The 56,811-nt window shown below is 71.5% G+C and carries 49 protein-coding genes and 1 tRNA gene (2 of these 50 cut by a window edge); 33 read left to right on the top strand and 17 right to left on the bottom strand.

The window, feature by feature from the left end:
* On the bottom strand, positions 1-1,376 hold the 5' portion of the coding sequence (locus tag SS2_RS08945; RefSeq protein WP_066463187.1) for an ABC-F family ATP-binding cassette domain-containing protein. 208 nt of this gene lie to the left of the window's left edge; 1,376 of the gene's 1,584 nt are visible here — the first part of the coding sequence; its start codon is at positions 1,374-1,376; its stop codon lies off the left edge, out of view.
* Between the two features lie 127 nt (positions 1,377-1,503).
* Here SS2_RS08945 and SS2_RS08940 point away from each other — a divergent pair, with 127 nt between their 5' ends.
* Positions 1,504-1,764, top strand: a complete 261-nt coding sequence (locus SS2_RS08940; protein WP_157607269.1) for a hypothetical protein — start codon at positions 1,504-1,506, stop codon at positions 1,762-1,764.
* A 110-nt stretch (positions 1,765-1,874) separates the two neighbouring features.
* Here SS2_RS08940 and SS2_RS08935 read toward each other — a convergent pair whose 3' ends face one another.
* A complete protein-coding gene (locus SS2_RS08935; protein ID WP_066463185.1) occupies positions 1,875-2,471 on the bottom strand; it encodes a biotin transporter BioY in 597 nt (198 codons plus the stop codon).
* Positions 2,472-2,672: 201 nt separating this feature from the next.
* Here SS2_RS08935 and SS2_RS08930 point away from each other — a divergent pair, with 201 nt between their 5' ends.
* On the top strand, positions 2,673-3,275 hold the full coding sequence (locus SS2_RS08930) for a TetR/AcrR family transcriptional regulator C-terminal domain-containing protein (RefSeq protein WP_066463183.1): 603 nt from the start codon (positions 2,673-2,675) through the stop codon (positions 3,273-3,275).
* Between the two features lie 105 nt (positions 3,276-3,380).
* On the opposite strand, the gene SS2_RS08925 is transcribed toward SS2_RS08930, so the two are convergent.
* The 3 genes from SS2_RS08925 to SS2_RS08915 form a co-directional block, all read right to left on the bottom strand.
* The gene (locus SS2_RS08925; RefSeq protein WP_066463182.1) at positions 3,381-3,845 is read right to left on the bottom strand and encodes a hypothetical protein; all 465 of its coding nucleotides are present in this window, start codon (positions 3,843-3,845) and stop codon (positions 3,381-3,383) included.
* 115 nt (positions 3,846-3,960) lie between these two features.
* On the bottom strand, positions 3,961-4,578 hold the full coding sequence (locus SS2_RS08920) for a YbaK/EbsC family protein (RefSeq protein ID WP_083942034.1): 618 nt from the start codon (positions 4,576-4,578) through the stop codon (positions 3,961-3,963).
* A 9-nt stretch (positions 4,579-4,587) separates the two neighbouring features.
* Positions 4,588-5,118 carry a YbhB/YbcL family Raf kinase inhibitor-like protein gene (locus SS2_RS08915; RefSeq protein ID WP_066463181.1) on the bottom strand — a complete coding sequence of 177 codons (531 nt, stop codon included), beginning with the start codon at positions 5,116-5,118 and terminating at the stop codon, positions 4,588-4,590.
* Positions 5,119-5,363: 245 nt separating this feature from the next.
* Here SS2_RS08915 and imuA' point away from each other — a divergent pair, with 245 nt between their 5' ends.
* The 6 genes from imuA' (at position 5,364) to SS2_RS08885 (ending at position 13,781) form a co-directional block, all read left to right on the top strand.
* Complete coding sequence (imuA', locus tag SS2_RS08910; RefSeq protein ID WP_157607268.1) at positions 5,364-6,251, top strand: DnaE2-dependent mutagenesis accessory factor ImuA'; 888 nt, start codon at positions 5,364-5,366, stop codon at positions 6,249-6,251.
* 4 nt (positions 6,252-6,255) lie between these two features.
* Positions 6,256-7,905: a DNA polymerase Y family protein gene (locus tag SS2_RS08905; RefSeq protein WP_083942032.1), complete on the top strand. Its 1,650-nt coding sequence runs from the start codon at positions 6,256-6,258 to the stop codon at positions 7,903-7,905.
* Positions 7,898-11,296 carry an error-prone DNA polymerase gene (locus SS2_RS08900; RefSeq protein ID WP_066463175.1) on the top strand — a complete coding sequence of 1,133 codons (3,399 nt, stop codon included), beginning with the start codon at positions 7,898-7,900 and terminating at the stop codon, positions 11,294-11,296. The genes SS2_RS08905 and SS2_RS08900 overlap by 8 nt, the downstream gene beginning before the upstream one ends.
* Before the next feature lie 51 nt (positions 11,297-11,347).
* Complete coding sequence (locus SS2_RS08895) at positions 11,348-12,556, top strand: dihydrodipicolinate synthase family protein (protein WP_083942030.1); 1,209 nt, start codon at positions 11,348-11,350, stop codon at positions 12,554-12,556.
* A 115-nt stretch (positions 12,557-12,671) separates the two neighbouring features.
* Positions 12,672-13,493 (top strand): serine hydrolase domain-containing protein, encoded by an 822-nt coding sequence (locus SS2_RS08890; RefSeq protein WP_066463164.1) that lies wholly within the window; start codon positions 12,672-12,674, stop codon positions 13,491-13,493.
* Positions 13,494-13,565: 72 nt separating this feature from the next.
* Complete coding sequence (locus SS2_RS08885) at positions 13,566-13,781, top strand: hypothetical protein (protein WP_066463161.1); 216 nt, start codon at positions 13,566-13,568, stop codon at positions 13,779-13,781.
* A 62-nt stretch (positions 13,782-13,843) separates the two neighbouring features.
* Here the strand turns inward: SS2_RS08885 and SS2_RS08880 are convergent, their stop codons facing one another.
* Complete coding sequence (locus tag SS2_RS08880) at positions 13,844-14,530, bottom strand: DNA alkylation repair protein (RefSeq protein ID WP_066463159.1); 687 nt, start codon at positions 14,528-14,530, stop codon at positions 13,844-13,846.
* 139 nt (positions 14,531-14,669) lie between these two features.
* Positions 14,670-16,340 (bottom strand): HNH endonuclease signature motif containing protein, encoded by a 1,671-nt coding sequence (locus SS2_RS08875; protein WP_066463158.1) that lies wholly within the window; start codon positions 16,338-16,340, stop codon positions 14,670-14,672.
* A 352-nt stretch (positions 16,341-16,692) separates the two neighbouring features.
* Between SS2_RS08875 and SS2_RS08870 the strand changes: the two genes are divergently transcribed.
* Genes SS2_RS08870 through SS2_RS08860 form a run of 3 tightly spaced genes read left to right on the top strand, consistent with a single transcriptional unit; the run spans position 16,693 to position 19,666 of the window.
* Positions 16,693-17,220: an ArsR/SmtB family transcription factor gene (locus tag SS2_RS08870; protein WP_083942028.1), complete on the top strand. Its 528-nt coding sequence runs from the start codon at positions 16,693-16,695 to the stop codon at positions 17,218-17,220.
* Positions 17,217-18,923, top strand: a complete 1,707-nt coding sequence (locus SS2_RS08865) for a SulP family inorganic anion transporter (protein ID WP_066463157.1) — start codon at positions 17,217-17,219, stop codon at positions 18,921-18,923. The genes SS2_RS08870 and SS2_RS08865 overlap by 4 nt, the downstream gene beginning before the upstream one ends.
* 47 nt (positions 18,924-18,970) lie before the next feature.
* On the top strand, positions 18,971-19,666 hold the full coding sequence (locus tag SS2_RS08860) for a hypothetical protein (RefSeq protein ID WP_066463156.1): 696 nt from the start codon (positions 18,971-18,973) through the stop codon (positions 19,664-19,666).
* Here the strand turns inward: SS2_RS08860 and SS2_RS08855 are convergent.
* Positions 19,663-20,529: a lysoplasmalogenase gene (locus SS2_RS08855; protein ID WP_245643467.1), complete on the bottom strand. Its 867-nt coding sequence runs from the start codon at positions 20,527-20,529 to the stop codon at positions 19,663-19,665. The two genes, SS2_RS08860 and SS2_RS08855, sit on opposite strands and share 4 nt — an antisense overlap.
* 92 nt (positions 20,530-20,621) lie before the next feature.
* Positions 20,622-20,704: transfer RNA gene (locus tag SS2_RS08850), tRNA-Leu, on the bottom strand.
* A gap of 301 nt (positions 20,705-21,005) precedes the next feature.
* On the opposite strand from SS2_RS08850, the gene SS2_RS08845 reads away from it, so the two are divergent.
* Both SS2_RS08845 and ald read left to right on the top strand, forming a co-directional pair.
* A complete protein-coding gene (locus SS2_RS08845; protein ID WP_369405206.1) occupies positions 21,006-22,319 on the top strand; it encodes an AI-2E family transporter in 1,314 nt (437 codons plus the stop codon).
* The gene (ald, locus tag SS2_RS08840; RefSeq protein ID WP_066463151.1) at positions 22,319-23,476 is read left to right on the top strand and encodes an alanine dehydrogenase; all 1,158 of its coding nucleotides are present in this window, start codon (positions 22,319-22,321) and stop codon (positions 23,474-23,476) included. Before SS2_RS08845 ends, ald begins: the two co-directional genes overlap by 1 nt.
* A gap of 30 nt (positions 23,477-23,506) precedes the next feature.
* Here the strand turns inward: ald and SS2_RS08835 are convergent, their stop codons facing one another.
* Positions 23,507-24,388 (bottom strand): SDR family oxidoreductase, encoded by an 882-nt coding sequence (locus tag SS2_RS08835; RefSeq protein WP_066463148.1) that lies wholly within the window; start codon positions 24,386-24,388, stop codon positions 23,507-23,509.
* Positions 24,389-24,505: 117 nt separating this feature from the next.
* Between SS2_RS08835 and SS2_RS08830 the strand changes: the two genes are divergently transcribed.
* Together SS2_RS08830 and SS2_RS08825 are read left to right on the top strand one after the other, a co-directional pair.
* Positions 24,506-26,605 (top strand): M3 family metallopeptidase, encoded by a 2,100-nt coding sequence (locus SS2_RS08830; RefSeq protein WP_066463146.1) that lies wholly within the window; start codon positions 24,506-24,508, stop codon positions 26,603-26,605.
* Positions 26,606-26,718: 113 nt separating this feature from the next.
* Complete coding sequence (locus tag SS2_RS08825; RefSeq protein ID WP_066463145.1) at positions 26,719-28,056, top strand: M20/M25/M40 family metallo-hydrolase; 1,338 nt, start codon at positions 26,719-26,721, stop codon at positions 28,054-28,056.
* Positions 28,057-28,214: 158 nt separating this feature from the next.
* Here the strand turns inward: SS2_RS08825 and SS2_RS08820 are convergent, their stop codons facing one another.
* Positions 28,215-28,445, bottom strand: coding sequence for a DUF5703 family protein (locus SS2_RS08820; RefSeq protein WP_066463143.1), 231 nt, complete (start codon positions 28,443-28,445; stop codon positions 28,215-28,217).
* A gap of 193 nt (positions 28,446-28,638) precedes the next feature.
* Between SS2_RS08820 and SS2_RS08815 the strand changes: the two genes are divergently transcribed.
* Positions 28,639-28,980, top strand: a complete 342-nt coding sequence (locus SS2_RS08815; RefSeq protein ID WP_066463141.1) for a primosomal protein — start codon at positions 28,639-28,641, stop codon at positions 28,978-28,980.
* 9 nt (positions 28,981-28,989) lie between these two features.
* On the opposite strand, the gene SS2_RS08810 is transcribed toward SS2_RS08815, so the two are convergent.
* Positions 28,990-29,961 (bottom strand): aldo/keto reductase, encoded by a 972-nt coding sequence (locus tag SS2_RS08810; protein WP_066463139.1) that lies wholly within the window; start codon positions 29,959-29,961, stop codon positions 28,990-28,992.
* Between the two features lie 113 nt (positions 29,962-30,074).
* Between SS2_RS08810 and SS2_RS08805 the strand changes: the two genes are divergently transcribed.
* The gene (locus SS2_RS08805; RefSeq protein WP_066463138.1) at positions 30,075-30,941 is read left to right on the top strand and encodes an undecaprenyl-diphosphate phosphatase; all 867 of its coding nucleotides are present in this window, start codon (positions 30,075-30,077) and stop codon (positions 30,939-30,941) included.
* Between the two features lie 12 nt (positions 30,942-30,953).
* Here the strand turns inward: SS2_RS08805 and SS2_RS08800 are convergent, their stop codons facing one another.
* The gene (locus SS2_RS08800; RefSeq protein ID WP_066463136.1) at positions 30,954-31,994 is read right to left on the bottom strand and encodes a CorA family divalent cation transporter; all 1,041 of its coding nucleotides are present in this window, start codon (positions 31,992-31,994) and stop codon (positions 30,954-30,956) included.
* A gap of 124 nt (positions 31,995-32,118) precedes the next feature.
* On the opposite strand from SS2_RS08800, the gene mshC reads away from it, so the two are divergent.
* Positions 32,119-33,396: a cysteine--1-D-myo-inosityl 2-amino-2-deoxy-alpha-D-glucopyranoside ligase gene (gene mshC / locus SS2_RS08795; protein ID WP_066463133.1), complete on the top strand. Its 1,278-nt coding sequence runs from the start codon at positions 32,119-32,121 to the stop codon at positions 33,394-33,396.
* Positions 33,397-33,549: 153 nt separating this feature from the next.
* Here the strand turns inward: mshC and SS2_RS08790 are convergent, their stop codons facing one another.
* Positions 33,550-34,416 (bottom strand): PAC2 family protein, encoded by an 867-nt coding sequence (locus tag SS2_RS08790; protein ID WP_066463131.1) that lies wholly within the window; start codon positions 34,414-34,416, stop codon positions 33,550-33,552.
* Between the two features lie 238 nt (positions 34,417-34,654).
* Here SS2_RS08790 and SS2_RS08785 point away from each other — a divergent pair, with 238 nt between their 5' ends.
* The gene (locus SS2_RS08785) at positions 34,655-35,380 is read left to right on the top strand and encodes an HAD family hydrolase (RefSeq protein ID WP_281178678.1); all 726 of its coding nucleotides are present in this window, start codon (positions 34,655-34,657) and stop codon (positions 35,378-35,380) included.
* 123 nt (positions 35,381-35,503) lie between these two features.
* On the opposite strand, the gene SS2_RS08780 is transcribed toward SS2_RS08785, so the two are convergent.
* A complete protein-coding gene (locus tag SS2_RS08780) occupies positions 35,504-36,409 on the bottom strand; it encodes a RecB family exonuclease (RefSeq protein WP_439646294.1) in 906 nt (301 codons plus the stop codon).
* A 98-nt stretch (positions 36,410-36,507) separates the two neighbouring features.
* On the opposite strand from SS2_RS08780, the gene SS2_RS08775 reads away from it, so the two are divergent.
* The 4 genes from SS2_RS08775 (at position 36,508) to dop (ending at position 42,203) form a co-directional block, all read left to right on the top strand.
* Complete coding sequence (locus tag SS2_RS08775) at positions 36,508-37,632, top strand: site-2 protease family protein (protein ID WP_066463127.1); 1,125 nt, start codon at positions 36,508-36,510, stop codon at positions 37,630-37,632.
* Between the two features lie 6 nt (positions 37,633-37,638).
* A complete protein-coding gene (locus SS2_RS08770) occupies positions 37,639-38,706 on the top strand; it encodes a tRNA (adenine-N1)-methyltransferase (RefSeq protein WP_066463120.1) in 1,068 nt (355 codons plus the stop codon).
* A 45-nt stretch (positions 38,707-38,751) separates the two neighbouring features.
* Complete coding sequence (gene arc / locus SS2_RS08765) at positions 38,752-40,446, top strand: proteasome ATPase (RefSeq protein WP_066463119.1); 1,695 nt, start codon at positions 38,752-38,754, stop codon at positions 40,444-40,446.
* A gap of 134 nt (positions 40,447-40,580) precedes the next feature.
* Positions 40,581-42,203 (top strand): depupylase/deamidase Dop, encoded by a 1,623-nt coding sequence (gene dop, locus SS2_RS08760; protein WP_066463118.1) that lies wholly within the window; start codon positions 40,581-40,583, stop codon positions 42,201-42,203.
* Here the strand turns inward: dop and SS2_RS08755 are convergent.
* Positions 42,185-46,342, bottom strand: coding sequence for a hypothetical protein (locus tag SS2_RS08755; protein WP_157607267.1), 4,158 nt, complete (start codon positions 46,340-46,342; stop codon positions 42,185-42,187). The two genes, dop and SS2_RS08755, sit on opposite strands and share 19 nt — an antisense overlap.
* Positions 46,343-46,490: 148 nt before the next feature.
* On the opposite strand from SS2_RS08755, the gene SS2_RS08750 reads away from it, so the two are divergent.
* The 6 genes from SS2_RS08750 (at position 46,491) to hisF (ending at position 51,474) form a co-directional block, all read left to right on the top strand.
* Complete coding sequence (locus tag SS2_RS08750) at positions 46,491-46,685, top strand: ubiquitin-like protein Pup (protein ID WP_066463116.1); 195 nt, start codon at positions 46,491-46,493, stop codon at positions 46,683-46,685.
* A 6-nt stretch (positions 46,686-46,691) separates the two neighbouring features.
* Complete coding sequence (prcB, locus tag SS2_RS08745) at positions 46,692-47,549, top strand: proteasome subunit beta (RefSeq protein WP_066463114.1); 858 nt, start codon at positions 46,692-46,694, stop codon at positions 47,547-47,549.
* Entirely contained in the window at positions 47,546-48,259 is a 714-nt protein-coding gene (gene prcA, locus SS2_RS08740; RefSeq protein WP_066463111.1) for a proteasome subunit alpha, read from the top strand. The genes prcB and prcA overlap by 4 nt, the downstream gene beginning before the upstream one ends.
* 75 nt (positions 48,260-48,334) lie before the next feature.
* Positions 48,335-49,699 (top strand): Pup--protein ligase, encoded by a 1,365-nt coding sequence (gene pafA / locus SS2_RS08735; RefSeq protein WP_066463109.1) that lies wholly within the window; start codon positions 48,335-48,337, stop codon positions 49,697-49,699.
* A 49-nt stretch (positions 49,700-49,748) separates the two neighbouring features.
* The gene (locus SS2_RS08730; protein ID WP_157607266.1) at positions 49,749-50,648 is read left to right on the top strand and encodes an FKBP-type peptidyl-prolyl cis-trans isomerase; all 900 of its coding nucleotides are present in this window, start codon (positions 49,749-49,751) and stop codon (positions 50,646-50,648) included.
* Positions 50,649-50,691: 43 nt separating this feature from the next.
* Positions 50,692-51,474 carry an imidazole glycerol phosphate synthase subunit HisF gene (gene hisF / locus SS2_RS08725; protein ID WP_066463105.1) on the top strand — a complete coding sequence of 261 codons (783 nt, stop codon included), beginning with the start codon at positions 50,692-50,694 and terminating at the stop codon, positions 51,472-51,474.
* Here hisF and SS2_RS08720 read toward each other — a convergent pair.
* Positions 51,449-52,081 (bottom strand): TIGR03085 family metal-binding protein, encoded by a 633-nt coding sequence (locus SS2_RS08720; protein ID WP_066463103.1) that lies wholly within the window; start codon positions 52,079-52,081, stop codon positions 51,449-51,451. The genes hisF and SS2_RS08720 overlap by 26 nt on opposite strands.
* Positions 52,082-52,208: 127 nt before the next feature.
* Here SS2_RS08720 and SS2_RS08715 point away from each other — a divergent pair, with 127 nt between their 5' ends.
* The 4 genes from SS2_RS08715 to SS2_RS08700 form a co-directional block, all read left to right on the top strand.
* Positions 52,209-53,972: an ABC transporter ATP-binding protein gene (locus SS2_RS08715; RefSeq protein WP_066463280.1), complete on the top strand. Its 1,764-nt coding sequence runs from the start codon at positions 52,209-52,211 to the stop codon at positions 53,970-53,972.
* Positions 53,973-54,058: 86 nt separating this feature from the next.
* Positions 54,059-55,855, top strand: a complete 1,797-nt coding sequence (locus tag SS2_RS08710; RefSeq protein ID WP_066463279.1) for an ABC transporter ATP-binding protein — start codon at positions 54,059-54,061, stop codon at positions 55,853-55,855.
* Between the two features lie 64 nt (positions 55,856-55,919).
* The gene (gene hisI, locus SS2_RS08705; RefSeq protein WP_066463101.1) at positions 55,920-56,372 is read left to right on the top strand and encodes a phosphoribosyl-AMP cyclohydrolase; all 453 of its coding nucleotides are present in this window, start codon (positions 55,920-55,922) and stop codon (positions 56,370-56,372) included.
* Positions 56,369-56,811, top strand: partial view of an anthranilate synthase component I gene (locus tag SS2_RS08700; protein ID WP_066463100.1) — the 5' portion only. 1,135 nt of this gene lie beyond the right edge of the window; 443 of the gene's 1,578 nt are visible here — the first part of the coding sequence; its start codon is at positions 56,369-56,371; its stop codon lies beyond the right edge, outside the window. The genes hisI and SS2_RS08700 overlap by 4 nt, the downstream gene beginning before the upstream one ends.

Raw genomic sequence — 56,811 nt, 5'->3', positions numbered from 1 at the left:
TGGGCCATCGCCACCCGAGCGCGCTGGCCTCCCGAGAGGTTCCCGATCTTCTGCTTGAGGTCGGCGTCGGAGAACTGGAACATCGCGAGGAAGCGGTTCACGGACTTGCGGGTCGCGGTCAGCGCCAGAGAGTCCGGCAGGGCGTTGACCGCGTGGCTGACCGTGTCGGCCGGGTCGAGCTCGTCGAGCATCTGGTTGTAGGAGACGACCGAGGTGCCCTTGGTCCAGGCCGCCGCACCGGCGTCGGGCAGCTCCTCGCCGGTGAGCACGCGCAGCAGCGTGCTCTTGCCGCTGCCGTTGGAGCCGGTCACCACGATGCGGTGGCCGCGGCGGATCTCGAAGCTCAGGTCCGTGAAGAGCTGCTTGTCGCCGTAGGACTTGGCCAGCCCCTCGACCCGGCACAGCACGTCCTTGACGTGCAGGCCGCCGTAGATCTCGGTGATGATCTGGTCCACCGGACGCGGCGCGCGGGACTTCTTGACCTTGGCCAGGGCGCTGTCGAGCTTGCGGCTGGCGGCCTTGGCGGCCTCACGGCGGTCGGAGATGCCCTCGGCCTCGAAGGCCAGCAGCTCGGACTCGTGGACGAACTGCTGCTCGAGGGTCTTGAGCCGGAACTGCTTGGCGACGACGTACTCGGCGAAGTTCCCGGGGTACTCGTGCAGGTGGTGGTTCTCCACCTCGACGATGCGGGTGACGACGGTGTCCAGGAAGGCCCGGTCGTGGGAGACGATGATCGCCGCGCCGCGGAAGTCCCGGAACCATGCCTCGAGCCACTCGACGCCGGCGACGTCGAGGAAGTTGGTCGGCTCGTCCAGCAGCAGCACGTCCGGGCCCTCGAGCAGGATCTTGGCCAGGGCCGCGCGGTTGCGCCAGCCGCCGGAGAGCGCATCGATCGGGCAGGTGCGGTGCGCGGCGTCGAAGCCGAGGGTGGACAAGGTGGTGTCGATGCGGCGCGGGTAGTCCCAGCCGTCGAGGCGTTCCATCTCCTCGAAGAGGACGCCCTGGCGGGTGATGAGGCGGTCGAGGTCGCTCGCGTCGCAGGCTTCGTCGGCGAGGGACGCCTCGATCGTGGCGAGCTCGGCCTCGATGGCCTGGATGTCGGCGAACAGCTCGGTGAGGACCTCGGTGATGGTCGCGGTGCCGTCGAGCTCGGAGAACTGGGAGAAGTAGCCGATGGTGATGCCCAGCTCGAGGGCGACGGTCCCGGTGTCCGGCTCGACCTGCCCCAGAGCCAGCTTGAGCAGGGTGGACTTGCCCGAGCCGTTGCGCCCGATGAGGCCCACCCGGTCGCCGGCGTCGAGGCGGAAGAACGCCTCACGCAGGACCCGGGCGTCGTCGAAGCGGACACTGACGTCGTTCAGCCGGATGAGGCTCATGCGGTGCTCTTGTCTCTGGGAGGAGCCGTCACGAGGAGACACGCCCGGCGGAGCCGAGTCTACAAACCCCGCGCCGGAGGTACGGTGCACAGACCCGCTCTTCCGGCTGAAGGAGACGATGGTCACGATGGACATGCAGAAGCCGAGCACCGAGCCCACCGCCGAGGGCGCTGAAGCGAGCACCGAGTCGAGCGTCGAGCCCAGTACCGAGCCCAGCGGCGAGCCCAGCGTCGCAGCGAGCGATCCGGAGGATGCCCGCGCACAGTTCCGCGACCTCCCCGAGCAGGTGCGGGTCGAGGACACGATCGCCACGCACCCGGCCGCTCCGGTGCCGGGGCTGACCCCAGGCGACCCGGACACGGACTGGCTGCTGCGCAACGCCGGGTGAGGCGGCGACCAGCGGGCACGCGCCCGCTGGTCAGCCCTTGATCAGCTTCTGGTCATCTCCCGGTCACTGTGCTGGGCACCGTGCAGGACGCCGTGCCGGTCACCAGCGGCTCAGTCCTTGCGGCCCACGACCTTCCAGGCGGTGGGCAGCACGGCGCCCAGGGCCACGGCCTTGACGGCGTCGCCGATGAGGAAGGGCGTGACGCCCAGGGCGAGCGCGGTGCGCAGGTCGACCCCGAGGTAGGCCATGAGCCAGGCGACGCCGGGCACGTAGATGGTCAGCGACGCCGCCGCCACGAGCGCGACGGTTCCCCACGGGGTGCGGTCGCTGCCGCGGCGGGCGAGGTGGCCGGCGACGGCCGCGGCCGGCAGGTAGGCCAGCACGTAGCCGAAGGAGGCGAAGGCCCACCCGCTCGCGCCGTCGGCGTAGAACGGCGCGCCCAGGACGCCGGCCAGGATGTACAGCGCCATGGACAGCGCACCGCGCCGCGAGCCGAGGGCCGCGCCGGTGAGCAGGACGGCGAAGGACGAGAGGGTGATCGGCACCGGGGTGAAGGGCAGCGTGATCGAGAGCTGGGCGAAGGCGGCGACGAACAGGGTCCCGGTGCCGATCAGCAGGGCGTCGGTCACCGCGCGTCGGGCGGTGACGGACGGCACGAGGTCGGCCAGGACCGGCCTGACGGTGGGGGAGAGCGTTGCGGACGACATGGGAGCTCCTGTGGCGTGGGTGGAGGGCGCTGTGGGCGCGGAACGGAGGGCGCTCGACGGACGGCCGGAGCGCGCACGTGGAGGACCACCTGGGATTGAACACCGTTCAAGAGACTTGAACGGCGTTCAAGTTATCCTCGAGATGGGATACCGTCAACTTCTTGCCCGACACCTGCCCGACACCTCGAAAGGACCATGGCCATGGCGCTCAGCCGCAGCGACGTGCTGCACGCCGCCCTGGCGATCCTGGACGAGTACGGCCTCGGTGACCTCACGATGCGCCGTCTGGCGACGTCGCTGGGGATCCAGCCCGGGGCGCTGTACTGGCACTTCGCGAGCAAGCAGGCCCTGCTGGGAGCGATCGCCGACGAGATCCTGCGCGCCGTGGACGGCCCCGTCCCGGCCGGGGACTGGGACACGCGGATCATCGAGCTCGCTCACCGGCTCCGGGCGGCGCTGCTGGCCCACCGCGACGGCGCCGAGGTGGTCGCCGCCGCGTACGCGCTGCGCGCCGGGCGCGGCAACACCGTCCCGCTGATGGTGGCGGTCCTCACCGACGCCGGGTTCACCCCCGACGAGGCGGAGCTGGCCGCGCTCACCGTGCTGCACTACGTCTTCGGGCACACCGCGGACGAGCAGTCCCACGCGCAGTCGCTCGCCCTGGGGGTGGCGGGGGTCACCGCGGACGCCGCGTCCTCAGCCGGACCCGAGGGGGGCACCTCCGGGGACCTCTCCGGGGAGACGGCACGCTTCGGCTTCGGGCTGAGCGTCTTCGTCGACGGGCTGCGTACCCGCCTCGTGTGACCGGGCGCGGCCGTGCTGCTGCCGGACCGGCGGTCGGCGACCCGGTTACCGCCTGTCGGGCGACCCGATTACCGCCTGTCGGGCGACCCCGCTACCGGCTGTCGGCTACCGAGCCTGGGACGGCGCGCCGTCCTGCGGCTGGCGGCCTCCGGCGCGTGCGGCTGACCACCACACGCCGTCATCCACCTCGAGGGCGCGTTCGCCGTTGTAGACGAGGTGCACCGCGACCCCTGATCGTTCCGCCTGAGGCCAGGACCGGGGGTCGACGAGCACGGCACGCGCCTGGTCGTAGGCGAGCTGGCGGCTCTCTGTGACCGTCTGGGTGCCCTCGACCGTCGTGGTCGACTCGAGCAGGACCACGAGGTCCGCGTCGAGCCAGCGGGTGAGGACGGTGGAGCACTGCTGCGGGTCCCACGGACCGGGCGGTCCGGCCGGCTGGGATGAAGCGTCACCGGCGGTGGGGACGAGGTGCAGGGGCGTGGCCTCCAGGGCGAGGGTGTGCAAGTGTGACTCGAAGTCCGAGGGGGGACGAGCGACGCTGCTCGTCCGGTCGGCGGGCTTGGTGGGCATGTGTGGATTGTGTCCGCCGGTCATGGCCGGCACAAGGAGGACACGCGGATCGTGACAGACCAGCAACCTGCGCCGGGGCACAGGTGCGCAGAGGCAGAACGGCCTCGGAGGCTGATCAGTCGCGGGCGAGACCCTCGACCACGCGCAGCCCCGGCAGGGTCGCCAGGAGGTGGCCGGGCAGGGCGATCTTCGAGCGCCGCACACCGGAGCCGATGACGATCCACCCCTCGCGCGCGCCGGCGTCGAGCAGGACGGGCCAGCTCGCGGGCAGGCCGATCGGGGTGATGCCCCCGTACTCCATGCCGGACTCGGCCACGGCCCGGTCCACGGGTGCGAAGGACGCCTTGCGCACGTCGAGCAACGCCTTGACGGTGCCGTTGACGTCGGCGCGGGTGGAGGCGCGCACTGCTGCCGCCGCCGTGCGCTCGACGCCCTCGCGCTTGCCGGTCACGAGCACGCAGTTCACCGACTGGCTCATGGGGATCTGGTACGCCTCGCTCATCGCCGAGGTGTCAGACAGGGCGGGGTCGACCTCGGCGACGACGACGTCGGTAGCCACAGCCGGGACGCTGCGCGCCCAAGCTACGAGCGCCGCATGGGTTGCCTCGGCGAGCAGCTCCGGGTGGTCCAGGGCGGGCAGCCAGGTCAGGGTGCCGATGGCGGGCGTCTCGCCCCGCCCGAGGACGGGCTCGGGCAGGGCGGATGCGATGTCAGCGGTGCGGTGGTCGGCCATGACGGCAGGTTAGCTCAGCTGGAAGGTCGCAGTCAGGGTTGCCCGCGCGATGGTGTGGAAGGCGGCCTTGAAGGCGATGAGGGTGGGGCTGTCGTCAGGATCGGCGTCGAGGGTGTCGACGTCGAGGGCGTGCACGGCGAAGACGTAGCGGTGAGGGCGGTCGCCACGGGGAGGGGCCGCGCCGGAGTAGTCGAACTCCCCGCCGTCGTTGCGGACGTGGTACGCGGCGCCGGGCATCATGAGATCGCTCACACCGTCGCCCTGGGCGAGCTCGGTCACCTCGAGGGGGAGGTCGACGATCGTCCAGTGCCACCAGCCGGCCGGGGTGGGGGCGTCCGGGTCGAACATGTTGACCAGGAAGGACTGGGTCTGCGCGGGGAAGTCGGACCAGGTCAGGTGCGGGGAGGTGTTGGCGCCGCCTGCGGTGAAGGCCAGGTCGAGGGGGCCGTCGTCGACCATGTCGTCGCTGGTCAGCGTGAAGGACGGGACCTGGGGGAGGAGGGAGTAGGGGGCGGGCGGCACGGGCCGGGTGAGATCCATGGGCCCATCATCGCCTGCGTGCAGGGGCGAGCGCACCTGTGCCGGGCGCCGCGCGGGTCGTCGGGAGTGAGGTGGCTGCCGGTGGCGTATCGTTGTTTCGAACGGATGTTCTATAGGGCGCCGGTGGGCGACGGCTGTCTCGGCGGCGCCCCGTGGTGCCCCGGGCATCCGGTGCGTGCCAGCACCGACGACGCGCCAGCGGGACAGCACGAGCAGCCAGACGGAACCGACACGGAGGGGTGAGCATGGGTATGACCCACGACGTCGACGAACCGGTCCTGGGGATCCTCGACCGGGTCGCGCTGGCCAAGGAGGCTCTGCGCCGCGCCGAGGAACGCACCGGCGCGCGCACCCTGCGCATCGTCTCGCCGGTGGCTGAACCGCCGGAACCGTCCGACCCGTCCCGCTCGTCAAGCCGGTCCACCTCGGCTGCCGCGGGTGCCAGCGAACAGCTCGTCAGCGACGAGCGGTCCCCCTTGCCGGTGCCACCCTCGCTGCGCGAGATCCTTCCTGACGGGCTGCGCCGGGGCAGCGTCACGGTGGTCACGGGGTCGACGTCGTTGCTCCTGTCGCTCGTCGCGGAGTCGTCCCAGGCGGGGTCGTGGGCTGCTCTTGTGGGTGCGCCCAGCATCAACCTGCTCGCCGCCGCGCAGGCCGGGGTGGACCTGGCCCGGCTCGTCCTGGTCCCCGGTCCCGGCATCGAGTCCGCCACCACGGTGGCCGCGTTGCTGGACGGGATGGACATCGTGGTCGTGGGCCCCGAGGTGGTCCTGGTCGACGCAGACCGGCGCCGTCTGGCCGCCCGCGCTCGCGACCGTGCCAGCGTCCTCCTGGCGATGCGTCCCTGGCAGGGGGCGGGCATGACTCTCACCGCTGAACGCAGCCGGTGGTCTGGCCTGGAGTCCGGGCACGGACGGCTGCGCAGCCGGGTCCTCACGGTCACCCGGACCGGCCGGTCCGGTGCCGGGGCCCCGCTCCGCCGCGAGCTGTGGCTGCCTCAGGAGACGAGCGCCACCGCGACGACGCCGGCCACCGCGACGACGCCGCCCACCGCGACGACTCCAGCCACCGCGACGACGCCGGCCGTCGAGGCATCCTCGATGACGCTCCCCCCGCTGGCACAGGTCGGGTGAGGTCATGAGCGACCAGGCCACTCCGACCAGCGCCCCCGTCCCCCTGCTCGACCGCCCCAGCTCGATGGCGCACCGCACCGCCGTCGTGTGGATCCCTGACTGGCCGGTGCTGGCAGCGATGCACACGGGGGAGATCCCCGCAGACCTGCCGGCCGCGGTCCACGACGGCCGACGGGTGCTCGTCGGCTCCGCCCAGGCGCGTGCCGCCGGCGTCCGGCGCGGCATGCGGCTGCGCGCCGCCCAGGAGTGCTGCCCCGACCTCGAGCTGCTGCCCGCCGACGAGGGACGTGACACTCGCGAGTTCGAGCCGGTCGCGGTGGCGGCCGAGACGCTCGTGGCTGGTCTGGAGGTCGCCCGTCCCGGGCTCATGGTGCTGCCCGCGATCGGCGCCAGCCGGTACCACGGCTCCGAAGAGCTGCTGGCCGGGCGGATCGTGGAGACGATCGCCGAACGCACCGGCTACGAGAGCCAGGTCGGGGTGGCCGACGGCATCCTCGCCGCGCTGCTGGCCGCACGGACGTCGCTGCTGCTGCCCTCCAGCGCGACGCGGGCCTATCTCACCGGTCAGCCCCTGGACGCGTTGCTGCACGCGGCCATGACCCCGCGAGCAGTGACCGAGATGCGTGAGCTCATCACCCTGTGGGCCCGGCTCGGGCTGAGGACCTTGGGGGACCTGACCGCCCTCGCCGAGGCAGACGTCCACACGCGCTTCGGCGACCGGGGGCGCTGGGCCCACCGTCTGGCCCGGGGCAGCGACCTGCGCCCGCCTGCCCGGCGCCGGATCGAGCCGGACATCGCCGTCGAGTCCGTCCTGGACCCGCCCGCCGAACGGGTCGACATCGCTGCCTTCGCCGCCCGCGGTCTCGCCGAGGAGCTGCACGCGCTCATCCTCGCCCAGTCGGTGACCTGCGCCCGGCTGCGGATCACCGCACGGACCGAGTCAGGCGTGGACCTGGTCCGGACCTGGCGCACCGACGACGGCGCCCTCGGCGGGCTCTCCGCCGCGCGCATCACCGACCGGGTGCGCTGGCAGCTCGAAGGATGGCTCTCGGGCGCGCGGTCCGAGGCCGGGGACCGCGACCTGGAACCTTCCGCGCTGGTCCGCCTGGGCATCACCGCCGAGGGGGTGAGCCCCGCCGGTGCGCAGCAGGGACGGTTGTGGGGGGCGGCCAGCGGCGACGAGCTGCGCGCCCGCCGGGTCACCGAACGGGTGCAGGGCCTGCTGGGTGGGGGCGCCGTCCTCAGCGCGAGCGTCCAGGGCGGACGAGGCCTGCGTGACCAGGTCCACCTGGTCGCCTGGGGGGAGGACGACGCCCCCGTGCGACCGGCCGACCAGCCGTGGCCCGGTCAGCTTCCCGCCCCGGCTCCGGCCACCCTCGTGGTGCCGCCGACCGACGTCGAGGTGGTCGACGCCCACGGGCGTGCGGTCACGGTGAACCGGCGGCTGGCGATGAGCGCCGCCCCGGCGGCCGTCGTCACCCCCGGCGGGCCGCGGACGATCACCGGCTGGGCCGGCCCGTGGCCCGTCGCCGAGCGCTGGTGGACCACCGAGCCTGAGCGGCGGGTCTACCTGCAGGCCGTGCTCGACGACGAGAGCGCGGTGCTGCTTGCCTGCACCGCCGGCCGGTGGACCTGGGAGGCGCTCTATGACTGAGGTGCCCTACGCCGAGCTGCACGCGCACTCGGCCTTCAGCTTCCTCGACGGTGCGAGCCAGCCTGAGGAGATGGTCGCCGAGGCCGTCCGGCTCGGGCTGTCGGCCCTGGCGATCACCGATCACGACGGGCTCTACGGCGTCGTGCGCTTCGCCGAGGCGGCGCGCGACGCCGGGCTGGACACCGTCTTCGGCGCCGAGCTGCACCTGCCCACCGCCGACGGGGTGCTCGACCCGCCGACCGGGACCCCGGACCCGCAGTCCTCCCACCTGGTGGTGCTGGCCCGGGGACCGCAGGGGTACCGCAACCTCTCCGCCGCGATCGCCGACGCGCACCTGGAGACCGGCCACAAGGGCGCTGCGAGCTACACCCTCGACCAGCTCGGTGAGCAGTCCGAGGGGCAGTGGCTGGTGCTGACCGGCTGCCGCAAGGGCGCGGTCCGTCGAGCCCTGGACCGGCGGCGAGGGAGCTGGGACCCGGCCTCGGCGCGCACCGAGCTCGACCGGCTGGTGGCCACCTTCGGCCCCGACAACGTCGCGGTGGAGATCACCGACACCGGCGACCCCTATGACTCCGAGCGCAACGACCATCTCGCCGCTCTCGCCCGCGCCGCAGGTCTGCCGCTCGTGGCGACCACCGCGGCCCACTACGCCCGCCCACAGGACGGGGACCTGGCCGCTGCGCTCGCGGCGATCCGTGCCCGGTCCTCCCTCGACGAGATCGCCGGGTGGCTGCCCGCCGCCCCAGCGGCCCACCTGCGGTCAGGGCAGGAGATGGTCCGCCGCCACTTCCGCCACCAGGAGGCGGTCGCCACCGCCGCCCGGCTCGGGGCGGAGTGCGCCTTCGACCTGGCGCTCGTGGCCCCGAACCTGCCGCCCTACCGGGTCCCGGCCGGGCACACCGAGGCGACGTGGCTGCGTGAGCTCGTCCGCGAGGGCGCCTACCGGCGGTACGGCCCGCGCGACCGCGAGCGGGAGCCGGGGGCCTATGCCCAGATCGACCGGGAGCTGCGGATCATCGAGGACCTCGACTTCCCCGGATACTTCCTCATCGTCTACGACCTCGTGGAGTTCTGCCGGGTCAACGGCATCCTCGCCCAGGGGCGCGGCTCCGCGGCGAACTCGGCTGTCTGCTACGCGCTGGGGATCACCGCGGTCGACGCCGTCAAGCACGGTCTGCTCTTCGAGCGCTTCCTCGCCCCCGAGCGGGACGGCCCGCCCGACATCGACGTCGACATCGAGTCCGGGCGCCGCGAAGAGGTCATCCAGCACGTCTACGAGACCTTCGGGCGCCGTCACGCGGCCCAGGTCGCCAACGTCATCTCCTACCGGCCGCGCTCGGCGATCCGCGACGCGGCGCGCGCGCTGGGCTACGACGTCGGGCAGCAGGACGCCTGGAGCAAGCATATCGAGCGGTGGGGGTCACTGCGCCCCAAGCCGGCGCCAGACGCCGGGACGGACACGGCGCCCGACGCCGGGACGGACGCCGGGACGACGCGCTCGCAGGGCGCGACCCCGTCGCCCGAACGGCACGTCGACCCGCTGGCCACCACGTCCGACGACGACCGCGCCGATCCGGGGACCTCGGCGCGCACCGCGCGCCAGGACCGGGCGACGGCGCGGGAGGGCATGTGGCACACAGGTCCCGCCGTCCCCCCGCAGGACGACCTCGAGGACATCCCCGGGCCGGTGGTGGACCTGGCCGAGCGGCTGCTGCAGCTGCCCCGTCACCTGGGCATCCACTCCGGCGGCATGGTCCTGTGCGACCGCCCCGTGGTGGAGGTGTGCCCGGTGGAGTGGGCGCGGATGCCTGGGCGCACTGTCCTGCAGTGGGACAAGGAGGACTGCGCCGACGCCGGGCTGGTGAAGTTCGACCTGCTGGGTCTGGGGATGCTCACCGCGCTGCGGATCGCCTTCGATCAGGTCCGTGAGCACGAGGGGATCGAGCTCACCCTGCACGGCCTGCCCCAGGAGGACCCGGCGGTCTATGACCTGCTCTGCGCGGCGGACACCATCGGGGTGTTCCAGGTCGAGTCCCGGGCGCAGATCTCGACCCTGCCCCGGCTGCAGCCCCGGGAGTTCTACGACATCGTCATCGAGGTCGCCCTCATCCGCCCGGGACCGATCCAGGGCAACTCCGTGCACCCGTACATCGAGCGGAAGCGGGGGCGTCAGGACATCACCTACCTGCACCCGTCGCTGGAGAAGTCCCTGGCCAAGACGCTGGGCGTGCCGCTCTTCCAGGAGCAGCTCATGCAGATGGCGATCGACGTCGCCGACTTCACCCCGGCCGAGGCCGACCAGCTGCGCCGGGCCATGGGGTCCAAACGCTCGGTCGAACGGATGGAGGCGATGCACCAGCGCCTGCTCGACGGCATGGCGGCGAAGGGGATCGACCGGGCCACGGGGGAGGAGATCTTCGACAAGCTCAAGGGCTTCGCCGACTTCGGCTTCCCCGAGTCCCACGCCTACTCCTTCGCCTACCTCGTCTACGCGAGCGCCTGGCTCAAGGTCCACCACCCCGCGGCCTTCTACGCCGGGCTGCTCGCCGCGCAGCCGATGGGCTTCTACTCCCCGCAGTCCCTGGTCGCCGACGCCCGGCGCCACGGGGTCACCGTGCTGCGCCCGGACGTCAACGCCTCGGGAGCCCAGGCTCTCGTGGAGCTGGTCCCGGACGCGGGCGGCAGCGGGCTCGGGGTGCGCCTGGGGCTGGCCTCGGTGCGCAGCGTCGGGGACGACGTCGCGCAGGCTCTCGTGGCGGAGCGGACGGCGGGCGGGCCCTTCGCCGACCTGCGGGACCTGGCCCGGCGCGGGTCGCTGACCACGACCCATCTGGAGTCGTTGGCGACGGCCGGGGCGACGAGCTCGCTCGGGGTGACCCGGCGCGAGGCGCTGTGGGCAGCCGGGGCGCTCGCCCAGGAACGGCCCGACACCCTGCCCGGGGTCTCGGTCGGGGTCAGCGCGCCGATGCTGCCGGGGATGAGCGACCTCGAGGTGGAGGTGGCCGACGTCTGGTCGACCGGGATCACCGTGGAGTCCTATCCGACCGAGCACGTCCGTCCGGGGCTGCGCGCGGCCGGTGTGCTGACCGTCCAGGAGTGCTGTGCGCACGAGGCCGAGCGTCGGGTCTCGGTAGCCGGGGTGGTCACTCACCGCCAGCGGCCGGGCACCGCGCGGGGTGTGACGTTCCTCTCTCTCGAGGACGAGACCGGTCAGCTCAACGTGGTGTGCTCGCCTGGGTTGTGGCAGCGTTTTCGCCGGGTTGCCCGCACATCTGCAGCGCTCGTGGTGCGTGGACGCATCGAACGCGCCGACGACGCCACGAACCTCGTCGCCGAGCACATGTCGACCTTGTCTCTGCAGATAGCGACATCTTCACGAGATTTCCGCTGATCGTCGTGTTTCATCCAGGTCAAACGTCCTGGCAGTGGCTAGGCTGAACCGATGCCGTCGATAGGTCCCCTTGCTGCCTACCCGTTCACCCCTCGTGGGGAGGACGGGCGTCTGTTGACCCGGTCGTTCGAACAGCTGGTCGACTCAGCGATCGTGGCTGGGGTGAGCGCGATCGGAGTGCTGGGCAGCACCGGCGGCTTCGCGTACATGCCACGGTCCGCCCGCAAGCGCATCGCTCGCAGCGCGGTCGAGGTGGCTGACGGTCGCGTGCCGGTCATCGTCGGCGTCGGTGCGCTGAGCACCGCTGAGGTGCTGGCCAACCTGGCTGAGGCGGCGAGCGTGGGTGCCTCCGGAGCGCTGCTGCAGCCCATGGCGTACCAGCCGCTGCAGCCCGAGGAGATCTTCGGTCTCTACAAGGACGCTTCCTCCGCGGCCACCATCCCGATCTGGGTCTACAACAACCCCGCCACGACCGGTCACCGCTTCTCCGTCGACGAGCTCACCAAGCTCGGCAGGTTGTCCGGGGTCGCCGGCTTCAAGGACCGTGGCGCCAACGCCGCTGACATCAAGGACCGCATCCAGAAGATCACCGCCGAGCTGCCCCAGCGCACCGCGAAGCGGCTCGACTGGGGCTTCAGCGGAGACGGTCTGGGTGCGCAGATCCTGCTCTCCGGGGCGTCCACCTGGCACTCGGCCCTCGCCAGCGTGCTGCCCGAGATCTGCGTCGCGATCGCCGCGGCCGCCGCAGCCGACCGCGCCCCTGAGGCACGCGCGCTGCAGCGCCAGCTGACGCCGTTGTCCGTCATGGTGCGCCAGTACGGCGGCATCCGGACCACTCACACCATCGCCGAGCTGCTCGGTCTGGATGCCGGTGTGCTGCCCAAGCCTCTGCTCCCGCTGCCTCGCGATGCCCGTGCGCTGGTGAAGATGGCGCTCGCGGGGATCGACGTCCCCGCACCACGGGCGGAGGCGACGACGCCGGCCTCGTCCCAGGCGGCGCCTGTGTCCGCTGCGCCGGTGTCCGCTGTGCCTGCTGCCTCGTCCGCGCCCGCGTCCAGTGGATCTGCCGCCTCGCCAGCGGCTGCCGAGTCGGCCGGGCCGACGCCGCGGTCGGCATCACGGTCGGCATCACGGTCGACGGCCCCGCTCAAGCGGGAACGCACCACGGCGACGCCGGTGACCGATGACGACTCCAGCGCCCCTGACGGTGCTGGGGACGAGGCCAGCACGCTGGTGGGCTCCGGACGCCACTCCGGCTGACCGGCAGCTGACGGCACCTGACGAGCGGCAACTGCTGCGACCACCACTGTTGCAGCAGTTGCCGCTGCCCGGCAGCGACTGCCGGGACCGCGCCCTGATGTCCTAGGGTCGGTACATGCGTAGCGTCGAACTCATCGAGTCCTGGCCCGTCCCCAATGCCTCCGCGGCGGTGATCTCGGCAGCGGGAGAGACCCTGGCTGCCTACGGCGACCAGGATCGCCTCTACCGTCTGGCCTCCGTCACCAAGCTGCTCACCGCGTACGCGGCGCTGGTCGCCGTCGAAGAGGGCGCCGTCGAGCTCGACGACCCGGCGGGTCCCGAGGGCTCGACGGTCCGCCACCTGCTGGCACACACCGCCGGCTACGACTTCGCTGAGCGGACCGTCCGCGCGGCCCCCGGCGACCGGCGGATCTACTCCAACGCGGGCTTCGAGGTCCTGGCCGAGGTGATCGCCGAACGGTCCGGGATCGACTTCGCCGACTACGTCCGCGAGGCGGTGCTCCGGCCGCTCGGCATGGCGGCCACGGACTACTCCGGCTCCCCGGCCGCTGGAGCGAGCTCGACCGTGCGTGACCTGGCGATCTTTGCGGCGGAGCTGCAGAACCCGCGGCTGCTGCACCGGGCAACGCTCACCGAGGCGACCACCGTGGCCTTCGAGGGGCGCAAGGGAGTGCTGCCCGGCTTCGGGCGTCAGGACCCCAACGACTGGGGGCTGGGTTTCGAGATCCGTGACAGCAAGTCACCGCACTGGACGGGGTCGTCGAGCTCACCCCAGACCTTCGGGCACTTCGGCCAGGCGGGAACCTTCGTCTGGGTCGACCCTCAGGCTCAGGTGGCGTGCGTCGCGCTGACCGACCGCGACTTCGGACCGTGGGCTGCGCAGGCCTGGCCGGTCTTCACCGACGCTGTGCTGAGCGAGCTCAACGAATCGAGGTAGCGATACCCGGTCGAATCATCTCGTCTCGCGGCGCATCTCAAGTATGTCGGCGAAAGGGTCGATGGTGGGCGTATGGGAGCAGACCGGGACTGGATGAAGCCGACGTCGGAGTATGCCGAAGACTGGCGGTCGCCGAAGCGTCCTCCGGCCGCTCCGTCGCCGAGCGGCGCTGCTCCCGATCCGATGGTGCTGCGGGTCGTCGTCCCGCACCGCGGTCGGTGGGTGGTGCATGTCCTCATCGGGTGCGTGCTCGGCTTCGCTCTTGCGGCGGCCGTCGGGATGCTCTGAGTGACCGCACACCCGAGTGACCGCACGGCTGTAGGTGAGCGCGGTAGCCGTGACGGGCTGGGCTACGAGGTGGGCTGTCGGCTCACCATGTCGGCGATCCAGAGGGGCGCGTAGGGAGAGGTGCAGTTCGGGGGCGTGGGGTAGTCCTTGAGCACCTCGAGACGCTCGCCGATCTCCAGGGCGCGAGCACGATGCTCGGGGTGCGTGATGCCGATCTGCGCGAGACAGGTGTTCATCGACCACTGCAACCGGCCCGGGGAACTCTTCATCTCCGCCTCGATGACGTCGAGAAGGGCAGGCAGGTCTAGGCCCTCCGGGTTCTTGGTCACCCGGTCGGAGGTGAGTGCCCAGCCGGCGCTGGCAACGACGGGATCCGGGTCGGCCAGCCATGCCAGGCGGAGATCTTCGGCGTAGGGGCTCTTCTTCACGACGTAGTTGACGAACCAGTCGTGGACCTTGGGGACACGCGCCTCGCGCAGCATGGAGTCCAGCTCGTCCCGCGAGAAGGACTTCGGGCGGCAGATGAGGAGCGCAAGCAGCCGTGCTGCGGTGTCGCCGGTCTCCCACAGCTCGCGCGCAAGCTCGTGGTGGGTCTTGAGCGACTTCGCGAGCGCTCGCAGCCTGCCGAGGTTCACGCCGTGGTCGTCGCCGTGCCTGATGTTCACCTGGCGTGCCCGGGGGTCCTCGAGCGCGGCCAAGTCAGCCATCACTGAGTCCAGGCTCGGACCCTCGGATGTCGTCTGCGCCATGGCGTTCTCCTGTCTGCCGCACGTCAGCTCGAGCCTATCAACGGGGTCTGGGCCCCGAGATGGACCTGAAAGCTGCGTGAGGGCGGCCCGTGGCATCCCTGGCCCCCCTTGGCATCCCGTGGTGACGACGAAGGCGTCACTAGAACGGCGGGGTGTCAGGGAACCGCGGATAGGGCTCCCGGTCGTCTCCGCTCGCGCCTGACGTGAGGGCATCGATGGTGGTGTACGTGCGGCCGGAGGGCGCGGTCCAGCGCACGCTCGCGCCCAGTGGGCCGGTGGTCATGCGGGTCGGGCGTGAGTCCGCAGGGGTCTGTGAGCCGCGTTGGTCGCCCTCGCTGCCTTGGCCGTCTGGTCGGGGGCTGGCTGTCGGGTCGTCCGTGTCGGGTGGATGGGTGATGAGCTGGGCCTTCCAGCGGGTGGTGTGTCGGAGGCGGTGGTGGGTGCGGCACAGGTGGATGAGGTTGGTCTGGTCGGTGGTGCCGCCGTGGGCCCAGTCGGTGACGTGGTCGAGGTCGCAGCGGGTGGCGCGGCGGGCGCAGCCGGGGAAGCGGCAGGTTGCGTCGCGGAGGCGGAGCCAGGCTTTGAGGTCGGCGGGGACGGTGTAGCGGTTGCGGTCGACGCCGAGGATGGCGCCGGTGTGGGGGTGGGTGAGGATGCGTAGGAAGGAGGGTGCGTCGGCACAGAGCTGGCGGGCGGTCTCGGCGTCGATGGGTCCGTAGCCGTCGAGCTCGGCGGGGACGTCCCCGCCCAGGAGGGTGAGGACGGGGACGGTGACGGCGACGGTGGGCCGGATGCCGCGCAGGGTCTGACGCATCCGCCGGGCGTTGTCGTCGAGCCGGCGCCGGGCCCGGTCCTCGGCTGAGCCCTCCTCGCCACCAGCATCGGCAGGAGCAGGAGCAGGAGCAGGAGCACGAGCCCCGGTGCCGTGGGTGTCGTCGCTGTCTGGGAAGTCGCCATAGCCGTCGCCGTCGCGGGTGCGGGGTGGTGTGTCGCGGTGCTGGTGGCATCCGCCGGGGCCTTGTTCGGTGCTGGTGCCGGGTTCGGGGCCGGTGGCGCCTGCGAGGACGTGGTTGAGGGCGTCGCGGCCGTCGTCGTCGAGGGTGAGGGCGGCGAGGGTGTCGGCGCGTAGCTGGGGCAGGGTGCGTGGGTCGTCGGGGTGAGCGAGGGTGGCGGCGGCGTCGGAGAGGCGGTGGAAGATGGCGGTTGCGGCGGGGGAGGGTAGGTGGGCGTGCAGCCAGGACATGCCGTCGATGCCGGGTTCGAGCAGGACGGTGCGGCCGGTGGCGGCATGCGCGTGGCGGTCGGCGCGGGGCACAGGGTTGAGGCGGTCGCGTTCGCGGGTGGCGGCTCTGGTGAACGCGGAGACGGTGAGGATCTTGGCGCGGGGGATGAGGGTGGTTTCGGCGCGGGTGCGCAGGTGGGGGTCCAGGCCGGAGATGAAGGTGACCATGGTGGTGGCGTGGCGGTAGGTGATGGTCCCGTCGGCCAGGGCAGCGGCGGTGGCGGGTAGCTCGGTGGCCAGGATGTGGGCGGTGTCCATGAGGTTCGCGGCTGTGGTGTGCGGGACGTGCAGGGCGCAGGCGAGCTCCGCGGTGACCGATCGCAGGTCCATCTCCACGTCGGGGTCGCCGGGCAGGTCTGGGATGTGGGGGTCGATCGTTGCGGCGCGCAGCACCTCGATGAGCCCGGCGCGTACCGCGGTCAGTGCGTTGATCATGTGGTCGGCGCGGACCACGGCTTCCAGCACCGCCGCGGTCGCGGCGGCGTTGCCGCGTGCGTCGGTGTCGGTGTCGACCGGGGTCTCCGTCATGATCTGAACCTACGCCCAGCCACTGACATTCCACCGCGAGATCACCGATACCCCACGCAACCATGCGAGATACGACTCATCGCACCAGGTCGGCGCGCTGCACCCGACCCGGCTAGCGCGCTGCACCCGACCCGGCCAGCGCGTTGCGCCTCACCGGGCTGCGACCGCGCCTCGCCGGGCTGCTCGCAGTGCCTCACCTGGCAGCCGTCGTATCGCGCCAGGCCGCCACAGCGTCGCCACCTGCCCCAAAGGGCCCATGACAGCCATCGGCATGACGATATGATGGATTGATCAAGCCGTCGACGAGAGTGAAGATCATGCCCGCTCGCCCCGCTACCGAGCGGCGCTCCTGATGCGCGGCCGCTCGACGGCATCCCCGTCGGACCCGGACCGGCCCGATCCCGCTCCCGCTCCCACCGGTCAACGAGACGTCCGTGACCGCCTCCGCCGCGACGTCGGCATCGAGGACTTCTCCGACGCCCATCGCCCGCTCTACGAGGTCAAGGCCAACCTCTTCAAGGGTGTCTCGCACCCCGTCCGGGTGCGCATCCTCGAGGTGCTCGCCGCCTCGCCGGACGACGTGCCCGTCGCCGACCTCATCGCCGACACCGGGCTCGAGGCCTCGCACGTCTCCCAGCACCTGTCGGTGCTGCGCCGGCACAACCTCGTCGTCGCCGAGCGTCGAGCCAGCCAGGTCTTCTACCGCCTCGCCTTCCCGGAGGTCGCGGACCTGCTGGCGGTCTCCCGCTCCCTGCTGGTCAAGATCCTCGAGCGCACCCACGACCAGCTCACGTCAACGGTGAACAGCGCAGCCCCACCGTCCCCAGCGCACGCCCGTAACCCCACCCACCCCACCACCCCCACGCAGTCGCCACGATGACCGCCGTCCGCCACCTCGCCTCGCTCCTGCCGACCCGCGAGGACTACCGGTCAGTGCCCCGCACCTGGCGCGGGGACCTCGTCGCCGGGATCACGGTCGCGATCATCGCGCTCCCGCTCGCGCTGGCCTTCGGTGTGAGCTCCGGCGCCGGAGCTGCGAGCGGCCTGGTCACTGCGATCGTCGCGGGTCTGGTCGCCGCAGTCTTCGGCGGCTCCAACGTCCAGGTGTCCGGTCCGACCGGGGCCATGGTCGTCGTGCTCGGGCCGATCGTCGCCGCCCACGGGACCGGGGCCATCGCCGTCGTCAGCCTCATGGCCGGAGCGATCGTCGTGGTCGGTGGTCTGCTGCGCCTGGGGCGGGTCGTCTCCTACATCCCCTGGCCGGTGATCGAGGGGTTCACCCTCGGGATCGCGGTCATCATCTTCGCCCAGCAGGTCCCCGCCGCAGTCGGCACCCCGGCAGGCGAGAGCACCATCGCCGTCGTCGCCGCCGCTCAGGCGCTGACGCACGCCGGCGGTTCCACGGCGCTCTGGCCCCTCGTGGCCGTCGCTGTGGTCGCCGTCGTCATGGTGCTCGCGCCGCGCTGGCACCCGCAGCTGCCGGGGTCGATCGTCGGGATCGTCGTCGTCACGGTCCTCGCGGGAGCCTCCGGGGTCTCGTTGGCTCGGATCGGCGCGCTGCCCAGCTCGCTGCCAGCCCCCGCCCTGCCTCAGATGACCGCCGCCGACCTCAGCGCCCTCCTCGGCCCGGCGTGCGCCGTCGCCGTGCTGGCTGCGGTCGAGTCGTTGCTCTCCGCCCGGGTCGCCGCCTCGATGGCCGACACCGGACGCTACGACGCCGATCGTGAGCTCGTCGGGCAAGGCCTCGCCTCGATCGCCTCGGGATTGTTCGGCGGCATGCCGGCCACCGGCGCCATCGCCAGGACCGCGGTCAACGTCCGCTCTGGCGGGCGGACCCGGCTCGCTGCGATCGTGCACGTCGTAGGCCTCCTCGCGGTGGTCTACCTGGCCGCCGGCGTCGTCTCGCACATCCCGTTGGCTGCGCTCTCCGGCGTCCTCATGGTCACCGCGTGCCGGATGGTCTCTCGGTCGACGGTCCGCAGCGTCCTGGGGTCCAGCCGCTCCGACGCGGTCGTCTTCGTCGTCACCGCGGCCATCACGATCTCCTTCGACCTCATCGTCGCCGTCGGGATCGGTATCACCGTCGCGGCTTTCTTCGCGCTGCGCACGCTCGCGCGGTCAGGAATGGTCCACCGGGAGCCGCTCCCAGGCACCCCGTGCGCCGAGGACGTCCGCATCGCGCTCTTCCGGCTCGACGGCGCCCTCTTCTTCGGCGCGGCCGACCGCATGCACGACGCCGTCACCGAGATCGACGACGTGGCGGTCGTCATCCTGCGGATGTCCCAGCTGCAGACCCTGGACGCCACCGGGGCCCGCGTCGTGACCGAGATGATCCAGACGCTCGAACGGCGCGGGGTGACCGTCCTGGTCAAAGGGATCCAGCCGCATCACCAGCACCTGGCGGACGCCGTCGGCGTCGTCGCCTCGCTGACCCACCGCAACCATCTGTTCGCCGACCTCGACGAGGCCGTCGCGCACGCCCGCGCCCATGCCGCCCATGTCCCATCCGCCGACACCCACGCCGCATCCACCACCTGCCCGACGCCGCAGCTCACCCTGTGCCTGACCGAGGACTCCCGCTAGGCTCATCTCGATCATCGATATGTCTCGCAGATCACCGGAGATCCGACATGACGCACGCGCTCACGCTCCCCGCCCGCCCTGACGCCCACCCGGGGCCCACGCGCTGGATCCGGGTGCTGGCCAGGCTCATCCTCCTCATCGGGGTGATCGTAGGCATCGCCGGGGTGAGCTACGCCATCAACGCCCTCACCATCGTCCCGGCCACGGTCCGCGCTCCGGTGACTCTGCTCGCCCCGGAGGGAGAGTGGCCGAGCGTCGACCTCTCGATCGACGGCGTGCAGATCGAGGACGGGTCGATCACCACGCTCCCGCCCGCAGCACTCGGGACCGGCGACAACGGTGGCCAGGTGACCATCGCGGCGTGGGACTCGACCCACCTCGAGCAGATCCTCAGCCGCGGCGACGCCCTCGTGGGCGGCCTCGCAGTGCTGATCGGCGCGATCCTGATCTACCCGGTGGTGCTCAGCATCGCAGCCGGTACGCCCTTCGCGGTCGGGAACGCCCGCTGCCTGTCCCTCCTCGCCGGCGTCATCGCCGTCGCCGGGTCGCTCGCCCCGTTGCTGCCCCAGCTGGGGGGCATCCGGGTGCTGGAACGGCTCGGGCTCGCCGACGACGGGATCTTCGTGACGAGCCCGCCGCAGCTCACGCTCACCCCGCTGCTGATCGCGGCGCTCGTCCTCGCCTTCGCCGCCGCCTTCCGTGCTGGTGAGCGCCTGGCGGCCGACGCGGACGGGCTCGTCTAGGGCGCGGCCTCAGCCCGCTCGCCACCCACCGTGCCGCCCACCGTGCCGCCAGCCGAGCCGCTGCCCGTGCCGGTTCCAGGCCTGCGCGCCGCGGGCTCGCCGCGACGGCCCGACCCGCGGTCGCCCACGCGACCACTCACGCGCTCACCCACCCGGTCGCCGTCGCGATCCGCCGCGGCGGCCCGCACCACCCCAGCCACGATGAGCCACTGAGCCGCGATGTACGTCACCATCACCCAGAACCCCTGCGCGGGAAGTGCCCAGCCGTCCACGAAGGCCTCGAGGGCGATGAGCGAGTCCGAGACGACGAACACCGCCCCGCCGAGCGCCACGAGCCGCCCGACGCCGGTCGCCAGGGCCGCCATGAGCGTCAGCGTCGCCCCGTAGACGAGCACGGGGACGAGCAGCGAGCCGGCCCCCGGGGCGCACGCCACGACGAGGACGATCAGGGCCAGGAGATACACCAGAGCCAGCGCCCGACGTCGGGCGGGCTGGCTGGGGGAGAGGACGCTGGCGTGCCGGTAGGGCCAGAAGGCGACCACGTAGACGACCTGGGCCACGAGGAAGAAGCCGACCAGGACGAGGAAGGCGGCGTCGTCAGGGACGGCGTCGGGCGCGGTGTCTCCGAGCCAGGAGAAGCCGAGGGCGACGAGCGTGAGGCGGACGAGGCGGCCGCGCGGCGCGCCGGAGGTGGCGGAGGCGAGCGCGAGGGCGAGCAGCGGCATGAGCAGCCACTGGGACACCGTCGCGACGGTGTCCAGGCCGGCGAGATGGGCGACGAGGTGGATGAAGCAGGTCGCCGCGAAGGTCAGGACGAGGACGCTGGTGCGCCGGCGCGTACGGGGGGACGAGGAAGCAGTCACGCACATCTCCGTTGATGTCGTAGGACTGGGACTGATACGAAAAAGGCCCTGATCCGAAGACCAGGGCCCTTCTCATTCGCTGTCTCAACGAGTGCCCAGAGGGGGACTTGAACCCCCACGTCCTTACGGACACTAGCACCTCAAGCTAGCGCGTCTGCCATTCCGCCACCTGGGCAGGTGGACCTTCAAGAACTTTTCGTTCTCTTGGGTGCGTCGGAAAATCTAGCACGGTTTCGGCGTCGAGCATGAATCGGGGGTCGGGTGGAGACTTGCGGGTGGGTGCTCGGTGGGGTGCGCGCGGCCTGTCACTGCTCCGCAAGCGGCCCCGCGGAGTAGTGTTTTTGCTGTTCATCGCTGGAAATCCGCGGAATCTAGGAAGTTGGTGAGGCCGCATGTCAGGTCAGCGAGTACGGACCGCAAGTGTGAGGCGGAACACAGCATCGATCCGCCCGCCGGTCCACGCTCCCGTCGACACCGTGCCTCAATGGTTGAAGAACGCCGCCGGATGGTCGTGGCGCCTCATCCTCGTGGTCATCGTCGTCTCGCTCGTGGTCTTCGCGACCGCGAAGGTCCAGCTCGTCTTCGTCGCGCTCTTCGTCGCGATGGTCTTCACCGCCGTGCTGCGGCCGGTCGTCAACGTCTACTCCAAGGTCATGCCCCGCGGGCTGGCCACAGCCCTGGCGATGCTGTCCGGTCTGCTCGTCATCGGCGGGCTGCTCACCTACGTCGTCGCCTCCGTCGCCGGGCAGTGGCACAACCTCTCGGAGCAGTTCACCACCGGCATCGGCCGGATCTTCGACTTCTTCGAGGACGGGCCCTTGCCGTTCTCCATCACCGAAGCCGACTTCGACGCGTGGCTCGCCGACGCCCAGAAGTGGGTCCAGGACCACGCCGGTGACATCGCCGGCACGGCCTTCGAGCAGGCCGGCACGGTCGTGGAGGTGTTCACAGCGCTCGCGCTGGCGGTGTTCTGCACCATCTTCTTCCTCGCCCGGGGGAGCGCGATGTGGACCTGGTTCCTCAACCAGCTGCCCTCGCGGATGCGCGACACCTGGAAGGTCGTGGGCGGCGCCGGCTGGTACACCTTCTCCGGCTACACCCGCGGCACCGTGATCATCGCGATCACCGACGGGCTGCTGGCAGGGATCTTCCTGTCCATCCTGGGAGTGCCGCTCGCGGCGCCGCTCGCGGTGCTCGTCTTCATCGGTGCGTTCATCCCGCTGGTCGGTGCCCCCGCCGCGATGGTGGTCGCCATGGTCGTGGCCCTCGCGGTCGACGGCGTGGTCAAGGCCGCGATCGTCGGCATCGGCATCGCGCTCATCGGCCAGTTCGAAGGACACATCCTGCAGCCGCTGGTCATGGGCAAGCAGGTGTCCCTGCACCCGATCGTCGTGGCGATCTCGGTCACCTGCGGCACGCTGCTGGCCGGGATCCTCGGCGCGGTCATCGCGGTGCCGCTGGTCGCGGTGGTCTGGGCGGTCTTCTCCCAGCTCCGCAGTCACCTCGACCCACCGATGCAGGACGCGGAGACGAGGGAGGAGACCGAGGAACCTTACGAGACGGACGCGTCCCACCAGCTCGACAAGAACGGTCCGCACGACAAGGACAGCGCTGACGAGCACCACGATCCGGGTGACGCGCCCCGTCGTGCCGCCCGTCCGGCGCGGCCGAACCCGTCCCACCACGCCCATCCCGGTACGCCCCGCTCGCGCCCGGCCGCCTCAACCGACCGTGCCTCCACCGACCGTGCCTCGATCAAGCGCGCGTCGACCGACCCTGAGGAGTCCTGATGCGTATCGGCATCCCCGTCGAGGCCAAGGACAACGAGCTGCGCGTCGCGCTCACTGCCGACGGCGCGCACCACCTGGTGCGCGCCGGTCACGAGGTCCTCGTCCAGGCCGGAGCCGGTGCGGGGTCGTCGATCAGCGACGCCGACTACGCCGCCGCCGGCGCCACGGTCGTCGAGGACCCCGCGACCGTGTGGCGCGAGAGCCAGATCGTCTGCAAGGTCAAGGAACCCCTCCCGCAGGAGTACCCCTACCTGCGGGATGACCTCGTCCTGTTCACCTACCTGCACCTGGCCGCGGACCGTGCCTGCACCCAGGCGCTGCTCGACGCCGGCACGACGGCGATCGCCTACGAGACCGTCCGCCTCCCGGACGGCTCGTTGCCGTTGCTGGCGCCGATGAGCGAGGTCGCGGGGCGGCTGGCTCCTCAGGTGGGGGCGTACTACCTGCTGCGTCCGGCCGGTGGCACCGGGGTGCTCATGGGTGGGGTGCCCGGCACGCGGCCTGCCAAGGTGGTCATCATCGGCGGTGGCACCGCTGGTCGCAACGCCGCCCAGACCGCTGTGGGGATGCGCGCCGACGTCTCCGTCATCGACCTGTCTGCGGCCACCCTGCGGGAGATCGACACCGAGCTGGGGCCGGCTGTGCGGACGGTCATCTCGACCGCCGCGAGCATCGAGCGGGAGGTGCTGAGCGCGGACCTGGTCATCGGGGCGGTGCTGGTCCCGGGCGCACGGACCCCGCGGCTGGTCTCCAACGAGCTCGTCTCACGGATGCAGCCGGGCTCTGTCCTCGTGGACATCGCCGTCGACCAGGGTGGGTGCTTCGAGGACACCCGCCCGACGACGCACACGAACCCGGTCTACCCGGTCCACCAGAGCATCTTCTACGCCGTGGCCAACATGCCTGGCGCGGTGCCGGTGACGAGCACGCAGGCGCTGACCAACGCGACGCTGCCCTACCTGACGCTGCTCGCGTCAGCGCAGGCCACCCAGCCAGCAGCAGCGACGGCGACGACCGCAGCCGACGCCGTCGCGCAGCTGCTGCTCCGGGAGCCGGCCCTGGCGGCCGGCCTGATGACTCAGGGCGGCCGCCTGGTCAGCGCCGAGGTGGCCCAGGCGCACGGCATGAGCCACGGCATGCCCGCCGGCCCGGCATGAGCACCGGGGGACGGGCTCCGAGAACGGCTCCTAGAACACCGGCTTGCCGCCGGTGACGCCGAGGACGGTCCCCGAGACGTAGCTCGCGGTCGCGTCGTCGGCCAGGAAGACGAAGGCCGGAGCGACCTCGCCCGGCTGCCCGGGGCGACCCAACGGGGTGTCCGTGCCAAAGGCCTCGATCTTCTCGTTGAACTGGGTCGCAGGCTGCAGCGGCGTCCAGATCGGCCCGGGCGCCACGGCGTTGACCCGGATGCCTCGCGGCCCCACCTCGGATGCGAGGTTGACGGTGAAGTTCGTGATCGCAGCCTTCGTCGCGGCGTAGTCGAGCAGCGAGGTCGATGGCTGGTACGCCTGGATCGAGGCGTTGTTGATGATCGACCCACCGCTGGGCAGGTGCTCGAGCGCCGTCTGGGTCACCCAGAACAAGGCATAGAGGTTCGTCTTGAAGGTCCGGTCGAGCTCCTCGGTGGTGATGTCGGCGATCGACTCCCGCCGCGCCATCTGGTAGCCGGCGTTGTTGACGAGCACGTCAAGACCACCGAGCTCGAGCACCGCGGTCGCCACCGCGGCCCGGCTCTCGCTCTCCTGGGTGAGGTCGCCCGGCACGAGCACCGCGTGACGTCCGGCGTCCTCGATGAGCTGGCGGGTGACCTCGGCGTCCTCCTGCTCCTCAGGGAGGTAGGAGATGGCGACGTCCGCGCCCTCGCGGGCGAAGGCGATGGCCACGGCGCGTCCGATGCCCGAGTCACCACCGGTGATGAACGCCTTCTTGCCGAGCAGGCGGTCGGTGCCGCGATAGCTGGACTCGCCGTGGTCGGGCTGAGGGCGCATCGGCTCGGTGAGGCCCGGGGGCTGCTGCTGCTGGGCCGGCAGGCCTGGGGGGAGGGGTTCGGTCGGCTGGTTGGCAGTCATGGAGTCTCCTTCGTGGTCGCAGGTCACAGGGACTTTCCATCGTGCCTCGGGTCGCCGCCGTCGGCATCTTCACGGTCGAGATCGACCTGAGAGCGGTTCTCCCGTATGAATGGGGGCATGCATCTCTCCGAGAACCTGCTCGAGAACCCCTTCGCGAGCCCGTCGTCCCTGCCCTACGGTCTGCCCGACTTCGCCGCCATCCGCGACGAGCACTACCTGCCCGCCGCGCGCGCCGGCATGGCCGCCGAGCTGGCTGAGATCGCCGCGATCGTGGACAACCCCGAGCCGCCGACCGTGGAGAACACCCTCGAGGCCCTCGAGCGGAGCGGCGACCTGCTCGGACGCACGCTGAGCGTGCTCTACAACATCGCCAGCGCGGACTCCAGCGCGGTCCTGGAGGACATCGAGGAAGAGCTCGCCCCCGAGCTCTCGGCCCACCACGACGCGATCTTCATGAACGCCGGCCTCTACGCCCGCGTCGCCCTGCTCGACGCCGCGGCCCGCGCCGGCCAGGTGGCCCTCACCCCCGACAGCGCCTGGCTGCTGGCCACCCTGCTGCAGGACTTCCGCCGCTCCGGGATCAACCTCCCCGAGGCCGACCAGGCGACCCTGCGTGACCTCAACTCCCGCATGACCTCCCTGGAGGCGACCTTCGGCCGCAAGCTCCTCGCCGGCGCCAACGCCGCGAGCGTGCTCGTCACCGACGTCCGTGACCTCGAGGGCCTGCCCGACGACGCCGTCGCGGCCGCGGCGCAGGCGGCTGCGGACCGCGGGGACGAGGGGGCCTACCTGCTCGAGATGCAGCTGCCCACCCAGCAGGGGGTGCTCGCCTCGCTGCGTCGTCGTGACGTGCGCCGCCGGGTCCACGAGGCCTCGGTGACCCGCGGGGCGACCGGAGACGACACCGACACCCGCGAGACCGTCCTGGAGCTCGTGCGGCTGCGCGCCGAGCACGCACGCCTGCTCGGCTACGACCACCACGCCGCCTACATCGCCGAGGACGCCACCGCCAAGACCACCGAGGCCGTCAACACCATGCTCGCCCCGCTGGCCCCGGCTGCGGCAGCGAACGCCCTGGCGGAGGCCGCCGACCTGCAGGCGGCCCTGGCCGCGGACCTCGACGACCCCGACGCCGTGCTCGAGGCCTGGGACTGGGCCTACTACGCCGAGCGGGTCCGCAAGGAGCGCTACTCCCTCGACGACGCGCTGCTGCGCCCCTACCTCGAGCTGGAGACGGTCCTGCGCAAGGGGGTGTTCGCCGCCGCGACGGCGCTCTACGGCATCACCTTCACCGAGCGCACCGACCTCCTCGGCTACCACCCGGACGTCCGCGTCTTCGAGGTCATCGACGCCGACGGCACCGGCCTGGGCCTGTTCCTGGCCGACTTCTACACCCGCGAGTCCAAGCGTGGGGGAGCGTGGATGAACAACCTCGTCGACCAGAGCTTCCTGCTCGACGAGCGCCCGGTCGTGGTCAACAACCTCAACATCGTCAAGCCACCGGCAGGTGAGCCGACGCTCCTCGTCTTCGACGAGGTCATCACCCTCTTCCACGAGTTCGGGCACGCGCTGCACGGGCTCTTCTCCGCGGTGCACTACCCCTCGCACTCGGGCACCGAGGTGCCCCGCGACTTCGTCGAGTACCCCTCTCAGGTCAACGAGATGTGGGCGTGGGAGCCCCAGATCCTCAGCGCCTACGCGGTGCACCACGAGACCGGCGAGCCGCTGCCGGCGCAGTGGATCACCACGATGATCGAGTCCCGTCAGTTCAACGAGGGCTTCGCCACGTCGGAGTACCTCGCCGCGACGCTGCTCGACCAGGCCTGGCACCAGATCGGTCCGGACGCGGTCCCCACCGCCGTCGAGGAGGTGCTGCCCTTCGAGGGCGCAGCCCTGGAGGCCGTGGGCCTGGCGCTGCGTGCCGTGCCGGCCCGGTACCGCACGACGTACTTCAACCACATCTTCGGAGGCGGTTACTCCGCCGGGTACTACTCCTACATCTGGTCGGAGGTGCTGGACGCGGACACCGTGGAGTGGTTCACGGAGAACGCCGTGGACGGGCGCGTGCTCAACCGTACGAGCGGTGACCGGTTCCGCACTCAGCTGCTCGCGGTGGGCGGCTCGATGGACCCGATGGAGGCCTTCGCCCGGCTGCGCGGGCGCGGACCGGCGATCGCGCCGCTGCTCGCGCGCCGCGGGCTCGACACCGCCGGCTGAGGCCGGCTGGCCCCGTGAGGGGTGCGAGGACACCGGTCGAGGCCGCGGGCACGGCTGTCCGCGGCTGGACCGGGGTCCGCAGGGCGGTGGCAGGGAACGGGTAGCGTGTGAGCATGACCACCGACCCGTCCCTGTCATCAGCCACCCTGACCGCAGAGGACGAGGTGGCGCGCATCTGTGCGGACCTGCTGCGGATCGACACCTCCAACTACGGCGACGGTTCCGGACCGGGGGAACGAGCGGCGGCCGAGTACGTCATGGGTCTGCTGCACGAGGTGGGCCTGGATCCCGAGCTCTTCGAGTCCGCGCCCGGCCGGGCCAGCGTCGTGGTGCGCATCCCCGGCGTGGACCCCTCACGGTCCGCGCTCGTCCTGCACGGACACCTGGACGTCGTCCCGGCCCAGGCCGCGGACTGGCAGGTGGACCCCTTCGCCGGTGAGGAGATCGACGGTCTGCTCTGGGGTCGCGGCGCGGTGGACATGAAGGACATGGACGCGATGATGCTCGCCGTCGTGCGCCAGATGGTGCGCGAGGGACGCCAGCCCGCGCGCGACGTCGTGCTCGCCTTCTTCGCCGACGAGGAGGCCGGGGGAGACTTCGGTGCGCGCTACGCCGTCGACCACCGTCCGGAGCTGTTCGAGGGCGCGACCCACGCGATCAGCGAGGTCGGAGGCTTCTCCACGCAGATCAACGGCCAGCGCGCCTACCTGCTGCAGACGGCGGAGAAGGGCCTGGCCTGGTTGCGGCTCGTCGCCGACGGGCGGGCCGGGCACGGCTCGCAGATCGCCGCTGACAACGCCGTGACGCACCTGGCCGCGGCGGTCGCGCGGATCGGGCAGCACCCCTGGCCCTACGTCTTGACCCCGACGGTGGAGGCGCTGCTGCGCGGGGTGAGCGACCTCACCGGGCTGGCCTTCGACGCCGGCGACCCGGAGCGCATCGACGCCCTCGTGGACGCGCTCGGACCGGCTGCGCGCTTCGTCGGAGCCACGGTGCGCAACACCTCCAACCCGACCCAGCTGAGCGCCGGGTACAAGGCCAACGTCATCCCTGGGCGCGCGGAGGCCGCCATCGACGCCCGGTTCCTGCCCGGGCATACCGAGAGCGCGATGGCCACGCTGCGCGAGCTCGCGGGGGAGCACGTGCGCATCGAACCCATCCACGAGGACATCGCGCTGGAGGTGCCCTTCTCCGGGTCGCTGGTGGACGCGATGACGGCGGCGCTGCTCGCGGAGGACCCGGGTGCGCTCGTGCTGCCCTACTCGCTCTCCGGTGGCACCGACAACAAGTCGCTCGCCCGGCTGGGGATCACCGGCTACGGCTTCGCCCCGCTGCGCCTGCCCGAGGGCCTCGACTTCCCCGGGATGTTCCACGGAGTGGACGAGCGGGTCCCCGTCGAGTCCCTGAAGTTCGGCACCCGAGTCCTGACCCGCCTCCTCGAGACCTGCTGACCCCGTCCAGCCACCCCGCCTCCCCACCACCCCACCCCACCTCCCCACCCAAGCCCCTCCGCTGAGTGCTGGGTTGTGCACGCAGATCACGCGAAAAAGCGTGCACGACCCAGCACTCACCGGGGTGCGCGGGGGGAGGGGGAGGGGAGTGCAGTTTGTCAGCGGATGAGGGTGCTGCGGGCGCGGATGATCTTGCGCCGGAGCCAGACTCGGCGCTCACCACCGACGTAGAGCACCGACCGGGCCAGCTCCCACCGGCCGTGCTCGGCCTCGTCGGTGAGCATCTGGCGGGTCTGGGACCGGGTGTGGTCCCGGGGGATGGTCAGAACCCGGACCTCGTACTCACGGCCCTGGGCGGTCCAATGGTCTCGGGGGACCTTCGCAGCCATCGTGTGTCACCTTTCGATGCCGAGTGCTCAGCGCCGGCGCCCGAGGGCGTGCGGCCCGGAGCGGGTCTGCCGTCGAACTTATCAGGGACGGTTCTGGTGCGCATCGAGGTCACCGGACCGGCGGCGTCGGCCCCGGGCAAACCCACAAGACTATCCGCTGCCATTCCCCTCGCGAGCGCGCTACCGTCAGGGTATGACCGTCGACCCGCGCGCCGCCCTTGATCGTTTTGTCGCTGCCCTCGAGGCGCACTTTGCTGCGGTCGCCAGCCGGCGAGGTGACGAGGACTCCTCCGTCGACGACGCCTACGACGTGCTCGCCGACGCCTTCGACGTCTACGACGAGGCCATCGGCAACACCTACGGCGAGGCTCTCCCCGTCGTGCTCGCCGACGACGACGATGATGACGACGATGACGACGACGACGATGTGGACGACGTGGACGAGGACGACGACGCCGAGGAGCGCCTGGGCGGGATCGACGACGCCGACCTGGACGGCTCGGACTACGACGAGGACGTCGACGCCATCAGGTGACCGGCGTGCTCAGGCGTAGGCGTCGGTGAACTCGTTGCTCGGGTGGCTGACCTCGTCCAACGCCGCACCGACCGCGCCAGGGAGCACGAGGTCGAGCGACCGCAGCGACTCCCGCAGCTGGACCGGCGTCCGCGCACCGACGATCGCCGAGGACACGTAGCTCCGTCCCAGCACCCAGGCCAGCGCCACCTCGAGCGGGGCCCGGCCCAGTCCTGACGCCGCGGTGCACACCGCGTCGACCACCGCTGACCCCCGAGCGTCGAGGTACGGCTCGACGAAGCCGGACAGCTGGCTGGACGCCCCACGGGAGTCGGACGGCAGCGAGCGCCGGTACTTGCCGGTGAGCACCCCGCGGCCGAGCGCGGACCACGTGAGCAGCCCGACGCCGAGCGCCTGCGTGGCTGGGACGAGGTCCTGCTCGCACTCCCGGTTGAGCAAGGAGTGCTCCACCTCGAGCGCCGCGAGCTCGACGTCAGCGCCCGAGCGCAGCGCCGCAGCCACGTACCCGGTGTGCCACCCCGCGTGGTTAGCCAGCCCGACGTAGCGGGCGCGTCCGGAGACGACCATGTGCCGCAGCGCCGAGACGGTCTCCTCCAGCGGGGTGTGCGGGTCAGGGGCCTGGACCAGGAAGAGGTCCACGTGGTCGGTCCCCAGCCGGCGCAGCGACGCGTCGAGGCAGGACAGCAGCGCACCGCGGGAGGAGTCGACGACCATGCCGCCTGGCGTGCGCCGCAGACCACCCTTGGTCGCGACCACCACCTCGTCACGGTCGACCAGCGATCCCAGCAGCGAGCCGAGGATCTCTTCGCTCGCTCCGTCGCCGTAGGACCCGGCGGTGTCGACGAAGGTCCCGCCGGCCTCGGTGAAGTCCCGCAGCTGCTGACCGGCGTCCTGGGCGTCGGTGTCCCGGCCCCACGTCATCGTCCCGAGCCCCAGAGCGGACACGTGCAGGCCTGTACGGCCCAGGCGGCGGAGTTCCATGCCCTGCAGACTACTGTGCGGGCCGCTGCCAGGGCAGTGCGCAGCGCATCCGGGGCGACCGGCGCTGCGAGGCTGACCCCGACGGGGCCCGCAGCCAGGTAACGTGGCCCGACGTGAACGGACTCCAAGCTTTCATCCTCGGACTGGTCCAGGGTCTCACCGAGTTCCTGCCGGTCTCCTCCAGCGCCCATCTGCGCATCGTCGGCGAGCTCATCGGCGCCTCTGATCCCGGTGCCGCCTTCACGGCGATCACCCAGATCGGCACGGAGAGCGCGGTGATCTTGTACTTCCGCCGCGACATCGCCACGATCTGCACGGCGTGGTGGCGCGCCATCAGCGGTCAGGACGGGCCCACGTGGCGCGAGCGCATGGGATCACGCAACCACGACGCCCGGATGGGCTGGTACATCGGTCTGGGCAGCCTGCCGATCGTCGTGCTCGGCCTGGGGCTGGAGAGCGCGATCGACAAGTCGTTCCGCAACCTCTACCTCATCGCCCTCATGCTCGTCGTCTTCGCCCTCGTGCTCGGCTGGGCGGACAAGGTCGGTGCCAAGAACCGCGAGCTGACCGACCTCAACCCCAAGCACGCGCTGTACTTCGGCTTCGCCCAGGCGCTGGCGATCGTCCCCGGGGTGTCCCGCTCGGGCGGCACCATCTCGGCCGGGCTGCTCATGGGATACACCCGTGAGGCCGCCGCGCGCTACTCCTTCCTGCTGGCCATCCCCGCGGTCCTGGGGTCGGGCTTCTACAAGCTGTTCACCTCCGCCGACGAGATCGGCGTCCCGGGCACCCCGAGCCTGGCGATGACGCTCATGGCCACCCTCGTCGCCTTCGTCGTGGGCTACTTCGTCATCATCGTCTTCCTCAAGATCGTCTCGACCTTCAGCTACAAGCCCTTCGTCATCTACCGCATCGTGCTCGCGGTGGTCGTCGTCGTGCTGCTCACCGCCGGCGTGCTCAACGCCCACGGCGGTGTGTGAGCGGCCCGTCGCCTAGAGCCACCCCGCGCGCCGGAACGCCCGGTACAGCGTGACGCAGAGCGTCGTCATGGCGGCGATCGTGACGGGGTAGCCGAGGTGCCAGCCCAGCTCGGGCATGTGACGGAAGTTCATCCCGTAGATCCCCGCGAGCAGGGTCGGCACCGCGGCGATCGCCGCCCACGCGGAGATCTTGCGCATGTCCTCGTTCTGCTGCAGCGTGATCTCGTTCTGGCGCACCGACACCTGGGAGAGCCGCACCGAGAGCATGTCGGAGAGCAGACCGTCGTGGGCGTCGAGGTGGCGGTCCACCCGCTCGGCGGTCGTGGTGAGACGCTCGAGCAGGCGGCGGTCCAGGCGCAGCGGCTGGGCCGACGCCGCCGACGCGGACGAGGCGTCCCCCCCGAGGTCAGGGATCTCGATGCTCAGCGGCAGCAGCGCGCGCCGGGCCTCGGAGATCTCTCGCTTGAGGTTGTACAGCCGCTCGAGCGGGTCCACGTCCGGACGGAAGACTGTCCGCTCCAGGTCCGCGACCGCGTCACCGAGGGCGAGCTCGACCTCCGAGGCCCCGGCGAGCACCTCCACCAAGGTCGCCGCGAGCACCGGCAGCGCGCCGTTCCCGACGAGGGTGCGTGGCTCGGTCAGGCGGGCCGCCACGCCGTCGGTGACCTGGGCGTCTCCGGCCTCGAAGGAGATCACGCAGTCGGCTGTCACGAACAACGTCATGGCGCCGGTGCTCACCTGCTCGTCGGCGAAGGACGCCGTCGGCACGACGACGTACATGGCATGGTCGTTGACCCGGACCACCCGGGAAGGCACGCGGGCGGCGCCCGCCCGGACCTGCGAGAGGCGGAGCCGGACGTCGGCGGTCGGCAGGCCGAGCTGGTCTGCGACGTCGAGCACGTCCTGGGACGCGGCGACGACGTGCCACCGGACCGCAGCGGGCGGCTGCTGCGCGGGTGCGTCGGCGGCCAGCTCGTGCCACCGGTCGGAGTTTCGCTCGAAGCTTCGTCGGATCGCGCTGGCACGTGCGGTGCCGGGACTGTCGGTGGTCATGAAGCCTCGCTGCTCGTCAGGCGTGGTTGTGGGTAGTCGTGCCGAGGGGCGGTCCAGAGCCGTCATAGGCATTGTGGCGCATCGTCGGTCGGGTGCCCTGGTGATTGCCAGCTAGGGTTGATCCGTGCTTACCTGGCCCGCTCCGCAGATCCCTGAACTCCCCGGCCGTGGAGACACCGTCCGCGTCCATGACAGCTCCACCGGTGAGCTGGTCGTGGCCGCCCACGGTGAGACCGCGACCCTCTACGTGTGCGGGATCACCCCGTACGACGCGACCCACATCGGTCACGCCGCGACCTACGTCGCCTTCGACCTGCTCGGACGCGCCTGGCGCGACGCCGGGCACACGGTCGTCTACGCCTCCAACGTCACCGACGTCGACGACCCGCTGCTCGAGCGGGCGACCGCGACGGGCGTGGACTGGCGCGACCTCGCCGTCGAGCAGACGGCACTGTTCGGTGAAGACATGACCGCCCTGGGCGTCATCCCGCCCGACACCTACCTCGGTGCGGTCGAGACCATCGACCCGGTCGCCCGCGCCGTCGTCGAGCTTCTGCGCATGGGCGCGGCCTACCGGGTGCCGCTCGAGGACGGCGCCGGGGGCGCTGACCCGGAGCTGGGCGACGTCTACGCCGACGTGACCGCGGACCCGGACTTCGGTCAGGTCTCGCGGTTCGACGCCGAGGTCATGGAGGCGCTGTTCGCCGAGCGCGGGGGAGACCCCGACCGCCCGGGCAAGCGCAACCGTCTCGACCCGTTGCTGTGGCGCCGCGAGCGTCCGGGGGAGCCGTCCTGGGACGGCGGCCCGCTGGGCACCGGCCGTCCCGGCTGGCACATCGAGTGCGCCGTGATCGCCCGTGCTGCCCTCGGCCTGCCCTTCGACGTGCAGGGCGGCGGCGTCGACCTGCTCTTCCCCCACCACGAGATGAGCACCTCGCACGCCCGCCTGCTCGGCGACGGCGACACCCACGGGGTGGCTGCCCAGACCCACGTGCACGCCGGGCTGGTCGCCTACCAGGGCGAGAAGATGAGCAAGTCCCGCGGCAACCTCGTCTTCGTCTCCCGCCTGCGCGCCGACGGCGTGGAGCCGATGGCGATCCGGCTGGCGCTGCTCGCCCACCACTACCGCACCGACTGGGAATGGACCGAGGCTGACCTCAAGTCCGCCCAGGAGCGCTTCGAGCTGTGGCGCTCGGCGGTCTCGGGCAACGGGGGACCGGCTCCCGAGCAGACGCTCGCGGAGATCCGTGCGGCCCTGGCCGCCGACCTCGACGCGCCGCGTGCGCTGGCCGCCGTCGACGCCTGGGCCGAGCTGTCCCTGGCCGGTACTGCCGAGCCGGTCGAAGGCGCCCCGGGCGTCATCTCCCGAGCAGTCAACACCCTCCTCGGCGTCCGCCTCTAACCGCTCCACTCCACCCACCCACCCACCTGCCACCCGCCCGCCCAATCCGCTGAGTGCACGAAAAGGCGCGTGTCGCACCGGCGTGTCGCGTACAAGATCGTGCACTCAGCGGGCGGCGGCGGTGGCGGAGGGTGGGGCGGGGGAGAGGGCGGGTCAGGAGCCTTTGTCGCGGCGGCGGAGGTACTGCTCGAACTCTCGGGCGATGGCCTCGCCGCTCGCCTCGGGCAGCTCGACGGTGTCCTTGGCCTCCTCGAGCTGCTGGACGTACTCGGCGATCTCGGGGTCCTCACTGGTGAGCTGGTCCACCCCGTGCTGCCAGGCCAGAGCGTCCTCGGCGAGAGCGCCGAGCTCGATCGTCTCCCCGAGGAAGGACTCCAGCCGACTGAGGATGGCTGCGGTCGCCTTGGGTGAGGGCGGGTGCGCCACGTAGTGCGGGACGGCCGCCCACACCGACAGGGAGTGGAAGCCGGCCTTCTCGGCGGCGTCGTGCAGCACCCCGACGATCCCGGTGGGACCTTCGTAGGTGTTGGCCTCGACGTCGAGCAGGTGCTGGACCGCGGGGTCGTCGGAGGTGACGGTGACCGGGATGGGCCGGGTGTGGGGGACGTCGGCGAGCAGCGCTCCGACCGTGACGATCGTGCGCACCCCCAGGGTGCGGGCGATCGAGATGATCTCCGCGCAGTAGCTGCGCCAGCGCAGGGCCGGTTCGATGCCGTGCACGAGGACGACGCGTCGGGTGGTGGCCGGCGGGCCAGCCACGAAGACGCGGGTGGTGGGCCAGGTCAGCTCGCGCTGACCGTCGGGAAGGGTCGCGACGACGGGACGGTGCTCCTGGAAGTCCAGGTAGTCCTCGGGGTCCAGCTCGTCGATGAGGTCCGCGCCCCACACGGCGACCAGGTGCGCCAAGGCCGCGCTGGCCGCGCTCCCGGCGTCGTTCCAGCCCTCGAAGGCGGCGATGAGGATCGCGTCGTCCGCAGAGTCCGGGGTCCCGGGGTCTGGCTGGGGAAGGTCGTGAGTCATCCCACCAGCGTAGTCCCGCAGGCGTGGAGCTCACCTGGAGTGCTCAGTGTGACGCGATCGGCAGTGCCCGGCTCCAGCCCAGGCAGCGGCCCGCTCCGCCGCCCTCACGGGCGCCGACAGGGGGTGCGTCCCGCTGGCTCGATGGCCGTACTGGCTGGCCCTGCGGCTAGCCTCGACAGTGCAGGTGTGCGCCGGACGGTGCACGCAGGAATGAGCACGACGATCGACGGAGGACACGTTGCAGGTATCTAGATCAGACGTTCATGCAGGAGACACCCTGAGCGGCCGCACGCTGCCGGCAGCGGTCCTGTGGGACATGGACGGCACCCTGATCGACTCCGAGCCGTACTGGATGGGGGCTGAGAACGCACTGGTCGCCGAGCACGGCGGGAGCTGGTCCTATGAGCAGGGCCTGGCCCTGGTCGGCACGCCGCTGACGCGCTCCGCCGCGACCCTGCAGGCCGCCGGTGTCCAGCTCGAGATCCCCGAGATCGTCGACTTCCTCATCAACCGGGTCGCCGGTGCTGTCCGGCAGACCATCCCGTGGCAGCCCGGCGCCATCGACGTCCTCACCTGGCTGCGTGACCAGGGCGTGCCGTGCGCGCTGGTGACCATGTCCTACACGCCGGTGGCCAGCGCCTTCATCGAGCAGGCGCCAGCCGGCGTGTTCTCAGCGGTGGTGACCGGTGACGAGGTCACCCACGGCAAGCCGCACCCCGAGGCCTACCTCACGGCCGCCGAGCGGCTAGGGGTCTCGATCACGGACTGCCTCGCGGTGGAGGACTCCCCGTCCGGGGTGGGCTCGGCCCTGGCCTGCGGAGCGGTGCCCGTGGGCATCGAGGTCATCGTGCCGGTGGTCTCCGACCCACGCCTGAACCGCATCACCAGCCTGTCTTCGATGACGCCGCAGTTCTTCCACGACGTGATGACCGGGACCGTCATCGACCACATCGGCGAGCGCTGAGACGCGCACAGCGGCGGCTGCCCGCACTAGGGCGCTGGGCGCCGCCGCAGAAGCCGACCGCCCCCTGCCCGCTTCCCGCGGACAGGGGGCGCGGCTGCAGTGCTCGATCCTGCGCCCTGGACCTCAGGCCACAGGTCGCACGCCGATCGCGCGCTCCACGGCGTCGGGGTCCAGCTCCGGCGGTGTGCCGCCGAACTCCGGGCAGACGCTCTGGTGCGCGCACCATCCGCACAGCGGGGTCCGCCGGGGTGCCCAGGTCCCGCTCCTCGCCGCCGTCTCGATCCCAGACCAGATGCTGCGGATCCGCTGCTCCGTCGCCAGCAGCTCGCGCTCGGTGGGTTCGTTGCGCAGCACCTGTCCGTCGCCGAGGTAGACGAGCTGGAGCATCTTGGGGATCTCCCCACGCTCACGCCAGAGCACCAGCCCGTAGAAGCGCATCTGGAAGACCGCCGAGCTCTCGTAGCCGGGACGGGGGGACTTCCCAGACTTGTAGTCCACCACCCGCACAGCGCCGTCAGGGGCCACGTCGATGCGGTCGATGATCCCGCGCAGCAGCGGTCCGCCGTCGAGCTGCGACTCCACGAAGAGCTCGCGTGAGGCCGGCTCGAGACGGTTGGGGTCTTCGAGCGTGAAGTACGTGGACAGCAGCGTGCCGGCGGTGCCCAGCCAGGTCTGCCTCTCCTGCTCGCTCGTGAACAGCTCGGCGTACTCGGGCCGGGCCTGCAGCAGCGTGTCCCACTCGCCCGGCAGCAGGTCGTGGGCACGGGCGACCGTGCGCTCCCCGAGCGGGGCGTCGTAGAGGCGTTCCAGGACAGAGTGCACGAGGGTGCCGCGCACGGCAGCCGAGCTGGGCGGCTCCGGCAGCTTGTCCACCACCCGGAAACGGAACAGCAGGGGGCACTGGGTGAAGTCGTTCGCACGGGAGGGGGACAGTCCCGGCCGCTTGACGGGCGTCGGGAGCGCCACAGGGACCGGCGCATCGACCGGCGCGACGACCGCAGCACCGACCGGCGCAGAGTCAGATGCCACAGCGGGACCAGGTGCGGGGGGAGTGGCGGGGACGGTGGAGGGCATGGGGACGAGCCTAGGGCGTCCCACTGACACGGCAGACCCGTAGGGTTGCCTCTGTGGACAGACGTCGTGGGTGGGTCATCGGTCGGATCGCCGGAGCGCCGGTCGTGCTCCAGCCCTCAGCCCTCATCATGGTCGTGGTCCTGACCATCCTCTTCGTCCCCACGGTCCGGTCGATGAGCCCGGAGCTGGGACCGCAGGCCGTCGCCGGATCCCTCGTCCTCGTCGTCATGCTCATGGTGTCGGTGTTCTTGCACGAGGTCGCCCACGCCTTCGCGGCGCGCTCGCGGGGGATGACCGTGCACGAGCTCGCCCTGACGTTCTGGGGCGGTCACACCGCCTACTCCGACCTGCGCACCACCCCCGGCACTGCCGCCTTCATCGCCGTGGTGGGACCAGCCACGAACCTCGTGCTGGCCGTGCTCGCCTGGGTGGGCTACCTGCTCCAGCCGGACGCCTCCAACCTGGCGCTGCTCTTCTACGTCACAGCCTTCGCGAACGCGGCGGTGGCCGTGTTCAACCTGCTGCCGGGCCTCCCGCTGGACGGCGGACAGATCACCGAGTCGGCCGTCTGGGCAGCGACCGGCTCCCGGCTGAGCGGGACGCGCGTGGCGGCCTGGACGGGGCGTCTGCTCGCCGTGGCCCTGGCGGCTGCCGCGATCGTGGTGCCGACGCTGCGGGGTCAGCAGGTCCAGCTGCTCATCGTCGTGTGGGCCGGGCTCATCGGGTCCTTCATGTGGACCGCGGCCAGCGGCGCTCTCGCCCAGAGCAGGGCGCGCGCCCGGATCGACGCCCTCGACCCGCGCCGGCTCGCTGTGCCGGCCGTGGCAGTCCCCGTCGAGGCGCCCGTCTCCCAGGTGCGCGAGGTGGCTCGCGGCGCCCAGCTGGGCGGGATCCAGGCGCAGGTGGTCCTCGTCGACCATGGTCAGGCCGTCGGCTTCGTCGACGACGCGGCCCTCGCCGCGGTGCCCGACGCCGTCGCCGCCGCGACGCCCGCATGGCAGGTGATGGTCGCCCTCGCCCCCGGCGCGGTCGTCGACGGCTCCCTGCGCGGCCCCGCCTTCCACGCGGCCGCGATCGAGGCCTCCCGACGCTCCCCGGTGTTCGTCGTCGTCGACTCCGGGCGGGTGGTGGGGCTGCTGCGCGCTGCGGACGTGGCGCGAGCGGTGCATCTAGACTGACCCGTTGTGACCCACGAACCGAACACGACGTCCGACCGCCCCACCTCCACCGGAGCCGACCTGCGTCGAGGTCCTTTCCGCGTCGGCGACCGGGTCCAGCTGACCGACCCGCGCGGACGGCTGCACACGATCACCCTCGCCGCGGGCGCGAGCTTCCACACCCACCGCGGGTACTTCGAGCACGACCAGATCATCGGCCTGCCCGAGGGGTCGGTCATCCGCACCACCTCCGGCATCGAGTACCTGGCCCTGCGACCGCTGCTCAGCGACTACACGCTGTCCATGCCGCGCGGCGCCGCCGTGGTCTACCCCAAGGACGCCGGCCAGATCGTCGCCATGGCGGACATCTTCCCCGGCGCGCGCGTCATCGAGGCCGGCGTCGGCTCCGGTGCGCTGACCATGTCGCTGCTGCGCGCCGTCGGCGACGGCGGTTCGCTGCACTCCATCGAGCGGCGCGAGGACTTCGCCGACATCGCCCGCGGCAACGTCGAGCTCTTCTTCGGCGGCCCCCACCCTGCCTGGGAGCTGTCCATCGGCGACCTGTCCGACGTCCTGCCCGAGGTGGCCGAGCCGGGCACCGTCGACCGCGTCGTGCTCGACATGCTCGCCCCGTGGGAGAACCTCGAGGCTGTCGCCCAGGCGCTCGCCCCCGGCGGCGTGCTCATCTGCTACGTCGCCACCACCACCCAGCTCTCCCGCCTCGCGGAGGACCTGCGCGACGACGGCCGCTACACCGAGCCTGAGGCGTGGGAGACCATGGTCCGCGGCTGGCACCTCGAGGGCCTGGCAGTGCGGCCTCAGCACAGGATGGTCGGGCACACCGGCTTCCTCATCACCACGCGCCGGATGGCCGACGGGATCGACGCGCCGGTGCGCCGCCGTCGTCCGGCCAAGGGCTCCTACCCGGTGACCGAGGAGGAGTGGAGCGCCGAGGACCTCGGCGAGCGGGCCGTCTCGGACAAGAAGGTCCGTCGGGTGCGCCGCGACGTGGGCCAGGCGGTCGAGAACATCGCTGCCACGGAACCGTCACTGGACGCACACGTGGACGACGGAGCGCGCTCCGACGATCTGTGACAGTGTCGTACCTCGGACAGCGGAAGAGGTGCACCCATGAGTGACATGTCATCGCCATCGTCAGCGGCTTCCGGGACCGCTCAGGAGCAGGCCCGTCGCCTCGCCGTGCTCTCGGCGCAGAACGAGCGTCTCGCCCAGGTGCTGGGTGAGGCGCGGTCCAAGATCGTCGAGCTCACCAAGCAGATCGAGGAGTTCGCCAAGCCGCCGGGCACCTACGCCGTGTTCTTGGCCGACCACGGCGACGGCACCTGCGACATCGTCTCGGCGGGCCGCAAGATGCACGTCGGAGCAAGTCCGACCCTCGACCTGTCCGGCCTGCGCCAGGGCCAGGAGGTCAAGCTCAACGAGGCTCTCGTGGTGGTCGCCGCGGGCGGCTTCGAGGAGATCGGCGAGCTCGTCACCGTCAAAGAGGTGCTCGACGACGGCCGGGTCCTCGTGGTGGGACGGTCCGACGACGAGCGCGTCGTGCGCCTGGCGGGCTCCCTCGAGCACGAGCCGGTGCGCGCCGGCGACGCCCTGACCATCGACACCCGGTCCGGCTTCGTCTTCGAGCGCATCCCCAAGGCCGAGGTCGAGGACCTGGTCCTCGAAGAGGTCCCGGACATCGACTACTCCGACATCGGTGGTCTCGGCCCGCAGATCGAGCAGATCCGCGACGCCGTCGAGCTGCCGTTCAACCACCCGGACCTGTTCCGCGAGCACGGGCTGCGCCCGCCCAAGGGGATCCTGCTCTACGGGCCGCCCGGGTGCGGCAAGACGCTCATCGCCAAGGCGGTCGCCAACTCCCTCGCCGCCGCAGTCGCCCGCCGCGCCGCGGAGAGGCACGTGGCCGACGGCGGCGACCCCGCGCTGCTGGAGACCGCTGCGCAGGCCAAGAGCTACTTCCTCAACGTCAAGGGCCCCGAGCTGCTCAACAAGTACGTGGGGGAGACCGAGCGTCACATCCGGCTGATCTTCGCCCGGGCGCGGGAGAAGGCCTCGCAGGGCAACCCGGTCGTGGTGTTCTTCGACGAGATGGAGTCGCTCTTCCGCACCCGCGGGACGGGCCTGTCCTCCGACGTCGAGACGACCATCGTGCCCCAGCTGCTCTCCGAGATCGACGGCGTGGAGCGCCTGGACAACGTCATCGTCATCGGCGCCTCCAACCGGGAGGACATGATCGACCCGGCCATCCTGCGCCCCGGGCGCCTGGACGTGAAGATCAAAATCGAGCGGCCCGACGCCGAGGGCGCGCGGGAGATCTTCGGCAAGTACCTCACCACCAACCTTCCCATCCACGCCGACGACCTCGCGGAGCACAGCGGCGACGTCCCTGCCGTCCTCGAGGCGATGATCCAGCGCGTCGTGGAGCGGATGTATGCCGACACCGAGGAGAACCAGTTCCTCGAGGTCACCTACGCCTCGGGGGACAAGGAGGTCCTGTACTTCAAGGACTTCAACTCCGGCGCGATGATCCAGAACATCGTCGACCGCGCGAAGAAGTCCGCGATCAAGGACTTCTTGGCCACCGGCCAGCGGGGGATCCGGGTGGACCACCTCATCACCGCCTGCGTGGACGAGTTCAAGGAGAACGAGGACCTGCCCAACACGACCAACCCCGACGACTGGGCGCGGATCTCGGGCAAGAAGGGCGAGCGCATCGTCTTCATCCGCACGATCGTCCAGGACAAGGACGGCAAGGGGATGGGCTCGGCGGCTCGCACCATCGACACGGTCACCAACACCGGCCAGTACCTCTGACGACTGGTGCCGGAGGTCACCGCGGCGGCTGCGACGACCGCGATGGCCGAGCGTCACCCATCTCGGCCCCGCCCCGCGTCCCGTGGGTGCGGTGCCGAGATGGGTAGGGTTGGGGGGTGACTGTGCGACGCGTGATGGGTATCGAGACCGAGTACGGCGTGCTGGCACCGGGAAACCCGCTGGCGAACCCGATGCTCATGTCCAGCCAGGTGGTGACGGCCTACCGAGCGATCAGCTCCACGGCCCGCAGCCGGGCCCGGTGGGACTACGACGACGAGGACCCCCTGCTCGACGCCCGGGGGTTCCACGTCCAGCGCGCCTCCGCCCACCCCTCCATGCTCACCGACGACCCGAGCCGCCCTGCTCCGTCCGGCCCGGTCGCGGAGCGCGCGTCGGGCACGGCCGAGGAGCTGCAGACGATCGTGCGTCCGACTTCCGAGACCTACGACGACCCCAGCGCCGCCAACGCCATCCTCACCAACGGCGCCCGGCTCTACGTCGACCACGCCCACCCGGAGTACTCCTCGCCCGAGGTGACCAACCCCCTCGACGGCGTGCGGTGGGACACCGCCGGTGAACGCGTCATGCTGGCCGCCTCCCGTGAGGTGGCCGCGACGATGGGCCTGGACATCCAGCTCTACAAGAACAACGTCGACGGCAAGGGCGCCAGCTACGGCACCCACGAGAACTTCCTCGTCGACCGGCAGGTCCCCTTCTCCACGATCATCGAGCTGCTCACATCCTTCCTCGTCACGCGCACCGTGTTCACCGGGTCAGGACGGGTCGGGCTCGGCCAGACCGGGTCGGAGGCCGGCTTCCAGATGTCCCAGCGGGCTGACTACATGGAGGCTGAGGTAGGCCTGGAGACGACGCTGCGACGTCCGATCATCAACACCCGCGACGAGCCGCACGCCGACCGGCTGCGCTGGCGGCGCCTGCACCTCATCATCGGTGACGCGAACCTCTTCGAGACCGCGACGTACCTCAAGCTCGGGACGACCTCGGCCGTGCTGTGGGTGCTCGAGCACCTCGACGAGGTGCCCGGGGCACGTGCTGACCTCGTCGGCCTGCGGCTCAAGGACCCGGTCACCGACGTCGCCCGGGTGAGCCGGGACCTGTCGCTGTCCGCTGTGCTCGAGATGGCCGACGGCCGGCGCATGACGGCGCTGGACGTCCAGCACGGCTACCTCGACGTGGTGCGGCGGGTCCTGGACGTGACCGGGTGGGACGAGGAGACCCGTGCGGTGACCGACCGCTGGGCCAGCGTCCTGTCCCGGCTGGGCACCGACCGAGCCTCGTGCGCCAAGGACGTGGAGTGGGTCGCCAAGCTCCGGCTGCTGGAGGGGCTACGCAGCCGCGACGGCCTCGCGTGGGACCACCCGCGGCTGCGGGCGATGGACCTGCAGTGGAGCGACGTGCGACCCGAACGCAGCATCTATCACCGCCTGGTGGCTGCGGGAGCGGTCGAGCGGCTGGTGACCGACGCCGAGGTGACCCTCGCGGTGGCTCACCCCCCGACCGACACCCGGGCCTACTTCCGGGGCGAGGCGATGGACCGCTTCCCCGGGGAGATCTCTGCGGCGAGCTGGGACTCGGTCGTCTTCGACATCCCGGGGGCACCGTCCCTGCAACGGGTGCCGATGATGGACCCGTGGCGCGGAACGCAGGAGCACGTCGGTGCGCTGTTCGCCGCGCACCGCGACGCCGGGGAGTTCCTCGCCGCGCTCATGGGCCCGGTTCAGCGCAGCTCGGAGTAGTGCAGCAGCACCTTGCGCGCGGTGGCGATCTGCCGCTCATAGGTGAGTCCCAGCGCCAGCAGCGTGCCGCCCACGACTGCCAGGACCATCCAGCCGAGCATGCCGGACATCGCCGCCAGGGCAGGTGGCCCGACCAGCGCCACGACCTGGACCAGCAGGGCGACGATCCCGCACGCCACCGGTGCCTGCCAGCGCAGCCGCACACCGAGCACCAGCCACACAGCGGCGGTGACCATCGCTGCCGCGACACGCCCACCGCTGGGTTCGCGGAGCATCTCGACGGTGAGCGGGAGGAGCGTCGCGACCGCGCCCAGCATGACGGTGGTCCAGGTGGACCTCGTCGGATCGACCTGCGCGGCGCGCACGGTGACGACCGCGACGAACACGCCCGCGAGGATGAGCAGCCCGGCCAACGCGCTCCCGCCTTCACCTGCAGCGGCGCCGGCCGCAGATGACGCCGCGGTCCTGCTCCACGCCTGCGCAGCGCCCGCGCCGATCAGCGCCGTGACGTACGCGCCGATCAGAGCTGGCACCGCCCGCAGGAGGAACACCCGGGAGGTGCGGACTCGGGGGAGCCCGGGAGGGGTGCCCAGCAGGGCGGCCGCTCCCCAGACGATCACCGCGGCGGCGCAGACCCGGGTGCTCGCAGAACCGAACCACCCTCCGGCCACCAGCACGAGGACGGGAAGGGCGGCCAGCGCGGTGCACACCGTCACCGCCCAGACCCGCGGGTCGCTGACCAGCGTCGAGGTGGGCGATCCAGGCGGGACGGGCTGCTGGAACCTCATCTGGGTGAGCAGCGCTGCCAGCACGGCGGTCGCGGCGACCGCCGCCGCGGTCCACACGGTCGTCATGAGGGCGGTTGTCGAGTCGGAGCCGGCGGCCTGGCCCCAGGTGCTCGAGCCTGAGGCGACCCGTGTGGCCAGAGCCACGCCATACCCGCCGAGGCCGACGACCGCGCCCGCCAGCCCCAGCACCGTCATCCCGGTGACGAGGAGCCGCAGGCGCGTGGCGACCGCGGTCCGGGTGAGCAACCAGGCGGTCGCCCCGAGCCAGACGACGCCCACGGCCACGACGAGCGCCCGCCCGCCGTTGCCGGCTCCCGGGGTGAGCAGGACCGAGGGGACGATGAGCACCGTCAGGCCGCCAAGAATGAGCCGCGCCGCATGCAGGCCCGGGTCGGAACCGGCGTCCGGTCCAGGGCCAGGTCCAGGGCCGGGCCCAGAGTCAGCACGAGAGTCGGAACCCGGGTCCGCGACAAGGCTCGACTCGGAGGACCGGCGGCTGCGCTGGGACGCCACGAGCTGCCACACACCGGTGGCCAGCATGACCGTCGCGCCGGGAGCAGTGTAGATCTCCACCGGGAGCCCGGAGCCGTTGAGCGACACCCAGGAGGCGGCCACGCCCAGGCACAGCGCCAACCAGCCCAGCTGCGGGCGTCGGGCAGCCATGGCGTAGGCCAGGGTGCCGATGGCGTCGATCGCCAGCGCGATGGTGACCCGGCTCGGGTCTCCCTGCGCCACGACGACGACGGCCAGCGTGGTCGTGGCGGCAAGGGCCACGCCGCTGCACTCGAAGCCCAGGCGCGCAGGCCCGGACGTCGCAGCTCCCGCCCACGTGACGAGGACAGCCAGGAGCCCGAGGATGGCAAGCAGCCAGTCGATCCGGGCGACATCCAGCTCCGCGGCCATGCCGACGGTCCGCAGGCTCAGCAGCGTGAGCGCCACGATGAGCGGGAGCAGCGCTCCGGCGGTCGCGCGCAGCCGGAGGTGCGCACCCACGGCGCGGGCGAAGCTCAGCTGCCACACGAGGACGGCCGTCGTGACCAGGAGCGCCGTGGCGAGCAGCGCGACGGCGAGCGACTGGGTCAGCTCGAGGCCGGTGGCGGTGCTGGTCCCAGGGTCGGTCAGTGCGCGGAGGGCGGTGAGGAAGAAGCCCGGCGCGCAGAGCAGAGCCGCTGCCCAGAGCGCCGCAAGGCGGTCGGCGCTCACGGGGCGGTCGAGCGGAGAGCCCTGACCCGTCCTCGCCCGGTCGCGGACGCCGAGCAGCACGAGCGCAAGGACGAGCGGGAACGGCGCGGCATACCACCCGACGGCGTCCAGCGGGATGACGAGACGGGCGACGATGCCCACTCCCACCGAAGAGATGATCAGCGAGGCGCCGGTGAGCGCGGCCCGGTTGGCCACGCGGTGGGCGTCGCTCGCGGGCAGCCACTCACGCGCGACCCACAGCACCAGGCCGGCGACGAGGAAGGTCGCCGCGACCAGCGACTGTCCGGTGGTGCGCGAGACCGAGCTGTCTGCACCTGCGGCGAGAGCGAAGGACAGGATGGCCGCTCCCGTGACGGCGACGGCAGAGCCGAGGCCGACGCAGACCTGCATGACAGAGGTGATCCGGTCACTGAAGGCGCGGACGGGGACCATCGCCGCCGACGTGCTGGCGATCCAGCCGATGAGCGAGGCGCGGGCTACAGCGGCCGAGAGTGCCACCACCAGCAGCGTGGCGGTTGCCCAGCCGGCCCCGGGCATGACCAGCGCCAACCCGAGCAGCAGCAGCGTCGCGGCGATGACCGATGCGCCCAGCGGGTGGTCGACCAGCACGCTGGGACGACGCGGCACGGTCACGCTCTGAGGACGGGACGGGTGCTGGCCCGGTAGGGGGACGGGACCTGCTGGCACCGCGACCTGGGGCCGCATGATGAGCGGCTGGGCGCCTAGCAGGTGAAGCAGCGGCCGGGCCGCGACGATCACCCCGAGCCCGACCAGCGTGGGCAGGACCGCCTCCTGGTTCCCCGCCTCTCTCAGGACCGCGGGCTCGCTCACGACGTCCAGCGCGAGCACCGCGACGACGAAGACCGGGAACGCGCCAACCAGCAGCACGCCCGTCCATGCGGCACGTGCGGCGGGCGCTCCGACCCGGGGCAGCGCTCGCAGAACCCCGACAGTCGCGCCGCAGCCGACGGCGGCGCCCAGCGGCAGCGTCCACACAGCCGCGCTCGTCGCCGTTGGCGTCAGTGCTACCGCACCGACGGTCGAGGCCGCCACGAGGGCGTACCCGGTTGCTGCCGACCAGCGACGGGCACCCGGTCCGGCGGCCGCTGCCCACAACCCGCACACCACAGCCAGGGCGAGCAGCGGGGCCACGGACTGTGTGGCACCGACGTCGAGGAGGGCGACGAGCACCGCGATGGACGAGGCACCGACGTAGTACGGCGCGAGCGAAGCCAGCACCACCCGGGCTCGCACCATGACGGAGACGCCTGCCACGACGACCTGCGGACCGAACACCTGCGGGGCGTACAGGCACAGGACGGCGCAGAGCGCGAGCAGCGCAGCCGAGCCAGGGGCCGAGGAGATCGTCAGGGCGAGGACCGCAGGTGCGGCTGTGAGGCACACCAGCCCTGTCAGGGACACCGTGACGAGGGCGAGCGCCCGCCCTAGCGGGATGAGCACGACGGCGCTCACGACGAGCGCGACGGTCCAGGCCGTCCCGAGCTCGGCGTACGTCTCTTGTGTACCCACAGCGGCGGTCCACAGCACCCAGGCGTCCAGGACGACCAGGAACGACCCGAGGCCGGCGACCACCTCAGCAGCGGTCTTGAGCCCGGTCCGGGCGGCCCAGTGCGCTCCGGCGAACACGGCCGCGGTGATCGCGACGAGGATCAGCCCGCGGACAGCCATGCTCAGGTGCCCCCACGCGAAGACCGTGAAGACCAGCCCGGCTCCGCAGAGCAGGACGGCGCCGAGCACCTGGAGGATCGTCTGCAGCCCCCAGCCCGGTCGAGCGGGGACAGGTCCGTGTCCGAGAGGAGCGCCCAGCGGCACCCCGGGTGGGCGGACGGGAGCAGGCCGACCCGGCACCGCCTGCCCCGGGACCGGTCGAGGCGGAGCAGCCTGGGCAGTCGCCGACTCGAGGCGCATCTGGGCGATGAGCTGTGCCCGCCTGTCCAGCACCCTCGCTGCCTCGTTGGACAGGTCCCACAGCTGGCGACCCCGTGGCCCGGAGGGGTCGAACCGGCACACGGTGCACCGGCGCCCGGCGAGCGGGGCCGCGCATGCTGGGCAGCGTGTGGGGTCGGTGAGAGGGCTCGTGCTGAGCCACCGGGCCGATGCGACACCGTCCGGTGCGATTGGGGTCATGTGGGCATGATGCCCCGGATGGGTCGGCATGGACAACACCGCTCGACGTGGGTGTGGACAAACCTCTGCCGCGATGGGTGTGATGAGGTTAGATGGGAGTTCGTCGAGCCGCAGCGACGAGCTGCGGTGCGGACGCAAGGAGGATGACATGGCCAGCCAGGAACATCAGCAGCACGCGTCGCAGGACCGTGAGCCCGACGAGGTCGAGCCGACCCCCGCGCCGACCGCCGCCGCGCAGGAGCGCGACACCGAGGTGGACGCTCTCCTGGACGAGATCGACGACGTCCTTGAGGTCAACGCCGAGTCCTTCGTCCGCGGGTTCGTCCAAAAGGGCGGTCAGTGATCTGCGATGGCAGATCCCACCGGTAAGTTCCCCCGAGCCTTCCTGACGCCGGGGACAGCCTCCTTCACCGACTTCCTCGCCGCGCACGACCCGACCCTGCTCCCGGGGTCGAGGCCGTTGCCGGCCGGGACCGTGCCGGTGACTCCGCACGCCACGACGATCGTGGCGGCGACCTTCGACGGCGGCGTCGTCATGGCCGGTGACCGGCGGGCGACGATGGGATCGATGATCGCCAACCGCGAGATCGAGAAGGTCTTCGCGGCCGACGACTTCTCCGCCGTCGGGATCGCGGGCACCGCGGGGCTGGCGATCGAGCTGGTCCGGCTGTTCCAGCTGGAGCTCGAGCACTACGAGAAGATCGAGGGCACGCTGCTGTCCCTGGACGGCAAGGCGAACCGGCTCTCGACCATGATCCGCGGCAACCTCGGCCTGGCCATGCAGGGCCTCGCCGTCATCCCGCTGTTCGCCGGGTACGACCTCGACGACGGCGGCGGCCGGATCTTCTCTTACGACGTCACCGGCGGCCGGTACGAGGAGTACGAGCACCACAGCGTCGGCTCCGGGTCGGTCTTCGCCCGCGGCGCGCTCAAGAAGCTCTGGCGACCGGGCATGGACGCCCCTGCCGCCGTCCGCGTGGCCGTGGAGTCCCTGGTGGACGCGGCCGACGACGACTCCGCGACCGGTGGTCCGGACACGGTGCGCAAGATCTGGCCGGTGGTGGCCACCGTCACCGCCGGCGGCTTCCGCCGCGTGCCCGACGCCGAGCTCGAGGCCGTCGTGGACGCGATCGCCGCAGAGCGGATCCGAGAAGTGCGCGACGCCCGCGCGGCCCACGGGAAGCAGCACGGAGGTGACCTGCGATGAGCATGCCGTTCTACGTCTCGCCCGAACAGCTCATGAAGGACCGCGCGGACTACGCCCGCAAGGGCATCGCCCGCGGCCGGTCCGTGGTCGTCGCCGCCTATGACGACGGCATCGCCTTCGCCACCGAGAACCCGTCCCGGGCCCTGCACAAGATCTCGGAGATCTACGACCGGATCGCCTTCGCAGCCGTCGGCAAGTACAACGAGTTCGAGAACCTCCGCGTGGCTGGCGTGCGCTACGCAGACCTGCGGGGCTACTCCTACGACCGCTCCGACGTCAACGCCCGCGGGCTGGCCAACGCCTACGCCCAGACGCTGGGCACGGTGTTCACCACCGAGTCCAAGCCGCTCGAGGTCGAGCTGGTCGTCGCGCAGGTCGGGCTCACCCACGAGCTGGACCAGATCTACCGGCTGTCCTACGACGGCTCGGTCGCTGACGAGCACGGCTACGTCGTCATGGGCGGCCAGGCCGAGCACCTCGGCGAGGTCATGGAGCAGGGATGGCGCGTCGGGATGACGCTCGCGGAGGTGCTCACCCTGGTGCGCACCGTCCTGGCCACCCCGATCGGTGCGAAGTCTGCCGAGGCCGAACCTCGCCAGATCCCGGCGGCCCACCTGGAGGTCGCCGTCCTGGACCGCACCCGCCCGCGGCGTGCGTTCCGGCGTCTCGCCGGTCCGCTGCTCGACGAGCTCCTGACACCAGCACCCTGACAGGGCGGTCGCGGTGATCCCTGAGATCCCCGCGACCGGTCTGATCGACCTGATCGACACCCACGTGAGGACGTCATGAGCACTCGACGAATCTTTGGTCTGGAGACCGAGTACGGCGTGACCTGCGCCGCCCCCGACGGCCAGGGACTGTCCGCCGACGAGGTGGCCCGGTACCTCTTCCGCAAGGTCGTGGCGTGGGGGAGGTCCTCCAACGTCTTCCTGCGCAACGGCTCGCGGCTGTACCTGGACGTCGGCTCGCACCCGGAGTACGCCACCGCCGAGTGCGACGACGTCCGCCAGCTGATCGCCTACGACCGCGGCGGGGAGCGGATCCTCGAGGGCCTGGTCACCGACGCCCAGCAGCGTCTGGAGCTGGAGGGCATCCCGGGTCGGATCCATCTGTTCAAGAACAACACCGACTCCGCGGGCAACTCCTACGGCTGCCACGAGAACTACCTGGTGCGCCGCCAGGGCGACTTCGCCCGCCTCGCCGACATCCTCGTGCCGTTCCTCATCACCCGCCAGATCCTCACCGGGGCAGGCAAGATCATGGCCACGCCCAAGGGCGCGACCTTCTGCCTCTCCCAGCGGGCCGACCACATCTGGGAGTCGGTCTCGAGCGCCACCACGCGGTCCCGGCCGATCATCAACACCCGCGACGAGCCCCATGCCGACGCCGAGAAGTACCGGCGCCTGCACGTCATCGTCGGTGACTCCTCGATGGCCGAGCCCACGACCATGCTCAAGGTCGGCGCGACGGACATGGTGCTGCGCGTCATCGAGGCCGGCATCCCCATGCGGGACATGGCACTGGAGAACCCCATGCGGGCGATCCGGGAGATCAGCCACGACATGACCGGCAAGGCACCCATCATGCTGGCCACCGGACGCACCGTCACCGCCATCGACCTCCAGCAGGAGTACCTCACCCGGGTGCGGTCCTTCGTCGAGGAGAGCGGTGAGATCACCCCGATGGACAAGCAGGTCTTCGACCTGTGGGAGCGCGGCCTGGCGGCGCTGGAGTCGGGGGACCTCTCCAGCGTCGAGCGCGAGCTGGACTGGGTCATCAAGCACCAGCTCATCCGCCGTTACCAGGAGAAGCACTCTCTGGACCTCGGCGACCCGCGCATCGCCAGGCTCGACCTGGCCTACCACGACATCTCGCGGACCGAGGGGCTGTACAACCTGCTCGCCGCACGCGGGCTCGTGGACAAGGTGGCCAGCGACATCGAGGTCTTCGAGTCCACGGCCGTCCCGCCGCAGACCACCCGGGCCAAGCTTCGAGGAGATTTTGTGCGCAAGGCCCAGGAGGCCAAGCGCGACTACACGGTCGACTGGGTGCACCTCAAGCTCAACGATCAGGCACAGCGGACGGTGCTGTGCAAGGACCCCTTCCAGAGCGTCGACGAGCGGGTGGACCGGCTGATCGAGAGCATGTGAGGGTCTGTCTCTACGAGACCTTCATGGCGGTCTCGTAGGATCAGCCCCTATGCGCCCACGGAACCTGAGAACTCTCGCAGCATCGGCGTGCCTGGTGGTCGGCTCGCTCAGCCTCGCCACGGCGTGCGGGCCGTCTGCCGACGACGCTCCCGCCTCCCAGCCCGCAGCGCCCACGGTGACCATCACCGGCACGAGCGCGCAGACGCCAGAGCTGACGTATCCCACCCCCCTGACGCTGGAGGCCCCGATCACCGAGGTGGCCTGGGAGGGCGACGGCGACGAGGTCGTCGAGGGCGGCCCGGTGCTGCTGCGGATCTACACCGAGAACGGCACGGACGCCTCGGTGCTGCGCGACGACTTCCTCTCCGTCCCGAAGCCGTACCTGCTCACGGCCGAGTCGATCGGCTCCGACCTCGTCTCGGTCCTCTCCGGGCACCGGGTGGGCGTCCGGATCCTGCACGCCGTCGAGACGGACGGCGTGCCGACCGTCATGAGCATCGACATCCTGCCCACCCGCGCAGTCGGCGACCCCACCGAGCCCGAGGAGGGCATGCCGACTGTCACGCACGACGCCACGGGCGCCCCGACGGTCACCATCCCGGCGGAGCAGCCCGCGCCGACCGAGCCCGTGGTGCGTCAGGTCATCCGTGGCACCGGCGCCCAGGTGCCCAGCGGGAGCAAGGTCGTCATCCAGCTCGTCGCGGTGAAGTGGTCCACCGGTGAGGTCTTCGACACCACCTGGGGGGAGGGGCGACTGCCCAAGACCGTCACGGTCGGGGCGGACCAGCTCGTCGAGGGCTTCGACCAAGGCCTGGTCGACCTGCCCGTCGGCAGCCAGGTGATGCTCGTCGTCCCACCCGGCCTGGGCTTCGGCCCGACGGGCAACGAGCTCTCCACCGAGACCATCGTCTACCTGGTCGACATCCTCGCCGCTGCTCCGCCGGCATGAGGTAGCGTGCCCTAGTCGTCCGCAGCCTGAGGAAGCAGGGAACATGTCTGTGTCTGTCCGCGTCATCCCGTGTCTCGACGTCGACGCCGGTCGCGTGGTCAAGGGCGTGAACTTTGCGAACCTGCGTGACGCGGGGGACCCCGTCGAGCTGGCGCGCAAGTATGACGCCGAGGGCGCCGACGAACTGACGTTCCTCGATGTCTCCGCCTCCTCAGGCAACCGCGAGACGACCTACGACGTCGTGCGCCGCACCGCCGAGGCCGTCTTCATCCCGCTGACCGTGGGCGGCGGCGTGCGCAGCGCGGACGACGTCGACCGGCTGCTGCGCGCCGGGGCGGACAAGGTCGGTGTCAACACCGCGGCCATCGCCCGCCCGGAGCTGCTCTCCGAGATCGCCGACCGCTTCGGCAGCCAGGTGCTTGTCCTGTCGGTCGACGCCCGCCGGGTGACCGGGGACGTGCGGACCGAGTCCGGCTACGAGGTCACCACGCACGGTGGTCGCCAGGGAACAGGCATCGACGCCGTTGAATGGGCCGTGCGGGCCGCTGAGCTCGGCGCGGGGGAGATCCTGCTCAACTCGATGGACGCGGACGGCACCTACGACGGCTTCGACCTGGAGATGTTCGGCGCCGTGCGCAGCCGGGTGAGCGTGCCGCTCATCGCGAGCGGCGGCGCGTCCAGCGCAGCGGACTTCTCCGCCGCCGCACGGGCGGGCGCGGACGCCGTGCTCGCCGCGAGCGTCTTCCACTTCGGACGGCTGACCGTGCGCGAGGTCAAGGACGCGATGGCAGCCGACGGGATCACGGTCCGGGAAACTTCTCACTGAAGATCTCGACGTCACGCGGCGTCCCGTCGACCCGCACGCTCGACGCCGCACCCCGGCCGAAGCCGTGCATGATGATCTCTCCCACCGGACCGCTGACCACGACGGTGCCGTGACCGCGGCGCGGTCGGCGGGCGACAGCCCGAGGACCGTCGGTCACCACGAGGATCACCCCGGTGGGGACGGCGAGGTACATGAGCCGTGCGAAAAGCCGGAACTGCGACCACAGCTGGGCCTCGTGCTCCGCGCTGCGGACCTCGCCGGCCGCCACCTGCAGGCCCCCGGGCTGGGCGCGCACGACGTCCTCGGTGTGGACGAACAGCTCGAGCAGGTTCATCGTCTCGGCCACCCGGCTCGTCGCCGACGGCCACCGTGGGCCCTGCGCCACCTCGACGACGAGGTCGTCGAAGCTCGACCTGTCCTCGGAGTGCGCCGCGAGCTCTGAGGTCGTGCGGTCCGACCGGCGCCACGGGGCCCTGTCGCGCAGCACGACGTGGGCGGCGAGGTGCTGGGTCTGCCAGCCCTCGCAGAGGGTCGGACGCCCGGGGCCGAGGTCGCTCAGGACGTGGGCGAGGCGAGCGCGTTCGTCGATGTTCCAGGTAGCAGCCATGCTCCATCGTGGCACGTGAGCGGCGTCGATGACTGTGAGAAGATCAACCTTCCCCTCGGTAAGGACGGCTCTGCTCGTGACCACCCATGCCCTCACCGGCAGCCGCACGCGGCGATCACTCGCCCTCATGGGCGCCGGGATCCGCGCCGAGTGGCGTATCTACATCCTGGCGATCGGCGCGTCGGCGCTCTTCGGCGGCCTGACGGTCGCTGTCAGCCAGGTCCTCGGCGCGGTCACCGACTCCATCGTCGTGCCAGCGGTGAACCTGGAGACTCCGGTCGGGCGTGCGTGGATCGGCGGGGCGGCGCTGGCCGCCGTCGGGCTGGGGCTGGCGCTGAGCGTCGCGGCCCGGCGGATCTTCGCCGGGATCGGCGTGGCGAACCTGCAGGCCAACCACCGGCGCGCGGTGACCGCGCGCTACCTCGAGCTGCCGATGTCCTGGCACCGGGCCCACCCCACAGGCCAGCTGCTCTCCAACGTCAGCTCTGACGTGGAGGCCGCGACCGGGGTGTTCAACCCGCTGCCCTTCGCCCTCGGGGTCTGCGTCATGATCGGCATCGCCGCGGTCGCGCTGTTCAACCTCGACGTGTGGCTGGCCGTCGCGGCCCTGAGCGTCCTGCCCATCGCCGTGCTGGTCAACCTCGTCTTCCAGAAGTACATGTCCCCGGCCATCACCCTCGCCCAGCAGCTGCGCGCCGAGGTGGCCGACGTCGCCCACGAGAGCTTCGAGGCGGCTCTGCTGGTCAAGGCGCTGGGCACCGAGGAGCGGGAGGAGGCCCGGTTCGCCGAGCGCACCGCTGCGCTGCGCGCGGCCAACGTCCGGGTCGGCACCGTCCGCGCCTTCTTCGACCCGATCATCGAGTTCCTGCCTCCGCTGGGGACGCTGCTCGTCCTCGTGGTGGGCACCTTCCGGGTCCAGGCCGGCGCGGTCGAGACCGGCGAGGTGGTCTCAGCCGCCTACCTGCTGACCATGATGGCCGTGCCGGTGCGGGCCTTCGGCTGGGTGCTCGGTGAGCTGCCCCGCGGCGTGGTCGGCTACGAGCGCATCAGCCAGGTCCTCGACGCCCGCGGCGCCCTGACCCTGGGCACCCGTCCCCTCCCGTCCGAGCACGAGGCGGCGGGGCTGGCCGTGCGGCTGGAGGGAGTGGGGGTCCGCGTGCCCACCGCGACGGGTGACGTGCACCTGCTCTCCGGCATCGACCTCGACATCGCGGCCGGCGAGACCGTCGCGGTCGTCGGCTCCACCGGGGCGGGCAAGACGACGCTCGTGTCCCTGCTCAGCAGGCTCTCCGACCCGAGCGAGGGCCGCGTGCTGCTCGACGGCGCGGACGTCCGCGACGTCCTCGCCCGCGACCTCACCGGCACTGTCGCCTTTGCCTCCCAGACGACCTTCATCTTCGAGGACACGATCCGCGGCAACATCACCCTGGCCGACGACGACGACCCCACGCGTCCCAGCGACGCCGAGGTGTGGGCCGCCCTCGAGCTGGCCCGGGTGGCCGATGTCGTGCGGGCGCTCCCGCTGGGGCTGGACGCCCCGCTCGGAGAGAGCGGCGCGAACCTGTCCGGAGGCCAGCGCCAACGCGTCGCCCTCGCGCGCGCCCTGGTCCGCCGCCCGCGGCTGCTCGTCCTGGACGACGCCACGAGCGCCGTGGACCCGGAGGTCGAGCAGGGCATCCTGGCCGGTCTGCGTGCGGGGACGGGGACCACGGTGGTCATGGTCGCCTACCGGATGTCCAGCGTGAGCCTCGCCGACCGGGTGGTGCACGTGGAGTCCGGCAGGGTCGTGGACACCGGCCCGGCCCACGAGCTCCTCGACCGCGACGCAGGATTCCGCGACCTGGCGCTGGCCTACCAGCGTGAGGCCGCACGACGGGAAGGGGACGCGTGAGCCGCGACCGCGCCACGAAGGCTGCCACCACACCAGACGCCACCACACCAGACGCAGCCCCCTCCGGGGGACGCCGGCACGGCGCGATCGCCTCGGCGAGCGAGCTCGGCGTCTTCGCCACGCTGCGCCGCGGCATCCAGGTCTCGCCCGAGATCCTCGACGGCGTGGTCATCACGCTGCTGCTCGCGGTCGTGGCCGCAGGCGGGCGGGTCGTGGTGCCTATCGCCGTCCAGCAGACGGTGGACACCGGCATCCTTGCTCCCGGCGGGGTCGACACCACCCGCGTGGTCTGGCTGGTCAGCGCCGCCGCGGTCGTGCTCGTCGTCGCGGGGCTGTGCTCGGCCCTGGTCAACGTCCGGCTGTTCCGCAGCACCGAGGCGGGCCTGGCCTCCCTGCGGGTCAAGGCCTTCCGGCACGTGCACGACCTCTCGGTGCTCTCCCAGAGCACGGAGCGGCGTGGCTCCCTCGTCTCGCGGGTGACCAGCGACGTCGACACCATCTCGATGTTCGTCCAGTGGGGCGGCATCATGCTGCTCGTCTCGATCCTGCAGATCGCCGCCGCGACGGTCCTCATGGCCATCTACTCCTGGCAGCTGGCCATCGTCGTGTGGGTCTGCTTCGTGCCGCTGTTCTTCGTGCTGCGGCCCGCCCAGAAGAAGGTCAATGCTGCGTACACCGCCGTGCGCGCCAAGGTCGGGGCGATGCTCGGGGCGGTCTCGGAGGCCGTCGTGGGAGCGGAGACGATCCGCGCCTACGGGGTGGGCAAGCGCACCCAGCGACGCATCGACGCCGCGATCGACACCCACCGCGGGTCGGCGATCCGGGCGCAGAGCCTGGTCTCGGTGGTCTTCTCCTCCGGGGTGCTCGTCGCCAACCTCGTGCTCAGCGCGGTCGTGGTGGCCGGCACCTACCTGGGGGTCGGTGGCACGCTGACCATCGGGCAGCTGCTCGCCTTCCTCTTCCTCGTCCAGCTCTTCACCGGTCCGGTGCAGATGGCCACCGAGATCCTCAACGAGCTGCAGAACGCGGTGGCCGGGTGGCGCCGGGTGCTCGCGGTGCTGGAGACCCCGGTCCTGGTCGCCGACCCGGGCACGGACGGCGTGGACAGCCCGCGCGGTCCGGCAGGCATCGAGTTCGACGGTGTGACTTTCGCCTACCCCGACGGTGAGCCCGTGCTGCACGGCATCGACCTCGTGCTGCCCGCCCGGACGCGGGTCGCGGTGGTGGGGGCCACCGGCTCGGGCAAGACGACGCTCGCCAAGCTCGCCACCCGCCTCATGGACCCTGCTGCCGGTCGGGTGCTGCTCGACGGCACCGACCTGCGGGACATCCGCGCGGCCAGCCTGCGCTCCAGGGTGGTCATGGTCCCCCAGGAGGGCTTCCTCTTCGACGGCACCCTCGCGGACAACATCGCCTACGGCTACCGGCCCGACGACGCGGCGGGCACCACGCCTGAGCGCGCGCCGCAGGCGCTGCTCGACCAGGCCGTCGAGGACCTCGGCCTGTCCGACTGGGTGGGCGACCTCCCGGCCGGCCTGGACACCCCGATCGGCCAGCGCGGGGAATCCCTGTCCGCCGGGGAGCGTCAGCTCGTGGCCATCGCCCGCGCCTACCTCGCCGGGGCAGACCTGCTCGTGCTCGACGAGGCGACCAGCGCGGTGGACCCGGCCACGGAGGTGCGGGTGGCCCGGGCGCTGGACTCCTTGACCCACGGGCGCTCGACCATCACCATCGCGCACCGGCTGTCCACGGCCGAGGCGGCTGACCTCGTCGTCGTCGTGCACGAGGGGCGCATCGCCGAGGTGGGCCCGCACCGCGAGCTGGTGGCGGGGGACGGGCACTACGCGCGGATGCACGCTGCCTGGGTGTCCCAGGTCCACTGACGGCGGGCCCCGACGGGATGGGCAGGGTGTGCTCGGCGGGGCGCGGTCGTGGGAGGATGCACCGGTGTCGACGCTTCCTCCCACCCCCGTCCCCGTCAGCTCCCTCGACCCCGAGATCGCCGCGCGCCTCAAGCGCGACGGCGCCGGTCTGGTCGCCGCGATCGTGCAGCAGCACGACACGCGCGAGGTCCTCATGCTCGGCTGGATGGACGACGAGGCCCTGGCCCGCACCCTGACGTCAGGACGCGTGACGTTCTACTCCCGCTCCCGCCAGGAGTACTGGCGCAAGGGCGACACCTCCGGTCACGTGCAGTGGGTCAAGTCCGTCTCGATCGACTGCGACGGCGACGCGCTCCTGGTCGAGGTCGACCAGGTGGGTGCTGCCTGCCACACCGGGGAGCGGACCTGCTTCATCACCGGGGGAGACCTCGGTGCCGTCGTCGGCGGCGTCACCTCAGAGCCGGTCGACCCGCCCTCGGCCACACCCGACCCCACCCCAGAGGAGTCCTCATCGTGAACGCAGCGCCCACGTCTCGTCCGCACGCCGTCGGGACGCTCGCCTGGGGGCAGACGTGGCCGCAGGTGCAGGAGTTCTGCGAGCTGGCCGCAGACCGCCGGGTGGTGCCCGTGGTACGCCGCCTGCTGGCCGACGACGTCACGCCCGTGAGCCTGTACCGCACCCTCGCCGGGAGCCGACCGGGCACCTTCCTCATGGAGTCCGCCGAGATCGACGGCGGCTGGTCGCGGTACTCCTTCATCGGCGTGAACTCCCGAGCCACGCTGACCGTCGACGGCGACGAGGCGGTGTGGCGCGGCGACGTGCCCGCCGGCGTGCCGACGTCGGGCAGCCCGCTCGAGGTGCTCGACGCGACGCTGCGGGTGCTGCACACCGACGCCATCGACGGCCTGCCGCCGCTCACCGGGGGACTGGTCGGCGCGCTCGGCTGGGACCTCGT

The sequence above is a fragment of the Sanguibacter suarezii NBRC 16159 genome, from assembly GCF_001552735.1.
In the GTDB taxonomy this organism is placed as follows: Bacteria; Actinomycetota; Actinomycetes; order Actinomycetales; family Cellulomonadaceae; genus Sanguibacter; species Sanguibacter suarezii.
Note: the sequence above shows the minus strand (reverse complement) of the source record. Positions and strands in the feature narration are given on the sequence as shown.

Coding starts and splice junctions, on each gene's coding strand:
- SS2_RS08940 (WP_157607269.1), top strand. CDS start 1,504: ATGGACATGCAGAAGCCGAGCACCGAGCCCACCGCCGAGGGCGCTGAA.
- SS2_RS08935 (WP_066463185.1), bottom strand. CDS start 2,471: ATGTCGTCCGCAACGCTCTCCCCCACCGTCAGGCCGGTCCTGGCCGAC.
- SS2_RS08930 (WP_066463183.1), top strand. CDS start 2,673: ATGGCGCTCAGCCGCAGCGACGTGCTGCACGCCGCCCTGGCGATCCTG.
- SS2_RS08925 (WP_066463182.1), bottom strand. CDS start 3,845: ATGCCCACCAAGCCCGCCGACCGGACGAGCAGCGTCGCTCGTCCCCCC.
- SS2_RS08920 (WP_083942034.1), bottom strand. CDS start 4,578: ATGGCCGACCACCGCACCGCTGACATCGCATCCGCCCTGCCCGAGCCC.
- SS2_RS08915 (WP_066463181.1), bottom strand. CDS start 5,118: ATGGATCTCACCCGGCCCGTGCCGCCCGCCCCCTACTCCCTCCTCCCC.
- imuA' (WP_157607268.1), top strand. CDS start 5,364: ATGGGTATGACCCACGACGTCGACGAACCGGTCCTGGGGATCCTCGAC.
- SS2_RS08905 (WP_083942032.1), top strand. CDS start 6,256: ATGAGCGACCAGGCCACTCCGACCAGCGCCCCCGTCCCCCTGCTCGAC.
- SS2_RS08900 (WP_066463175.1), top strand. CDS start 7,898: ATGACTGAGGTGCCCTACGCCGAGCTGCACGCGCACTCGGCCTTCAGC.
- SS2_RS08895 (WP_083942030.1), top strand. CDS start 11,348: ATGCCGTCGATAGGTCCCCTTGCTGCCTACCCGTTCACCCCTCGTGGG.
- SS2_RS08890 (WP_066463164.1), top strand. CDS start 12,672: ATGCGTAGCGTCGAACTCATCGAGTCCTGGCCCGTCCCCAATGCCTCC.
- SS2_RS08885 (WP_066463161.1), top strand. CDS start 13,566: ATGGGAGCAGACCGGGACTGGATGAAGCCGACGTCGGAGTATGCCGAA.
- SS2_RS08880 (WP_066463159.1), bottom strand. CDS start 14,530: ATGGCGCAGACGACATCCGAGGGTCCGAGCCTGGACTCAGTGATGGCT.
- SS2_RS08875 (WP_066463158.1), bottom strand. CDS start 16,340: ATGACGGAGACCCCGGTCGACACCGACACCGACGCACGCGGCAACGCC.
- SS2_RS08870 (WP_083942028.1), top strand. CDS start 16,693: ATGCGCGGCCGCTCGACGGCATCCCCGTCGGACCCGGACCGGCCCGAT.
- SS2_RS08865 (WP_066463157.1), top strand. CDS start 17,217: ATGACCGCCGTCCGCCACCTCGCCTCGCTCCTGCCGACCCGCGAGGAC.
- SS2_RS08860 (WP_066463156.1), top strand. CDS start 18,971: ATGACGCACGCGCTCACGCTCCCCGCCCGCCCTGACGCCCACCCGGGG.
- ald (WP_066463151.1), top strand. CDS start 22,319: ATGCGTATCGGCATCCCCGTCGAGGCCAAGGACAACGAGCTGCGCGTC.
- SS2_RS08835 (WP_066463148.1), bottom strand. CDS start 24,388: ATGACTGCCAACCAGCCGACCGAACCCCTCCCCCCAGGCCTGCCGGCC.
- SS2_RS08830 (WP_066463146.1), top strand. CDS start 24,506: ATGCATCTCTCCGAGAACCTGCTCGAGAACCCCTTCGCGAGCCCGTCG.
- SS2_RS08825 (WP_066463145.1), top strand. CDS start 26,719: ATGACCACCGACCCGTCCCTGTCATCAGCCACCCTGACCGCAGAGGAC.
- SS2_RS08820 (WP_066463143.1), bottom strand. CDS start 28,445: ATGGCTGCGAAGGTCCCCCGAGACCATTGGACCGCCCAGGGCCGTGAG.
- SS2_RS08815 (WP_066463141.1), top strand. CDS start 28,639: ATGACCGTCGACCCGCGCGCCGCCCTTGATCGTTTTGTCGCTGCCCTC.
- SS2_RS08810 (WP_066463139.1), bottom strand. CDS start 29,961: ATGGAACTCCGCCGCCTGGGCCGTACAGGCCTGCACGTGTCCGCTCTG.
- SS2_RS08800 (WP_066463136.1), bottom strand. CDS start 31,994: ATGACCACCGACAGTCCCGGCACCGCACGTGCCAGCGCGATCCGACGA.
- SS2_RS08790 (WP_066463131.1), bottom strand. CDS start 34,416: ATGACTCACGACCTTCCCCAGCCAGACCCCGGGACCCCGGACTCTGCG.
- arc (WP_066463119.1), top strand. CDS start 38,752: ATGTCATCGCCATCGTCAGCGGCTTCCGGGACCGCTCAGGAGCAGGCC.
- dop (WP_066463118.1), top strand. CDS start 40,581: ATGGGTATCGAGACCGAGTACGGCGTGCTGGCACCGGGAAACCCGCTG.
- SS2_RS08755 (WP_157607267.1), bottom strand. CDS start 46,342: ATGACCCCAATCGCACCGGACGGTGTCGCATCGGCCCGGTGGCTCAGC.
- SS2_RS08750 (WP_066463116.1), top strand. CDS start 46,491: ATGGCCAGCCAGGAACATCAGCAGCACGCGTCGCAGGACCGTGAGCCC.
- prcB (WP_066463114.1), top strand. CDS start 46,692: ATGGCAGATCCCACCGGTAAGTTCCCCCGAGCCTTCCTGACGCCGGGG.
- prcA (WP_066463111.1), top strand. CDS start 47,546: ATGAGCATGCCGTTCTACGTCTCGCCCGAACAGCTCATGAAGGACCGC.
- pafA (WP_066463109.1), top strand. CDS start 48,335: ATGAGCACTCGACGAATCTTTGGTCTGGAGACCGAGTACGGCGTGACC.
- SS2_RS08730 (WP_157607266.1), top strand. CDS start 49,749: ATGCGCCCACGGAACCTGAGAACTCTCGCAGCATCGGCGTGCCTGGTG.
- hisF (WP_066463105.1), top strand. CDS start 50,692: ATGTCTGTGTCTGTCCGCGTCATCCCGTGTCTCGACGTCGACGCCGGT.
- SS2_RS08720 (WP_066463103.1), bottom strand. CDS start 52,081: ATGGCTGCTACCTGGAACATCGACGAACGCGCTCGCCTCGCCCACGTC.
- SS2_RS08715 (WP_066463280.1), top strand. CDS start 52,209: ATGGGCGCCGGGATCCGCGCCGAGTGGCGTATCTACATCCTGGCGATC.